The 48,956-nt window shown below is 62.8% G+C and carries 51 protein-coding genes; 16 read left to right on the plus strand and 35 right to left on the minus strand.

Annotated features, from left to right (window positions below):
* Positions 1 to 507, plus strand: a 507-nt coding sequence (locus CA2_RS17630; protein ID WP_156106052.1) for an integrase core domain-containing protein, incomplete at its 5' end; no start/stop codon positions are given.
* A gap of 60 nt (positions 508 to 567) precedes the next feature.
* On the opposite strand, the gene CA2_RS17635 is transcribed toward CA2_RS17630, so the two are convergent.
* The 7 genes from CA2_RS17635 to glyQ all read right to left on the minus strand — a co-directional run bounded on the left by CA2_RS17635 (position 568) and on the right by glyQ (position 8,565).
* Entirely contained in the window at positions 568 to 1,467 is a 900-nt protein-coding gene (locus tag CA2_RS17635; RefSeq protein ID WP_169741478.1) for a glycosyltransferase, read from the minus strand.
* Positions 1,457 to 2,719, minus strand: a complete 1,263-nt coding sequence (locus CA2_RS12895; protein WP_042417889.1) for an O-antigen translocase — start codon at positions 2,717 to 2,719, stop codon at positions 1,457 to 1,459. The genes CA2_RS17635 and CA2_RS12895 overlap by 11 nt, the downstream gene beginning before the upstream one ends.
* Positions 2,716 to 3,822, minus strand: a complete 1,107-nt coding sequence (locus CA2_RS17640; RefSeq protein ID WP_081888998.1) for a DegT/DnrJ/EryC1/StrS family aminotransferase — start codon at positions 3,820 to 3,822, stop codon at positions 2,716 to 2,718. Before CA2_RS17640 ends, CA2_RS12895 begins: the two co-directional genes overlap by 4 nt.
* Entirely contained in the window at positions 3,823 to 4,986 is a 1,164-nt protein-coding gene (locus CA2_RS17645; protein ID WP_081888999.1) for a formyltransferase family protein, read from the minus strand. It lies immediately after the preceding gene.
* The gene (locus CA2_RS17650; protein WP_081889000.1) at positions 4,983 to 5,384 is read right to left on the minus strand and encodes a sugar 3,4-ketoisomerase; all 402 of its coding nucleotides are present in this window, start codon (positions 5,382 to 5,384) and stop codon (positions 4,983 to 4,985) included. Before CA2_RS17650 ends, CA2_RS17645 begins: the two co-directional genes overlap by 4 nt.
* A gap of 31 nt (positions 5,385 to 5,415) precedes the next feature.
* Positions 5,416 to 7,530, minus strand: a complete 2,115-nt coding sequence (gene glyS / locus CA2_RS12910; protein WP_042417898.1) for a glycine--tRNA ligase subunit beta — start codon at positions 7,528 to 7,530, stop codon at positions 5,416 to 5,418.
* Positions 7,531 to 7,626: 96 nt separating this feature from the next.
* Positions 7,627 to 8,565 (minus strand): glycine--tRNA ligase subunit alpha, encoded by a 939-nt coding sequence (glyQ, locus tag CA2_RS12915; RefSeq protein ID WP_042418015.1) that lies wholly within the window; start codon positions 8,563 to 8,565, stop codon positions 7,627 to 7,629.
* A 356-nt stretch (positions 8,566 to 8,921) separates the two neighbouring features.
* On the opposite strand from glyQ, the gene CA2_RS12920 reads away from it, so the two are divergent.
* Both CA2_RS12920 and CA2_RS12925 read left to right on the plus strand, forming a co-directional pair.
* A complete protein-coding gene (locus CA2_RS12920; protein WP_042417901.1) occupies positions 8,922 to 10,052 on the plus strand; it encodes an SPFH and helix-turn-helix domain-containing protein in 1,131 nt (376 codons plus the stop codon).
* A 112-nt stretch (positions 10,053 to 10,164) separates the two neighbouring features.
* Positions 10,165 to 11,313, plus strand: coding sequence for a TFIIB-type zinc ribbon-containing protein (locus tag CA2_RS12925; protein ID WP_245620960.1), 1,149 nt, complete (start codon positions 10,165 to 10,167; stop codon positions 11,311 to 11,313).
* Between the two features lie 132 nt (positions 11,314 to 11,445).
* Here CA2_RS12925 and rfbC read toward each other — a convergent pair whose 3' ends face one another.
* The 5 genes from rfbC to CA2_RS12950 form a co-directional block, all read right to left on the minus strand.
* Entirely contained in the window at positions 11,446 to 12,000 is a 555-nt protein-coding gene (gene rfbC / locus CA2_RS12930) for a dTDP-4-dehydrorhamnose 3,5-epimerase (protein ID WP_042417907.1), read from the minus strand.
* Positions 11,997 to 12,884: a glucose-1-phosphate thymidylyltransferase RfbA gene (gene rfbA / locus CA2_RS12935; protein ID WP_042417910.1), complete on the minus strand. Its 888-nt coding sequence runs from the start codon at positions 12,882 to 12,884 to the stop codon at positions 11,997 to 11,999. Before rfbA ends, rfbC begins: the two co-directional genes overlap by 4 nt.
* A 65-nt stretch (positions 12,885 to 12,949) precedes the next feature.
* Positions 12,950 to 13,840 (minus strand): dTDP-4-dehydrorhamnose reductase, encoded by an 891-nt coding sequence (rfbD, locus tag CA2_RS12940; RefSeq protein WP_042417912.1) that lies wholly within the window; start codon positions 13,838 to 13,840, stop codon positions 12,950 to 12,952.
* On the minus strand, positions 13,837 to 14,907 hold the full coding sequence (gene rfbB, locus CA2_RS12945) for a dTDP-glucose 4,6-dehydratase (protein ID WP_042417914.1): 1,071 nt from the start codon (positions 14,905 to 14,907) through the stop codon (positions 13,837 to 13,839). Before rfbB ends, rfbD begins: the two co-directional genes overlap by 4 nt.
* Before the next feature lie 70 nt (positions 14,908 to 14,977).
* Entirely contained in the window at positions 14,978 to 15,751 is a 774-nt protein-coding gene (locus CA2_RS12950; RefSeq protein ID WP_042418018.1) for a type III pantothenate kinase, read from the minus strand.
* 181 nt (positions 15,752 to 15,932) lie between these two features.
* Between CA2_RS12950 and lysM the strand changes: the two genes are divergently transcribed.
* Together lysM and galE are read left to right on the plus strand one after the other, a co-directional pair.
* Complete coding sequence (gene lysM / locus CA2_RS12955) at positions 15,933 to 16,412, plus strand: peptidoglycan-binding protein LysM (protein WP_042417917.1); 480 nt, start codon at positions 15,933 to 15,935, stop codon at positions 16,410 to 16,412.
* Positions 16,413 to 16,517: 105 nt separating this feature from the next.
* Complete coding sequence (gene galE / locus CA2_RS17655; protein WP_081889001.1) at positions 16,518 to 17,537, plus strand: UDP-glucose 4-epimerase GalE; 1,020 nt, start codon at positions 16,518 to 16,520, stop codon at positions 17,535 to 17,537.
* Positions 17,538 to 17,544: 7 nt separating this feature from the next.
* Here the strand turns inward: galE and CA2_RS12965 are convergent, their stop codons facing one another.
* The 10 genes from CA2_RS12965 to CA2_RS13010 form a co-directional block, all read right to left on the minus strand.
* Positions 17,545 to 17,973 (minus strand): rhodanese-like domain-containing protein, encoded by a 429-nt coding sequence (locus CA2_RS12965; protein WP_042417922.1) that lies wholly within the window; start codon positions 17,971 to 17,973, stop codon positions 17,545 to 17,547.
* Positions 17,974 to 18,127: 154 nt separating this feature from the next.
* Positions 18,128 to 18,880 carry a M48 family metallopeptidase gene (locus CA2_RS12970; protein WP_042417924.1) on the minus strand — a complete coding sequence of 251 codons (753 nt, stop codon included), beginning with the start codon at positions 18,878 to 18,880 and terminating at the stop codon, positions 18,128 to 18,130.
* Positions 18,877 to 19,650, minus strand: coding sequence for a lysophospholipid acyltransferase family protein (locus CA2_RS12975; RefSeq protein ID WP_042417928.1), 774 nt, complete (start codon positions 19,648 to 19,650; stop codon positions 18,877 to 18,879). Before CA2_RS12975 ends, CA2_RS12970 begins: the two co-directional genes overlap by 4 nt.
* A gap of 57 nt (positions 19,651 to 19,707) precedes the next feature.
* Positions 19,708 to 20,268, minus strand: a complete 561-nt coding sequence (locus CA2_RS12980; RefSeq protein WP_042417931.1) for a D-glycero-alpha-D-manno-heptose-1,7-bisphosphate 7-phosphatase — start codon at positions 20,266 to 20,268, stop codon at positions 19,708 to 19,710.
* A 100-nt stretch (positions 20,269 to 20,368) separates the two neighbouring features.
* Positions 20,369 to 21,589, minus strand: coding sequence for a beta-ketoacyl-ACP synthase I (fabB, locus tag CA2_RS12985; RefSeq protein WP_042417934.1), 1,221 nt, complete (start codon positions 21,587 to 21,589; stop codon positions 20,369 to 20,371).
* Positions 21,586 to 22,110 (minus strand): bifunctional 3-hydroxydecanoyl-ACP dehydratase/trans-2-decenoyl-ACP isomerase, encoded by a 525-nt coding sequence (gene fabA, locus CA2_RS12990; RefSeq protein WP_042417937.1) that lies wholly within the window; start codon positions 22,108 to 22,110, stop codon positions 21,586 to 21,588. Before fabA ends, fabB begins: the two co-directional genes overlap by 4 nt.
* 172 nt (positions 22,111 to 22,282) lie before the next feature.
* Complete coding sequence (lnt, locus tag CA2_RS12995; RefSeq protein WP_042417941.1) at positions 22,283 to 23,848, minus strand: apolipoprotein N-acyltransferase; 1,566 nt, start codon at positions 23,846 to 23,848, stop codon at positions 22,283 to 22,285.
* A gap of 2 nt (positions 23,849 to 23,850) precedes the next feature.
* Positions 23,851 to 24,735, minus strand: a complete 885-nt coding sequence (locus CA2_RS13000) for a CorC family transporter (RefSeq protein WP_042417944.1) — start codon at positions 24,733 to 24,735, stop codon at positions 23,851 to 23,853.
* 115 nt (positions 24,736 to 24,850) lie between these two features.
* Positions 24,851 to 25,561 carry a GNAT family N-acetyltransferase gene (locus CA2_RS13005; RefSeq protein ID WP_042417947.1) on the minus strand — a complete coding sequence of 237 codons (711 nt, stop codon included), beginning with the start codon at positions 25,559 to 25,561 and terminating at the stop codon, positions 24,851 to 24,853.
* 344 nt (positions 25,562 to 25,905) lie between these two features.
* Positions 25,906 to 26,388: an Lrp/AsnC family transcriptional regulator gene (locus tag CA2_RS13010; RefSeq protein WP_042417951.1), complete on the minus strand. Its 483-nt coding sequence runs from the start codon at positions 26,386 to 26,388 to the stop codon at positions 25,906 to 25,908.
* 217 nt (positions 26,389 to 26,605) lie between these two features.
* Between CA2_RS13010 and CA2_RS13015 the strand changes: the two genes are divergently transcribed.
* Both CA2_RS13015 and CA2_RS13020 read left to right on the plus strand, forming a co-directional pair.
* On the plus strand, positions 26,606 to 28,327 hold the full coding sequence (locus CA2_RS13015) for an AMP-binding protein (protein WP_042417954.1): 1,722 nt from the start codon (positions 26,606 to 26,608) through the stop codon (positions 28,325 to 28,327).
* A gap of 2 nt (positions 28,328 to 28,329) precedes the next feature.
* Positions 28,330 to 29,274: an MBL fold metallo-hydrolase gene (locus tag CA2_RS13020; protein ID WP_042417955.1), complete on the plus strand. Its 945-nt coding sequence runs from the start codon at positions 28,330 to 28,332 to the stop codon at positions 29,272 to 29,274.
* 43 nt (positions 29,275 to 29,317) lie between these two features.
* Here CA2_RS13020 and CA2_RS13025 read toward each other — a convergent pair whose 3' ends face one another.
* On the minus strand, positions 29,318 to 31,303 hold the full coding sequence (locus tag CA2_RS13025) for a lytic transglycosylase domain-containing protein (RefSeq protein ID WP_042417958.1): 1,986 nt from the start codon (positions 31,301 to 31,303) through the stop codon (positions 29,318 to 29,320).
* A 14-nt stretch (positions 31,304 to 31,317) separates the two neighbouring features.
* Here CA2_RS13025 and CA2_RS13030 point away from each other — a divergent pair, with 14 nt between their 5' ends.
* Positions 31,318 to 31,890 (plus strand): 5-formyltetrahydrofolate cyclo-ligase, encoded by a 573-nt coding sequence (locus tag CA2_RS13030; RefSeq protein WP_042417960.1) that lies wholly within the window; start codon positions 31,318 to 31,320, stop codon positions 31,888 to 31,890.
* An 8-nt stretch (positions 31,891 to 31,898) separates the two neighbouring features.
* Positions 31,899 to 32,174 (plus strand): hypothetical protein, encoded by a 276-nt coding sequence (locus tag CA2_RS13035; protein WP_042417963.1) that lies wholly within the window; start codon positions 31,899 to 31,901, stop codon positions 32,172 to 32,174.
* 261 nt (positions 32,175 to 32,435) lie between these two features.
* On the opposite strand, the gene queC is transcribed toward CA2_RS13035, so the two are convergent.
* Positions 32,436 to 33,140 (minus strand): 7-cyano-7-deazaguanine synthase QueC, encoded by a 705-nt coding sequence (gene queC / locus CA2_RS13040; protein ID WP_042417966.1) that lies wholly within the window; start codon positions 33,138 to 33,140, stop codon positions 32,436 to 32,438.
* Positions 33,141 to 33,204: 64 nt separating this feature from the next.
* Between queC and CA2_RS13045 the strand changes: the two genes are divergently transcribed.
* Positions 33,205 to 33,888 (plus strand): glutathione S-transferase family protein, encoded by a 684-nt coding sequence (locus CA2_RS13045; protein WP_042417969.1) that lies wholly within the window; start codon positions 33,205 to 33,207, stop codon positions 33,886 to 33,888.
* 40 nt (positions 33,889 to 33,928) lie between these two features.
* Here the strand turns inward: CA2_RS13045 and CA2_RS13050 are convergent, their stop codons facing one another.
* Positions 33,929 to 34,384: a hypothetical protein gene (locus CA2_RS13050; protein WP_042417972.1), complete on the minus strand. Its 456-nt coding sequence runs from the start codon at positions 34,382 to 34,384 to the stop codon at positions 33,929 to 33,931.
* 116 nt (positions 34,385 to 34,500) lie between these two features.
* Here CA2_RS13050 and CA2_RS13055 point away from each other — a divergent pair, with 116 nt between their 5' ends.
* From CA2_RS13055 to CA2_RS13075, 5 genes are all read left to right on the plus strand, one after another.
* Positions 34,501 to 35,733, plus strand: coding sequence for a multifunctional CCA addition/repair protein (locus tag CA2_RS13055; RefSeq protein WP_042417975.1), 1,233 nt, complete (start codon positions 34,501 to 34,503; stop codon positions 35,731 to 35,733).
* Positions 35,734 to 35,864: 131 nt separating this feature from the next.
* Entirely contained in the window at positions 35,865 to 37,385 is a 1,521-nt protein-coding gene (gene exaC / locus CA2_RS13060; protein ID WP_042417978.1) for an acetaldehyde dehydrogenase ExaC, read from the plus strand.
* 206 nt (positions 37,386 to 37,591) lie between these two features.
* Positions 37,592 to 37,957 carry a DUF779 domain-containing protein gene (locus CA2_RS13065; RefSeq protein WP_042417981.1) on the plus strand — a complete coding sequence of 122 codons (366 nt, stop codon included), beginning with the start codon at positions 37,592 to 37,594 and terminating at the stop codon, positions 37,955 to 37,957.
* 445 nt (positions 37,958 to 38,402) lie between these two features.
* Positions 38,403 to 39,545: an aminotransferase class V-fold PLP-dependent enzyme gene (locus tag CA2_RS13070; RefSeq protein ID WP_052369938.1), complete on the plus strand. Its 1,143-nt coding sequence runs from the start codon at positions 38,403 to 38,405 to the stop codon at positions 39,543 to 39,545.
* 95 nt (positions 39,546 to 39,640) lie between these two features.
* Positions 39,641 to 40,090: a hypothetical protein gene (locus CA2_RS13075; RefSeq protein ID WP_042417988.1), complete on the plus strand. Its 450-nt coding sequence runs from the start codon at positions 39,641 to 39,643 to the stop codon at positions 40,088 to 40,090.
* 7 nt (positions 40,091 to 40,097) lie between these two features.
* Here CA2_RS13075 and trxC read toward each other — a convergent pair whose 3' ends face one another.
* The 3 genes from trxC to CA2_RS13090 all read right to left on the minus strand — a co-directional run bounded on the left by trxC (position 40,098) and on the right by CA2_RS13090 (position 41,920).
* Complete coding sequence (gene trxC, locus CA2_RS13080) at positions 40,098 to 40,541, minus strand: thioredoxin TrxC (protein WP_042417992.1); 444 nt, start codon at positions 40,539 to 40,541, stop codon at positions 40,098 to 40,100.
* 141 nt (positions 40,542 to 40,682) lie between these two features.
* Entirely contained in the window at positions 40,683 to 40,889 is a 207-nt protein-coding gene (locus CA2_RS13085; protein ID WP_042417995.1) for a DUF2905 family protein, read from the minus strand.
* A 20-nt stretch (positions 40,890 to 40,909) separates the two neighbouring features.
* Positions 40,910 to 41,920 (minus strand): class I SAM-dependent methyltransferase, encoded by a 1,011-nt coding sequence (locus CA2_RS13090; protein ID WP_042418021.1) that lies wholly within the window; start codon positions 41,918 to 41,920, stop codon positions 40,910 to 40,912.
* Positions 41,921 to 42,162: 242 nt separating this feature from the next.
* Here CA2_RS13090 and CA2_RS13095 point away from each other — a divergent pair, with 242 nt between their 5' ends.
* On the plus strand, positions 42,163 to 42,537 hold the full coding sequence (locus CA2_RS13095) for a dihydroneopterin aldolase (RefSeq protein WP_042417998.1): 375 nt from the start codon (positions 42,163 to 42,165) through the stop codon (positions 42,535 to 42,537).
* Positions 42,538 to 42,574: 37 nt separating this feature from the next.
* Here CA2_RS13095 and CA2_RS13100 read toward each other — a convergent pair whose 3' ends face one another.
* The 7 genes from CA2_RS13100 to CA2_RS13130 all read right to left on the minus strand — a co-directional run.
* The gene (locus CA2_RS13100; protein ID WP_042418000.1) at positions 42,575 to 45,637 is read right to left on the minus strand and encodes a pilus assembly protein; all 3,063 of its coding nucleotides are present in this window, start codon (positions 45,635 to 45,637) and stop codon (positions 42,575 to 42,577) included.
* A 12-nt stretch (positions 45,638 to 45,649) separates the two neighbouring features.
* Positions 45,650 to 46,243, minus strand: a complete 594-nt coding sequence (locus CA2_RS13105) for a pilus assembly PilX family protein (protein WP_042418001.1) — start codon at positions 46,241 to 46,243, stop codon at positions 45,650 to 45,652.
* On the minus strand, positions 46,240 to 47,334 hold the full coding sequence (locus CA2_RS13110) for a PilW family protein (RefSeq protein WP_174435616.1): 1,095 nt from the start codon (positions 47,332 to 47,334) through the stop codon (positions 46,240 to 46,242). Before CA2_RS13110 ends, CA2_RS13105 begins: the two co-directional genes overlap by 4 nt.
* Positions 47,331 to 47,900 carry a type IV pilus modification protein PilV gene (pilV, locus tag CA2_RS13115; protein WP_156106054.1) on the minus strand — a complete coding sequence of 190 codons (570 nt, stop codon included), beginning with the start codon at positions 47,898 to 47,900 and terminating at the stop codon, positions 47,331 to 47,333. The genes CA2_RS13110 and pilV overlap by 4 nt, the downstream gene beginning before the upstream one ends.
* Entirely contained in the window at positions 47,897 to 48,379 is a 483-nt protein-coding gene (locus CA2_RS13120; protein ID WP_042418007.1) for a GspH/FimT family pseudopilin, read from the minus strand. Before CA2_RS13120 ends, pilV begins: the two co-directional genes overlap by 4 nt.
* Positions 48,380 to 48,388: 9 nt before the next feature.
* The gene (locus CA2_RS13125) at positions 48,389 to 48,757 is read right to left on the minus strand and encodes a type IV pilin protein (RefSeq protein ID WP_042418010.1); all 369 of its coding nucleotides are present in this window, start codon (positions 48,755 to 48,757) and stop codon (positions 48,389 to 48,391) included.
* A gap of 3 nt (positions 48,758 to 48,760) precedes the next feature.
* A partial coding sequence (locus CA2_RS13130) for an integrase core domain-containing protein (protein WP_156106056.1) occupies positions 48,761 to 48,956 on the minus strand: 196 nt, incomplete at its 5' end.

The raw sequence follows: 48,956 nt of genomic DNA on the forward strand, positions 1-48,956 counted from the left end.
TACAGCACAGCGCTGGCTGAGTCAATTGCGCATCTCCCAGCACATCAGCGGCCAGTACTGCACGCAGACAACGGCAGCGCATTCAAGGCCACGACAGTGCTGGCCATGCTGCATTGGCTGGTGATCAAACCCTCATACTCAAGGCCTCGGGTCAGCGACGACAACGCCTTTGTGGAATCGTTGTTCAGAACCGCCAGGTACCGCCCCGAATATCCAGCTCGAGGGTTCTGTGATTTAGCCAGCGCACGGCAGTGGGCGGCAGAGTTTGTGCACTGGTACAACTATGAGCACCGCCACAGCGGCATTCAGTTTGTGACACCGCAGCAGCGCCATACGGGTCAAGACAAAGCTATCTTGGCTCAGCGCCATCAGGTCTATGAACAAGCCAAGCAAAACCGACCTGCCCGATGGAGCCGTCACACCAGAAATTGGCAGCCCATCGAAGCTGTCGCCTTGAACCCAGAAAGGATCGAAAGCATCACGCAAAAAATACGTCTAGCGGCATAAATGACGCGACAACTATCTTGACATGCGCCGATATTGGTACTTCAAGGTTAATCCAATACATTAACTCCTGCCAATTCTAAAAATACCACGAACAATTAATATTATTAATGTACGAAAAAATAATTTGCTGAAAATAATTTCCTTACTACTTCTTAGTGCAACAATTAAACTACTGAAAGCCTCTCCAAGATTTTTCCTCACAATCTCTTGAGATCGAATCAAATGAATATTTGAAAATGCTCTATTATAATTTTTGTTTTTAAAAAAATTAATAATTTGCATTCTTCCTTTATGCATTAAATCAAATTTAGAAGACATATTGTCCTCATGCCTTCTATACTTTGCAAAAACTTTATCAACACAATCAAGCGTTCCACCATTCTTTGTCAGCGCAAGCCACATATACCAGTCTTCAATCAAAAAATCTTTATTAAACCCACCAGCATTTTTTACAGCATCCAACCTAAGCATTTGTGTCGGTGCCATCAATAAATGTTTATGCAAGTAAATATCATCGAACTTGGATCTAACCACTCTTTTTGTCTTTAAAACTTCACTTCTATTTAAACCAATAATCTCTACACCACCAAAAACACCCAGGCTTTCGGTGTGCGCTTCTAGATAACTGACTTGATATGAAATTTTATCTTTGTAAATAATATCATCAGAGGCAAGGCAGCAAAAATACTTACCTGAACATAATTCAATTGCCTCATTAAGTGTTTCGCACAAACCCTTGTTTTCTCGGTATAAAAATATAAATTTTTTAAATCTTTTTCTGCAATCCGATATTAACGATTTAATTATCTCAACAGATTTATCTTTAGAGCCATCATCAATAACTATTAGCTCAATATTTTTGTAATCTTGCTCAATGATACTTTGAATACATTCCTGCACAAACTTTTCATGATTAAAGCAAGGAACAACCACTGAAACCAAAGGATTATTATCTTTCATCTTCTTCTGCATTCAATATTTTATATATCACAAAAAACATCAGCGCCAAATAAACCCCATAGTTTATTGCATGTGCTACGACTGGAGCATTTGCATCGAAATAATTTAGCAAAATCCACGTCCACAGAAAAAATCCTAAAGAAAAAATTATTTCTGTTACTATAAATGTTTTTATCAAAGCTCTTCCCAACATCACATACGCCAAAATCCAACTCCCAATCTTCAGCGTATCCCCCACCATCTGCCAGCCAAAAAGCTCGCGCATGGGCATAAATTCTTTGCTAAATAGCAGATTGATAATAAAATCTCTCAACAAATAAATAACAAGACCGCAAGCTGCAGCAACCGGCAAGATGATTTTATAGCCCTGAATAATTTCTTTTTTAATATCTTCAGGGTCCTGCAATTCAGCCAAGCGTGGCAGATAGTAAACACCTAATGTTGTTGTGACAAACATCAGATATGCAGCACTCAGTCGCCACATGGCTTCCCAATATCCAGCAGCGTCCCATCCGAGATTTTCACCTAGGAGATTGCGTACCATGATATGGCTGACCGGCACAGTCACTGCACTCGTCACAGCCATTGCAGTAAATTTACCAAGGTTGATAGCAGATTGCCTATCTATGGCACCCACCAGATATTTCAGCTTGAACCATGTGGTACGGTAACACAATGCCAAGGTCACAAAAAACACCAAAGATTGATTGATTGCCAGTGTCAGCAGCGCTCCATACAGCCCAAACTGCACAATCATCAGCGCACTAACGATCAGAGAAAAAAAGCTCCCCGTTATATTTACGATGACATAGCGCTTTATTTCTTTTTTTCCATTTAATATGGCAAGCAATAAAGTATTAAAAACAAAAAAAACCAGCGTCAGACCAAACCAAATAAAAACACTTCCGTATTGATCATCACTCAAAAACCAGTCTGCCAATTCCCGGTTAAACACGGCCACCAGCAAGCCAGTGACAATAGAACCAACTAATGCAATGGTCCCAGCGGTTTGCCACACTTTGCGCTGTTCAGCCTCATCCGCGTGGTATTCAGCTGTGTATTTGGTAACACCTGTATTGATGGCACCACTGCCTAGCGTGGTGATCATCTGCACGGCATTTTGAAAATTACCTATTGCAGCATAACCGGCTGGCCCCACATAAATCGCCAATATTTTGTTGATGCCCAGCATGGTCAGCATTTTTATGGCAACCGCTATGGCATTTAGCAGACTGGTTTTTATCAGCGTCATACAGGTTGAAAGCTATTGACTGCTGCAACCACTTGCATGGCCTCGTCTTCTGTGAGTGTTGGCCCCATCGGCAAGCTGAGCACCTCCTGGTGCAAACGCTCCGTCAATGGGTAGCTGCGCGCATTCCACTCCTGATAGGCCTGCTGTTGATGCGGGGGAATCGGGTAATGAATGAGGGTTTGAATACCTTGGCTTGCCAAGTGCTGCTGCAGTGCTGTGCGATGGGCGGTGCGTATGACAAACAAGTGCCATACATGCTGCTCTGCCAAGCTGCACTGGGGCAGTTGTACAACAGGGTTATGGATGTGATGGCGATAAATATCTGCAATCACACGTCTGTGCTGCGTGTCTTGATCCAAATATTGGAGCTTTACGCGCAGCATGGCGGCCTGAATTTCATCTAGGCGGCTATTCACACCTTTGAACAGGTTTTTGTATTTTTCATGGCTGCCGTAGTTGCGCAATGCGCACAAAGTTTGTGCCAGTTCGACATCATTGGTGGTAATAGCGCCGGCATCACCTAATGCACCTAAGTTCTTGCCAGGGTAAAAGCTGAAGCCTGCAGCATGACCCCAATTGCCAGCTTTTCGCCCGTCAATGCTTGCACCATGTGCTTGTGCTGCATCTTCTAGCACCAGTAATTGATGCTGCTCTGCTATTTCCATCAACGCTGGCATATCAGCCAGTTGGCCATATAGATGCACTGGCAGCATGGCCTTGGTTTTGGCCGTGATCGCTGCTTTGGCATTCGCTGGCGACAGATTAAAAGTTTGTGCGTCCGGCTCTACCAGCACAGGTGTTAAGCCATTGGCACTGATCGCCAGAATGCTGGCGATATAGGTATTGGCCGGAACAAGCACCTCATCGCCTTCTTTCAGCTTGCCCTGCTCCATCCAAGCACGCAGCGTCAAGCTTAAAACATCCAGCCCATTAGCTACACCTATGCAATACTCTGTTCCACAAAATTGCGTGAATTCTTTTTCAAACTGGAGCAACTCGTTACCGCAGATATACCAGCCAGAATCGATAACGCGACTGCATGCGGCAACTAGTTCGTCGCGATATTTCTGATTTATATCTTTTAAACTTAAAAAGTCAATCATTTAAATACCCAAAAATTTTGCTTCTTCTAAATTTATATAGTCATAAATATTTTTACCAGAAAAGTCTTTTATTTCTGTGTCAGCACCATTTTCCAGCAAAAATTTAAATAAAAAATTATCTTTATTCCTCAATGACCAATCTTTTGCATACATCAAGACCGTTGTCCCTTTATAATTCGTGTCATTTATATCTGCTGATCTCTCTAATAATTTCTGAAGGGCATCGAAATTACCATTATATGCAGCAATAATTATTGGTGACCATCCGTATTTGTTGCGATCATGAGCACCACAAAGACCCTTTAGCAAATCATCAACTTCAAATGATTTACAATCTGAAAATAAACCAATCTTATCGATCTTATCGATATATAACTTAACATCAAAATCTATAGTTGATATTTTTATAAATCTTTCATTTTCTTCTAAAATTCCCCCAGGCCTCTTTCTGCTTTTTTCTTCTAATATTTCAACTTCCGCAATTCTCCTTCCATAGACAAGCGGCAACTGATATTCCCTGAAGCTAAATGCATATATTTGTTTTTTTATTTCAAAAGCCGTCTTTAACAAATCAATTTTTAAAGATGAAAAATCAATGCTTTTTTTGGAGAAATAACTAGAATTCACAGGACGCTGAGGTTCTGAAGAAAATTCTCCTCGTAACAGCTGCTCTATATTTTCCGAAAAAACTTCATATCCTTTTTTCAAGTATTTTATATAGAGGTCTCTTGCTCTATCTTCATCGCTAATACGAATTTTTTTCTGAGCAATTATATCTCCTGTATCGATTCCAGAATCAATTTTGTGCAGTGTCACCCCTGTTTCCTGCTCATTATTTAGCAATGGCCATACAGAAGTATACATTCCTTTGTAACTTGGTAGTTTTGAGAAATGTACATTAAAATAGTTACTTTTTTTAAAACTCTCTGGAGAAACAATTTTATCAAACTCCAGACTTAGAAAAACATCCGCTCTTTCATAAGCTTCATTCAATGAAATTACATCGACGTTATTTTTTATCGCATGCTTTTTGAGAGAGCATTGCCACCCGTCCTCACCAAAATCATTTTCATTAATAACAACTGCCAAATCATCATTAAAATTTTCCAAAGCAAAATTTAAAGCTTTGACGGCAATATTATTTTTCCCAGCGATAACAATCATTTTTTTAAAACATCTAAGAAATCTTGGTAATTGCGAATATAGTCACATTCATCATAATGCTCACTCGCCAGCACCAAAAGTACACAATCTGGCGAAAAATCATGCATTTCTCGCCAGACCATGTCTTGAATCAAGACGCCTTTAGTGGGACTATCCAGCCAAGCTTCTTCTCGTTTTTTCCCGTTATCCAAGACCATGCGACATTTACCTGTTACACAGACCGCAACTTGCTGTAGCTGGCGGTGTGCATGAAAGCCACGAGATACACCTTCTTTGGTTCCAAAAATGTAGTACACGCGCTTAATCGGGAAAGGAACGGTGCTCCCCGCCTCCAGCGCGACCAATGAGCCGCGCTCATCTCCTAGCGGCGAAAAATCGATCCAATGAAACAAACTCATATTGCCAGCCCAGCAAGTTAATTCAAAAATCTCACACCGCCAACTTCGCCAAATCCGCCACCCGGTTCATCGCCTCATGCAGCGTAGCCAGCAAGCCCAAACGGTTAGCCTTCAGAGCAGCATCCTCCGCATTCACCATCACATGCTCAAAGAAAGCATCCACTGGCGCACGCAAGGCCGCCAAAGTTTGCAGGCTGGCGGTGTAGTCGCCTGATTCAAACTGCTGCTGTGCCTTGGGGGCCACGGTTTGCAGGGCGGCGTACAGGTCTTTTTCAGACTGCTCCACCAGCAGCGCTTCATTGACCTGTGCCTGAATATCGCCTTCGGCCTTTTTCAGGATATTGCCAACACGCTTGTTGGCAGCGGCCAGTGCCTGTGCTTCTGGCAGTGCGGCAAAGGCGCGCACGGCTTCCAGGCGTTTTTGCACATCCGACAGGCGCTGTGGGCGCAGAGCCAGCACGGCTTCCACTTCTTGCGCGGTATAGCCTTGTTCACGCAGGCTGACCGACAGACGGTCGTAGAAGAATTCCTGCAACTGGGCGGTCGCATCGGTGATCTTGTCGCCGAAGGCCGGCAGGGTGCTGGCCAGCAAGGTGTCCAGATCCAGCGGCAGGTCTTTTTCCACCAGCATGCGGATCACGCCCAGCGCATGGCGGCGCAGGGCGAAGGGGTCGCGATCGCCGGTGGGCAGGTTACCAATGCCGAACATGCCGACCAGGGTTTCCAGCTTGTCAGCCAGCGCCACCACCACACCTGCATCGCCACGGGGCAGTTCATCACCGGCAAAGCGGGGCTTGTAGTGGTCTTCAATAGCGTCTGCAACAGCTTCATCCAGACCGTCATTCAGTGCGTAGTAGCGGCCCATGATGCCTTGCAGCTCGGGGAATTCGCCCACCATATCGGTCACCAGGTCAGTCTTGGCCAGTTTGGCGGCCAGGTCAGCCTGCGCCACCAGCTGTGCATCGCCCAGTTGCTGTGCAATGGCCTTGGCAATGGCGCGCACGCGCTCTACGCGCTCGCCTTGCGTGCCCAGCTTGTTGTGATAGACCACCTTGCCCAGACCTTCCACACGGCTTTCCAGCGTCTTCTTGCGGTCTTGGTCAAAGAAGAACTTGGCATCAGCCAGACGGGGGCGCACCACGCGCTCATTGCCGCCAATCACAGCCGATGCATCGGCAGGACTGATGTTGCTGACGATGAGGAACTGGTGGGTCAGTTTGCCGTTCGCATCCAACAGCGGGAAGTACTTCTGGTTGGCCTTCATGGTCAGAATCAGGCATTCCTGCGGCACGGCCAGGAATTCTTTTTCAAATTCACAGACCAGCACGTTGGGGCGCTCGACCAGCGCGGTCACTTCGTCCAGCAACGCGGCATCGTCAATCGGGCGCACACCGCCGCCCACACGCTCGGCAGCCGCTTGCAGCTGGCGCGCAATAGCGGCACGGCGCTCGGTAAAGCTGGCGATCACGGCGCCTTCTTCGCGCAGCTGCTCCGCGTAGCTATCCGCGTTGTGGATCACGACGGGGTCGACCTTGGCTTCAAAGCGGTGACCGTGCGTGGCGTTGCCTGCGGTCAAGCCCAGCGTCTTCACGCCGACCAGCACTTGCGTGCCGTGCAGCACGACCAAGCCGTGGGCGGGGCGCACAAAGTTCACGCTGGTCCAGCCGTCCTGCAACTGGTAGCGCATGACCTTGGGAATGGGCAGCTTGGCAATCGCTTCGTCCAGTGCTTTTTGCACGCCATCGGCCAGCACCACGCCCTTGACGGTGGAGGTGTAGAACAGGGCCTCGGCCTTGCCCTCGCCCTGGCGCTGCAGGCCGGCGACGGCGGAGGCATCGGCGCCCAGGGCCGCCAGCTTCTTGAGCAGCGCGGGCGTGGGCTGGCCTGCGGCGTCCAGGCCCACGGCCACGGGCATCAGCTTTTGCGACACGGCCTTGTCTTCGGCCTGGGGCAGCACTTCGGTGATGTGGGCGGCCAGGCGACGGGGCGAGGCGTAGGCAGTCAGACGCGATTCGCTGGAGGCCAGCAGGCCCTGGGCCTTGAGTTGCTCGAACAGCACGGCGCCAAAGGCCTCACCCAGCTTTTGCAAGGCCTTGGGGGGCAGCTCTTCGACAAACAGTTCAACAAGCAGATTGGATGCGTTCATGGTGTTTTGATAGCTGCCAGCGCTTACTGAATAAGGGCTGACGGCCAATTAATGCGTTAATCGATGGACACGGGGCGCACAGTGCGCTCGGCGCGCTCAGGCGACCTTCTTTGCTTGCTGCTCGGCGGCCTTGGCCAGCTCGGCCAGCACTTCCTCGGCATGGGCCTTGGGGGCCATGGGGAAGCCCAGGCGCGCGCGGCTGTCCAGGTAGCTCTTGCCCACGGCGCGCGCCAGGTTGCGGATGCGGCCGATGTAGGCGGCACGTTCGGTCACCGAGATGGCGCCGCGCGCGTCCAGCAGGTTGAAGGTGTGGGCGGCCTTGAGCACCTGCTCATACGCCGGCAGCGCCAGTTGCGCGTCGATCAGCTGGTTGGCCGTGCCTTCGTGGGCCGCAAAAGCGCTGAACAGGAACTCGGCATTCGAATGCTCGAAGTTGTAGGTGGACTGCTCCACCTCGTTCTGGTGGAACACGTCACCGTAGCTCAGGCCGTCGGTATAGACCAGGTCGTACACCGATTCCTTGCCCTGCAGGTACATGGCCAGACGCTCCAGGCCGTAGGTGATCTCGCCCGTGGCGGGCTTGCAGTCGATGCCGGCGACCTGCTGGAAGTAGGTGAACTGGGTCACTTCCATGCCGTTGAGCCAGACTTCCCAGCCCAGGCCCCAGGCGCCCAGCGTGGGGTTCTCCCAATCGTCTTCGACGAAGCGGATGTCGTTCTTCTTCAGATCGAACCCCAGGGCTTCGAGCGAGCCCAGGTACAGCTCCAGGATGTTGTCGGGCGCGGGCTTGAGGACCACCTGGAACTGGTAGTAGTGCTGTAGGCGGTTGGGGTTCTCGCCGTAGCGGCCGTCCTTGGGGCGGCGGCTGGGCTGCACGTAGGCGGCCTTCCAGGGCTCGGGACCGATGGCGCGCAGGAAGGTGGCGGTGTGCGAGGTGCCGGCGCCGACTTCCATGTCATAGGGCTGGAGCAGTGCGCAGCCGTGTTCGGCCCAGTAGGACTGCAGTTTCAGAATGATTTGTTGGAAGGTCAGCATGACTTCAGAAGGTGTCTTGGTGCGCGGCGCGGGCGCGTTGGGGTCGGTGTGGATGCGCTCGGCCAACGGGCACGCAGGGTGCCGCGCACGGGCGCGTAAAACAGCGATTTTAGGCCCGCGGGCCGGGGTTTGACGCAGCCGGCCTCGGCGCCGCAGCGCCCGGCAGGCCGGCTTGCATCAAAAAGTGAGCTGATAGCGCTTGTTTTTCAATGGCTTTCAATCGAAATGACTTCAAAACACCCGACGGACGTACGCAAACAGCTACATTTTTTGAAAACACCCCCGCCAGGGGCGGCGTATCCGGCCCCTACAATGTTTTCCATCTTTTTCCTGTAACCCTGCGGGCGAGGCGTGGCATGAACCTGTTCAACATCATCAAGAACCAACTGATCGAGGTCATCGAATGGACCGATGACTCGCGCGACACGCTCTCCTACCGCTGGCCGGACGACGACAAGGAAATCAAGAACGGCGCCCAGCTGATCGTGCGCGAATCGCAGCAGGTGCAGTTCGTGGCCGCCGGCCAGTACGCCGACTTGTTCGGCCCCGGCAAGCACACGCTGAGCACCGAGAACGTGCCCGTGCTGTCCACCATCTTGGGCTGGAAGTACGGTTTCCAGTCGCCCTTCAAGTGCGACGTCTACTACATCAACACGCGCCTGTTCACGGGCAATAAGTGGGGCACCTCCAACCCCGTGCTGATGCGCGACAAGGACTTTGGCGTGGTGCGCATCCGCGCCTTCGGCACCTACGACTTCCGCATCGTGCAGCCCGCGCTGTTCCTCAAGGAAGTGGCGGGCACGGACCAGAACTTCCGCATCGACGAGTTTGCCGACACCATGCGCTCGCGCATCGTCAGCGTCTTCACCGAGGCCCTGGCCAAGGCCCAGGTGCCGGTGCTGGACGTGGCCACACGCTATGGCGACCTGGGCCAGGCGCTGGCGCAGATCATCAACCCGGCCATGGTCGAGAAGTACGGCATCGAGGTGACTAGCTTCGTGCTGGAGAACGTCTCCGTGCCGCCCGAGGTGGAGCAGGCCATCGACAAGCGCTCCAGCATGGGCGCCATCGGCAACCTCAACGACTATGTGAAGTACCAGATGGGCCAGGCCATGGCCAGCGGCGGCGAAGGCGCGGCGGCAGCCACCCTGCCTGCCACCATGGCCATGGGCTTTGGCATGGCCCAGGAGATGATGAAACAGATGCAGCAGCCCGCGGCGGCCGCCGGCCAGCCGGCCTTGGGGACACAGGGGGCGCACGATGCCTTCTCGCCCGCCGCGGCCCAGGCCGCCCAAGCTGCCCAGGCCACGCCAGCCGGCGCCGCCCCGGCTTTGCTGGTCTACACACCAGAGCAGGCCGCCCAGCTGCTGGGCGTGGACGTGGCCGACGTGCTGGCCGAGCTGGAGGCCGGCCACCTCAAGGGCCGCAAGATCGGTGCCAACTGGCGCATTGCGCAGGCCGCCCTGGACGAATTCCTCCAGGGCTGAGCCCACCCTGCACCGCACTGCCGCTGCGCGGCGTTCCTATCGTGAACCGCAGCGCGGCAGCCCGCCCTGCGCGGTGCCCCCGCTGTTTTCCGCGCCCTGTGGCCATCCTGCCGTGACCGATACCCCTGCCTCTGCCTACACTGCAGCCCCTGATGCGGCCCCGCCCTCCATGGTGGGCAAGCACCCCTGCCCGGAGTGCGGCGCCAACCTGGAATGGAATGCCCGCGCGCAATCGCTGAAATGCCCGTATTGCGGCACCGTGGTGCCGTGGAGCGAGGAGGTGCGCGAGGAGCTGGGCCAGGCCGTGGTCGAACAGGACCTGGCCGAGGCCCTGCGCAACCCACAGAACGGGCGCGGCTGGGGGCCGCAGCGCTACGAAGTGCAATGCCAGAATTGCCGTGCGATTTCGGTCTTCGTCGACGGACGCGTGGCCCAGCGCTGCGACTTCTGCGGCTCACCGTCCATCGTCGCGCACGAAGAACGCAGCGACGCCATCACGCCGCAAAGCATCCTGCCCTTCAAGATCAGCGACGGCCAGATCCGCGACCGCATCCGCCAGTGGTACGGCAGTCGCTGGTTTGCGCCCAACAAGCTCAAGCACGCCGCGCTGACGGACACGCTGCACGGCGTCTACCTGCCCTACTGGACGTTTGACGCCCACGTCAGCGCCCGCTGGCAGGCCGAGGCCGGCTATTACTACACCACCACCGAGACCTACCGCGACGCCAGCGGCAACACGCAGACGCGCGAGGTGCGCCATGTGCGCTGGGAATCGGCCTCCGGCAGCCTGCGCCACTTCTTCGATGATGCCCTGGTGCCCGGCACCGTGGGCGTGCACACCGGACTGCTGCGCCAAGTCGAACCCTTCCCCACCACCACGCACCTGCAGCCCTACACCCCCGAATTCGTGCGCGGCTGGACGGTGGAACGCTACCAGGTGGACCTGCGCAAGGCCGCCCAACTCAACGAGCAGGACATGGACGCCGAGGTTCGCGCCCTGTGCGCACGCCAGATCCCCGGCGACACCTACCGCAACCTGCAGGTGCAGCGCACCTACAGCAGCCGCACCTTCAAGCACGTGCTGGTGCCGGTGTGGCTGGTGGGCTATACCTACGGCAGCCAGAACTACCAGATCGTGGCGAATGGCTACACCGGTGCGATCGCCGGCGAGCGGCCGTACAGCTGGGTGAAGATCGCCCTGGCCGTGGTGGCGGCCCTGATCATCGCTGTGCTGGTGTGGAGCGTGGCCCAGAACGCCTGACGGCGTGGCAGCCCCCGCCGTCACCCCACACAGCCCAAGGGCTGCCACGGCAGCCCTGGAAGCAGTGATGGCCCAGCGGCACGAGGACGCACCACGTCGCCCGAGGCGCGTGTGCGCCGCCCTGGATGCCTCTTACAGCGTGAACACCTCGGCCTGCCGCAAGGCCGGCTGCTGCCGATCCTTGTCCGACAGCACAAAGTCCATGCCCAGGTTCGGCCAGGCAATGTCCAGGTCCGGGTCGTTCCAGGCGATGCCCCGGTCCGACTGCGGTGCGTAGTAGTTCGTGGTTTTGTACAGGAAATCCGCGCTCTCGCTGAGCACCACGAAGCCGTGCGCAAAGCCGGGTGGAATCCAGAACTGCTTGTGGCTGTATTCGGTGAGTTCTTCGCCCACCCACTGGCCGAAGGTGGGCGAACCCTGGCGAATGTCCACCGCCACGTCCCAGACCGCACCACGCACCACGCGCACCAGCTTGCCCTGGGCGTGTGGCGGCAACTGGTAGTGCAGACCGCGCAACACGCCCTGGCTGGAGCGGCTGTGGTTGTCCTGCACGAACGTGAACGCCGTGCCCGTGGCGGCATTGAACGCCGCCTGGTTGAAGCTTTCGTAGAAGAAGCCGCGGGCATCGCCGAACACCTTGGGCTCCACCACCATGACGTCAGGAATGCGGGTGGGCGTGGCCTTCATCGCATGCTGCCTTTCAGGCACTGCACCAGGTACTTACCATAGCCGTTCTTCAGCAGCGGCTGGGCCAGCTGTTCCAGCTGGGCGGCATCGATCCAGCCGGCGCGGAACGCGATCTCCTCGGGGCAAGCCACCTTCAGACCCTGGCGCTGCTCCAGCGTGGCAATGAACTGTCCCGCCTCCAGCAGGCTGTCGTGCGTGCCGGTGTCCAGCCAGGCATAGCCACGCCCCATGAGCTGTACATTCAGCTGGCCTTGCTGCAGGTACAGCGTGTTCAGGTCGGTAATCTCCAGCTCGCCACGCGCCGAGGGCTTGAGGGACTTGGCCAGCTCCACCACCTGCGCGTCATAGAAGTACAGGCCGGTCACCGCGTAGTTGGACTTGGGCACCTTCGGCTTTTCCTCCAGCGACAGCACGCGGCCCTGGGCATCGAACTCGGCCACGCCATAACGCTCGGGGTCCTGCACGTGGTAGGCAAACACGGTCGAGCCGGTCTGCTGCGCATCCGCATCCCGCAGCAGCTTCTGGAAGTCGTGGCCATAGAAGATGTTGTCGCCCAGCACCAGGGCGCTGGGTGCGCCATCCAGGAACTGCTCGCCAATCAGGAAGGCGTGGGCCAGTCCGTCCGGACTGGGTTGCACGGCGTACTGCAGGTTCAGGCCCCACTGGCTGCCGTCGCCCAGCAGCTGCGTGAAGCGCGGCGTGTCCTGGGGGGTGCTGATGATCAGGATCTCACGGATGCCCGCCAGCATCAGGGTGCTCAGCGGGTAATAGATCATGGGCTTGTCATAGACCGGCAGCAGCTGCTTGCTGATGGCCAGCGTGGCCGGGTGCAAGCGTGTGCCCGAGCCGCCCGCCAGAATAATGCCTTTGCGTGGAGTGGTCATGGTTTAAAAAATAAGGAGCTGTCAGCGTTTGCTGGATCAGGGCTGGAGCCAGTTTTAACGGTTTACTACAAAATCTCGCGCAGCATGCGAGCCACGCCCTGCTGCCACGGCGGCAGGTACAGGCCCATCGTACGCTGCAGCTTATCGGACGACAGCCGCGAATTGGCCGGGCGCCGCGCCGGTGTGGGAAAGGCGCTGGTCGGCACCGGCGCCACCTCGCGCACCGGCCAGTGCAGGTCTGGCCGCAGCTGCCGCGCCTGGTCGATGACCTCACGGGCGTAGGCATGCCAGGTGGTCGCGCCGCCGGCCACGCAGTGGTACAGGCCCTGGTCCTGGGGGTGGCGCTGCACATGGCGGATGGCATGCGCCGTCACATCGGCCAGCAGGTCTGCGCCCGTGGGAGCACCCCACTGGTCGTTGATGACCGTCAGGCGCTCGCGCTCCTGGGCCAGGCGCAGCATGGTCTTGGCAAAGTTGCCGCCGCGCGCGGCGTAGACCCAGCTGGTGCGGAAGATCAGATGCCGACAGCCACTGGCTTGCATGGCCTGCTCGCCCTCCAGCTTGGTCTGGCCGTACACCGACAGCGGCGCCACCGGGGCCTGTTCGTCACGCGGCGCCGTGCCGCTGCCATCGAACACATAGTCGGTGCTGTAGTGCACCAGCAGCGCATCCAGGGCCAGGGCCTCGTGCGCCAGCACGCCCGGGGCCGCCGCATTCAACAGGCGCGCCAGTTCGGGTTCGCTTTCTGCCTTATCCACGGCCGTGTGGGCCGCGGCATTGACGATCACGTCCGGGCGCACCATGCGCACGGTCTGCGCCAGGGCCTGCAACTGGCCGATGTCGCCGCACAGCGGCGTGCTGCGGCGGTCCAAGGCCACCACCTCGCCCAGCACCGCCAGGCTGCGCTGCAGCTCCCAGCCGACCTGGCCCGCGCAGCCCAGCAGCAGTATCTTCATGCCGGCTCCTGCGCGCTGTACTGCTGGTGCACCCAGTCGCGGTAGCTGCCGGACTGCACGTGGGCCACCCACTCGGGGTGGTCCAGGTACCACTGCACGGTCTTGCGGATGCCGGTCTCAAAGGTTTCGGCGGGCTTCCAGCCCAGCTCGCGCTCCAGCTTGCGCGCATCGATGGCATAGCGGCGATCGTGGCCGGGACGGTCCTGCACAAAGCGGATCTGCTCGGCATACGAGCGGCCATCGTCGCGCGGGCGCAGCTCGTCCAGCAGGGCGCACACGGTCTTCACGATGTCGATATTGGCCTGCTCGTTCCAGCCGCCAACGTTGTAGGTATCGCCCAGCCGGCCTGCTTCCAGCACGCGGCGGATGGCGCTGCAATGGTCACGCACATACAGCCAGTCGCGGATCTGCTGGCCATCGCCATAGATGGGCAGGGGCTTGCCCGCCAGGGCGTTCACGATCATCAGCGGGATGAGCTTTTCGGGGAAATGCAGCGGGCCGTAGTTGTTGCTGCAATTGGTGGTCAGCACCGGCAGGCCATAGGTGTGGTGCCAGGCGCGCACCAGGTGGTCGCTGGCTGCCTTGCTGGCCGAGTACGGGCTGTTGGGCTCGTAGTTGTGCGATTCGGTGAAGGCCGGGTCGGTGGCGCCCAGCGTGCCGTAGACCTCGTCCGTGGACACGTGCAGAAAGCGAAAGGCCAACTTGGCATCCGCCGGCAAACCACTCCAATAGGCGCGCACAGCCTCCAGCAGGCGGAAGGTGCCCACCACATTGGTCTGGATGAAATCTTCCGGGCCGTGGATGGAGCGGTCCACATGGCTTTCTGCCGCGAAGTTCAGCACGGCACGCGGCTGGTGCTGCTGCAGCAAGGCCGAGAGGACCGTGCTATCGCCAATGTCCGCCTGCACAAACACATGACGTGTATCACCTTGCAAGCTGGCCAAGTTTTCCAAGTTACCTGCATAGGTCAACTTATCGACATTCACGACGGGTTCATTGGTGGCGGCCAACCAGTCCAAAACGAAATTGGCGCCAATAAAGCCTGCACCACCAGTCACAAGAATCATGGGAAATACTCAGTACGTCAAAAAATGCTGCTCATTATCGAGCACCTTCAGCCCTTTGAGGGAGACAGCGCTATCCCCAGCGCTGCTGCGCCATCACCAGCAGACCTTCGAAGATCAGGTTGTCCACAAGCTCGAACGGGCGCGTCATGCTGGGCACCATCTTCCAGCCCGCACCACCGGCCATGATGCAGGCCGGCTCCATGCTGCAGTGCAGGTACAGGTGCTGGTAGGTGCGCTCCACCGCCCCGGCAATCGCATAGGTGCCGCCGCTGGTCAGCGCATCGCTGGTGTTCCTGGGAAACGGGGTGACCGATCCGGTCGGCACATGCAGGCCGGCGGTGCCGCTTTCCAGCGCGCGCAGCATGATGCCGTGGCCCGGCAAGATCAGACCGCCCAGGAAGTGGCCCTGGGCATCCAGGGCATCCACCGTCACGGCCGTGCCAACCATGACCACGATCAGGGGCCGCTCGTTGCCGCGCTGCAGGATGTGGTGGCGCGCCCCGATCATGGCCACCCAGCGGTCGGCGCCCAGGCGCGAGGGATGGTCGTAGCCATTGGTAACGCCCGCCTCCTGCAGCGCCGGCACCACCCACCGCGGCTCCACCTCCCAGCCCAGCATCAGCTCCATCTGATCGTGCACCCGGCGGCGCGCGGTCTCGCCGGCCACCACGCAGCCCAGCATGCGCGTCGGCGGCGGCAGCTTGCTCCAGGGGCCTTCCGCCAGGCGCTCAATGTGCTCCAGAAACTCCGCGCCATGCGCCAGCAAGGCCGCGCCGGGACGGGGAGAGTCATACATCGCCCACTTCAAGCGGGTGTTGCCGATATCGATGGCCAAAAAAGTCATGGGCGGCATTATCAAGATTTTTGCCCGGCCACCTCTGTGCTTTTGGCGATTCAGCCCTTCACCCGCCCATGGCGCGCCACAGATTGTCAAAAAATTCCACGTAGGAACGGTCTGACCCAGCCCCCCGCACCTTGCCGCTACAGTGCCAGTTCCATCACCACCCTTTTTCAGGAGTACACGCATGGGCCTTTTCAGTTTCATCAAGGAAGCCGGCGAAAAGCTGTTCGGCGGCAAGGATGCCCACGCCGCGGCGCCCGACACCTCCCAGGAGGCGCTGAATGCCAAGGCGGCAGCGGCGATTGAAACCTACATCGGGGTGCAGAAGCTGGGCGTCAGCCAGCTCAAAGTGCACTACGACGGCAACCAGGGCAAGGTCACCGTGACCGGCGAGGCCCCCACCCAGGCCATCAAGGAAAAGGTCACCCTGTGCTGCGGCAACGTGGCCAGCGTGACCGCCGTGGACAACCAGATGACCGTGACCCAGCCGGAGCCCGAGGCCCAATACCACGACGTGGTGCGCAGCGACACGCTGTCGGCGATTGCCAAGAAGTACTACGGCGATGCCAACAAGTACCCCGCCATCTTCGAGGCCAACAAGCCCATGCTGTCCCACCCGGACAAGATTTACCCGGGACAGAAGCTGCGCATTCCGGCGCTGTGACCACTTCTTCACAGCGTCCAGCGCCAGCAGGGCGCTTTGTGTAGTTCCGAGGAATACGCGCGTTCTTTTCTACAATTTGCGTTTTCCTACGAACTGCCCTTGACAATGAAAACCCTGCTGACAGGCGGTGCCGGATACATAGGCACACACACGGCGATTGAACTATTGCAACACGGTCATGATGTGGTGATCTTTGACAATTTTTCGAACAGCCACATCGAAGCCGTTCGCCGTGTCGAAGCCATTACGGGGCAGCACGTCCCCACAATACAAGGTGATGTACGAGATCAATACGCGCTCACAGATGCATTGACCCAGCATGGGATTGACAGCGTCGTGCACTTCGCGGGGAAGAAGGCCGTCGGCGAGTCGGTGAGCCAGCCTATCGACTACTTCGATAACAACGTCAATGGCACGTTGGTGCTACTACGTGCCATGCAAGCCTGCAAGGTGTTTAAACTGGTCTTCAGTTCTTCCGCGACTGTGTATGGAACACCCAGTTACCTGCCCTTGGACGAACACCATCCCACATCCAGCACCAATCCCTACGGCCGCAGCAAATTGATGGTTGAGGAAATCCTGGCCGATGTTCACCATTCTTCCTCAAACTGGGCTTTGACAGTGCTGCGCTACTTCAACCCTATTGGAGCTCATCCCAGTGGACGTATTGGTGAAGACCCCGCAGATATTCCCAATAATCTGCTGCCATACATCGCCCAAGTTGCAGTTGGCCGGCGTGAACACATTCAAATATTTGGCAACGATTACGACACCCCGGACGGAACAGGGGTTAGAGACTATCTGCACGTCGTAGATTTGGCACGTGGGCACGTCAAGGCCCTTGAAAGGCTGCAGCATCTCACAGGGCCCGACCTGCAAACCATCAACTTGGGAACTGGTCAAGGCCATAGCGTGCTGGAAGTGATCCGGGCATTCGAACAAGCTTGCGGGAAAAGCTTGCCATACATCATGGCTCCGCGGCGCCCAGGCGACATCGCCAGTTGTTACGCCAACCCAGCACGAGCCCAGGAGTTGCTAGGTTGGACCGCCGAATATGACCTCGCCACCATGTGCGCTGACGCATGGCGCTGGCAAAGCGCAAATCCTAAGGGTTATCGCGGTTAAGCCCTCATCACTGGCGCCAGGGCAGGCCCTGCTTGCGCCAGCCGCCGAGCTGGCCACGGTGGCCGTTGGCGTCGATGTCGCCCTCGAAACCCTCGAGGATGTTGTAGGCCTCGATGCCCAATTGCGCCGCCCGCGTGGCAGCGGCGACCGAGCGCACGCCGCTGCGGCACAGCAGCACGACCTTGCCGCCCGGCGGCACCGCCGCCTGCAACTGGGCGTCGAAATTCGGGTTGTTGGCCATGCCGGGCCATTGCTTCCACTCGACCGGCACGGCACCGGGCACCTGGCCCACCCAGGCCCGCTCGGCGTCCGTGCGCACATCCACCAGCACGGCCGAACCGGCCTGCACCCACTGCCAGGCCAGCGCGGCCGGAATGTCGCCGGCATAGGCGGCAGCAGGAATCACGGTCAAATCTTGGGGTGTGGTCATGGCCATCCTTGGGGAAAAACTGCCCGTCAGTGTGGCACAGCAGGCATGGGCTGCCAATCCAGGCCTAGCAAAAAGCATAGCTGCTTGCGCCTGCCCAACGATCACTTCAAATACAAATAGATTTCAAAGTGCAGCCATCCGTGCGCCAGGCGCTCACTTTTTACAGATCCCACTCCGGAATCGGCTGCTGACGCAGCTCGGCGCGCAGGCGGGTGTAGTCCGGACACACCGAAGCCACCACCGCCCAGAAGCGCGGGCTGTGGTCCATCACGCGCAGGTGGGACAGCTCGTGCACCACCACATAGTCCAGCACCGGCAGGCGAAAGTGCAGCAGGCGCCAGTTCAGCATGATGCCGCCGTCGTGCTTGGCGCTGCCCCAGCGGGTGCGCGCATTCGTCAGCCGCAGGCTGCGCCATTGCACGCCCAAGTCGGGGGCGAAGCGCTGCAGACGCTGTGTCAACAGCAGGCGCGCATGGCGCAACCACCAGGCATGGACCTGGGCGCGCACGCTGGCGGGCAGCGCATCGACCGGCAGCGGCACGTGCAGCACCCAGCGCCCCTCGCCCACGGCCAGCAGCTCACAGCCGCGCGGGGCTGCCGGGTGCAACTGCAAGGTCAGCAGCCCGCCCAGATACGGCAGCTGCGCGCCCTGGCCCCAGTCCACCTGCGGGGTCTGCTGCACGCGCAGGGCCGAGGCGGCCAGCTTGTCCAGCACCCACTGGGCTTTGTCCTGCAGGGCCGATTCGATCTGGGCCACGCTGACGCGCAAGGGCGCGCGGATGGTCAGGCCGCTGGCCCCCACCTCCAGCCCGATGCTGCGCCGGCGGCTGCGCACCAGCATATAAGCCACGCGGGCACCGCCCAAAGGGACGGTGTGCGTGGCTTGCGGGTGGGCGTAGGCCGGGGCGTTCAAGCGGCAGGTGTGCTGGAACGGTCAGGCAGTGCCGCAGGGTAGGCCGCGGGGTCCAGGCGGCGCATCTCGCCTTCGATCCATGCCTGCACCTCTTCCATCAGCTCTTCGTGCTTGCGCCCCGCGCTGGGGATCATCGGGCCGATGGAGACATCCACCACGCCGGGGGTCTTGACGAAGGACTTGCGCGGCCAGCACTTGGCCGAGGTGACGGCAATCGGCACCACGGGCACACCGGTCATGATGGCCAGGCGCGTGGCGCCGGTCTTGTACTCGCCCACTTCGCCACGCGCCACGCGCGTGCCTTCGGGGAACATGATGACCCAGATGCCCTGGGCCAGCAGGCGCTTGCCCTGCTCCACCACCTTGTGGAAGGCGCGCGAGCCGTGCTTGCGGTCGATGTGGATCATGTCCAGGCTGCCGATGGACCAGCCGAAGAAGGGAATGCTCAGCAGCTCCTTCTTGAACACATAGGCCAGGGCGCGCGGCATGATGGCCGGCATCAGAAAGGTCTCATAGGTGGACTGGTGCTTGCACAGCAGCACCACGCCCTGCTGCGGGTCGGTGGGCAGGTGCTCCATGCCCTGCACGCGGTACTTAACGCCGCAGAACCAGCCCGCGCTGTCCACGCTCAGCTTGAGCCAGGCGCGCGCAATCGTCCAGCGGGCCGCCGGCGAGCCGCCGCACACACGCACCAGCAAGATCAGCAGCGTGTAGGGGATGACGGTGATGCCCATCCACAGCATGTGGACCAGGGAGCGCAGAAATGACATGGGAACAATCCTAAAAATGCAAAGAGGCCGGCGTTGCCAAACGGTTGCGATCCGGCCTCATGCCGCCTGCAAGGGGGGCGACGCCTGGGCATCTGGAGCCAGCGCATCCGCCACCGCGGCCCAGTCTGGGTAGCAGGCCACCGGCTGCGCCACGGGGGGGATAACAGTCTGGGCGGCATCGGTGCCCACCCACACCAGGCGGGCGCCCATCGCCTCGCCGGCTTGCAGGTGGACAGCGTCCTGGCCGATGACCCAAACCTGGTGCGGCTCAGCCCCATAGCGGCTGGCGATCTGCTGCAGCAAACCGGGTGCCGGTTTGCGGCACTGGCAGGCTTCGTCGGGGGTGTGCGGGCAGAAGAACACGGCCTCGACCCGGGCCCCCACCGCCGCCAGCTCGCGCTGCATGCGCAAATGCAGGGTGTTGAGCTCCGTCACATCGAAGCTCCCACGCCCGAGGCCGGGCTGGTTGGTGGCCAGCGCCACGTGCCAGCCGCCCCGGTTGAGCTGCGCAATCGCCTCCAGCACGCCGGGCTGGGGTTGCCAGTCCTTCAGCGGGACAAGGGCATCTTCGCCCTCGGCATGGAGGGTCCCGATCCGATCCAGGATGGCCAGCTTCATAGGTGTGAACCGCAGCAAACGTGAGGGAGGGCAACTGCCAGCGGCGCCACGGGCAACAGCTTGTGCCACCCGTGCGCGCCGCTTCTATGATGGGACAGCTTTAGGCCCCCGTCCAGCGACGCAGCACCAGGCTGGCATTGGTGCCGCCAAAGCCGAAGCTGTTGGACAGCACCGTGGTCAGCTGCGCATCACGCGTCTTCGTCACCAGCGGCATGGCGCCCAGACTGTCATCGGGCGTGTCCACGTTGGCGGACCCGGCGATGAAGCCCTTGTTCAGCATGATCAGGCAGTAGATGGCTTCCTGCGCACCGGTCGCCCCCAGCGAATGGCCGGTCAGCGACTTGGTGGACGAGAAAGGTGGCACCTGGTCGCCAAACAGCACCTGCATCGCGCGCACTTCCTGCATGTCACCCACCGGGGTCGAGGTGCCATGGGTGTTGATGTAGTCGATAGGACCATCCACAGTTTCCATGGCCTGCTTCATGCAGGCAATGGCGCCGTCGCCCGAAGGCGCCACCATGTCTTCGCCATCGCTGGTGGCGCCAAAGCCCACCACTTCGGCCAGGATGGTCGCACCGCGCGCCAGCGCATGCTCTAGACTCTCCAGCACCACGGCACCGCCGCCGCCGGCGATCACAAAGCCATCGCGATGAGCGTCGTAGGCACGCGAGGCCTTCTCGGGCGTCTCGTTGTACTTGCTGGACATGGCGCCCATGCCGTCGAACAGCAGGGACATGCCCCAGGACAGCTCTTCACCGCCGCCGGCAAACATCACGTCCTGCATGCCCCAGGCGATCTGCTGGGCCGCGGCACCGATGCAGTGGGCCGAGGTGGAGCAGGCCGAGGTGATGGAGTAGTTGATGCCCTTGACCTTGAAGTTGGTCGCCAGACAGGCCGAGACCGTGGAGCTCATGCAGCGCGTGACCTGGTACGGTCCCACGCGACGGATGCCCTTCTCGCGCAGGGTGTCGGCCGCCTCGATCTGGTTGGCCGGCGAACCACCGCCCGAGCCCATGATGAGACCGGTGCGCGGATGGCTCACCATCTCGGGCGTCAGGCCCGCCTGGGCAATCGCATCTTCCAGTGCGATCTGGGCATAGGCTGCCGCATCGCCCATGAAACGCAGCTGCTTGCGGTCAATGCGCGCTTCGATGTCGATCTCGGGAATACCGGCAACCTGGCTGCGCATGCCCAGTTCGGTGAACTGCGGCATGGCTTTGATGCCCGAGCGACCTTCCCGCAGGGAGGTCTCTACGGTGGCCAGATCGTTACCAATGCACGAGACAATGCCCGCGCCCGTGATGACTACGCGCTTTTTCATGCCGCTGTCCCTTGGCCGTCGCCTTCACGCAGGAACAGCCCCACGCGCAGATCGTTGGCCACATAGATTTCCTGGCCGTCGGCCAGCAAACGTGCATCCCCAATCGCCATGTTCAGCTTGCGCTTGATCACACGCTTGATATCGATTTCGTAGCGCACCAGCTTCACATTCGGACCCACTTCGCCTGTGAACTTGACTTCACCAGCACCCAGCGCACGGCCACGGCCGGGCAGTTGCAGCCAGGTCAAGTAAAAGCCGATCAGCTGCCACATGGCATCCAGGCCCAGGCAGCCTGGCATGACGGGGTCGCCCTGGAAATGGCACTTGAAGAACCACAGATCGGGGTTCACGTCCAGCTCCGCCACGATCTTGCCCAGGCCGTGCGCGCCACCGTCTTCGGAGATGTGCGTGATGCGGTCGAACATCAGCATCGGAGGCAGAGGCAAACGTCCGCTGTCGGGCTTGAACAACTTACCCTCACCAGATGCGATCAGTTGTTCGTAGGAAAAAGAATCAGCCATTTGTCTAACTTGCTTGGCAGCGGCGTTGGCCACTGCTTGGTTTCTCGTGTGTGTAATCGCAGGAGTTTATACATGTGCGGCGTACAGCCACACATTATGGAAGTTCACAGGCCGTTTCTCGGCCGAAAGTCCCTGCAAACTCCGCACAACGTGTCAATCACACCCTGTTTGCTCAATTTTTTCTGCGCGGTCTGGCACCCCAGACCACCACCGCCATGCAGCCCAGCCACAGCGGCCACAAGCCCAGGCGCGACACCCAGAAGGCAAACGGTGTCACGCCATCGCGCCCTTGCACCTCGGCCACCAGGACCCCCTGGGTGTGCGACGGCAGCGAAGCCGTGACCGCCCCCCGGTGATCGATCACCACGGTGGCCCCGGTGTTGGTGGCACGCAGCATCGGACGCTCGAACTCCAGCGCCCGCATGCGGCTGATGTGCAAATGCTGGTCCACCGCAATGCTGTCGCCAAACCACGCAATATTGCTCACATTGACCAGCACGGTGGGAGCGGTCGCAGCCTGGCTGAAATGCGCCCCCAGTTCTTCGCCAAACAGGTCTTCGTAGCAGATATTCGGGGCCCAGCGCTCGCCATGCCACGCCATCGGCGCCTGCCCGACGCTGCCGCGGGCAAAGCTCCCCAGGGGAATGTCCATCATGCGGACAAACCACTGGAACAAGGGCGGCACGAACTCGCCAAAGGGCACCAAGTGGTGCTTGTCGTACCGATATTCTGTCATTTCCCCTGGCACCCAACCCACCACCGCATTGCTATAGCCCTGCGCTTCACTCCCCAAGGGCATGCCGATCAGGGCGGCCGAAGGGCTACCCGGCTCCCGGTAGGGGGTCGAGATGGCGGCCAGATAGTCCGCCGGCAATTGCTGGGGCAACACCGGAATCGCCGTTTCGGGCGCCACCACCAGCGCTGCAGGTTTTTGCAGCAGTTGCAGCCCGTACCACTCCAAAGCCCGCGCAATGCCGCCACTCGGAATGAATTTTTCATCTTGCGGAATATTGCCCTGCAGCAAGGCCACCGACACCGGCGCGCGCCCCGGTACGGCCTGGGCCTGCTGCTGCACCCAGGCGGCAGCCACCCACAGACCCAGCACCACCGCGCCCACGCCCAGCGACACCCGGTCGCGCTGCCACAGCGGTGCGACCTGGACCAGCGCCATCGCCAAGGCGGCAGCCACCGCACCGGTGCCGTAGACCCCCAGCCAGCGCGGCCAAACCGACAATGGGCCCTCAACATGGGCGTAGCCGCCTGCCCCCCAGGGGAAACCGGTCCACAAGGTGCCACGCGCCAGTTCTGCGATGGTCCAGCATGCGGCAAACAACAGCACGGCGCGCCATCCGGCACAGTCCGCACGGCGCCAGACCCAGGCGGCCACGGCGTAGTAACTGCCCAGGAAGGCGGCCAGCGCCAGGACGGCCAGCACCGCCAGGGGCGCCGGCAGGCCGCCATAGGTATGCATCGAAATGAACAACCACCAGAAGGTGCCGCACAGCCAGGCGGTGGCAAACAGCCAGCCGCGCCATGCCGCCTGCCGGGCACTGGGCGCGCGCTGCACCGCCAGGCACAGCAGGCTGAGTGACAGGATTTGCAGCCACCACAGCGGTTGTCCGCTGCCAGGCCAGGCCAGGGCCGCAGCCTGCAGCCCACCGGCCAGCAGCACCCCGCACCACCACCCCCAGGCGGGTCGGGCAGGCGCCCTGAAAGAGAGCCCATGGGCCCGCGCCATCGTCATTCGCTCACACTTTCCGTCGTTCCATCGTCCCTGCGCCGCACCTGGAACCAGCGCACCGCGCCGCCCTTGGCGTGCAACACCACGAACTGCAGGCCGGCCACCTCCCAGGACTCGCCGCGCTTGGGCAGGCGCCCCATGGCATGGCTCACCCAGCCACCAATCGTTTCAAAGTCTTCGGCCTGGGCCTCCTGGTCGAAGCGCACGCCAAAAGCATCGGCCAGCCGCTCCAGCGGCGTGTGCCCTGCCACGCGGTAGGTGTTGTCGGCCAGCGCGAAGATGTCGCCGTGTTCTTCGGGGATGTCGAACTCGTCCTCGATCTCCCCGACGATTTCCTCCAGCACGTCCTCCATGGTCACCAGGCCCGACACCTTGCCGAACTCATCGATCAGGATGCTCATGTGGTTGCGGTTGGTGCGAAATTCGCGCAGCAGGTCGTACAGGCCCTTGGTCTCCGGCACGAAGATCGCCGGGCGCAGCAGGGCGCGCAGATTCAAGGACGGCGAGCGCTGCAGCTTCAGCAGGTCCTTGGCCATCAGAATGCCGATGATGTTGTCCCGCTCCCCCTCGTAGACCGGGAAGCGCGAGTGCGCCGTGCGGATCACCTGGCCCAGCAGTTCGTCGCAGGGGGCGTGGATGTCCAGCACGTCCATGCGCGGTGCCGCCACCATGATGTCGGTGGCCGTGCGGTCCGCCATGCGGATCACACCCTCGAGCATCACGCGAGCCTCGGTGCCGATGACTTCGTTGTCCTCGGCTTCGGCCAGGGTTTCGATGAGTTCATCCTTGGAGTCGAGCCCCGGGTGGATGAATTCGACAATCTTTTGCAGAAAGCTGCGCTTGTCTTCGCGCTCCGGGTGGCGCGCAGGGTGCGGGTCTGACACAGACGTTCAGTGCAGGACATGCAGTTGTGGAGAGGGCACCAAGGATAGCGGATTCACTGCGGGCCTCCAAGCTCAGTGCCGCGCGCCTGGGCACAGCGGCCCCGGGGAGCAGGACTTACTGCGCCGATTTGTGGCGGCCTTCGCGCACGTCCTGGCGGATTTCCTGCACGTCGGCCAGGATGGACCAGAACTGCTTGGCCTGCTTCTTGAGCTGGTAGTCCACCTCGGCCACCTGGTTGTCCCACAGCTCGGAGACATGGGTGTCCAGCCCGGCGGCGGGCAGTTGCAGGTAGGCCTCGGACTCGGTGCCGTCACGCTGCACGCGGGCGCCGGCGTTGCGGGCGATCTTGAGCATGGCGGTGTTCTCGCTCAGCGCGTGGATGAACATCATCTCCACGCCCTTGTTGCGCGAATGCAGGACGGCGCGGGCGAACAGGCGCGTGCCCAGGCCCAGGCCGCGTGCGGTCTTCAGCACCGACACCCCGAATTCCGCGCAGTTGCTGTGGTGCGCCAGGTCGGTATAGGCCAGGTGCGCCATGGCGATCAGCTCCAGCCGGCGGTTGAAGATGCCGAAGATATCGTCGCGGTCGAAGTTCAGGTTGTCCGCATAGCGCTTGACCTGTTCGTCGTTGGCGGCATAGCCGAAGCGCAGGTAGCGGTCGCTGGGATCCAGCTTGAGCAGGTGCGCACGGATGCGATCGCGGTGGCGGGCGGACAGTTCACGGATGGGCACCAGGGTCGGCACGCTGCGGGCCGACGCGGCTTTGCGCAGCCATTGCTGGCTGGCTTTCCAAGGGGCAGTGATCCAACGGAGAGGCTCGGTCATGGGTCAAAAGTCCTGTGCGGCTGGGCACATTCTTTCAGGCATCGCGCGCCACATCCACAGCAGTGTTTCCCAGGCGGCGCACAAACCTAGGGTTTACGCTTAATTGCTGCATTGCAGCATAAAACGCATGCACTGTGTACCCGCAGGGGCAAGCGGCTGTCATTCTGGCGACCGCTGCGCGGCATTTGCACCACAAAAAAACAGCACCGGTCGGTGCTGTGGTGGCGAGTTGCGGCGCTACTCGCAAAAAACGTAGCTGCCAGCGCTTGTTCAATCTTCGATTCATTCAGATATAAATATGAATCGCTGATGCAGCGAGCGCCAAGCGCTATGCTTTCAGAAGCTCACACCGGTACCGACGTGGTCGCCTTGACGCGGTCCAGCACAAAGCTGGTCTTGCAGTCGGCCACGCTGGGGTGCTTGAGCAGGGTTTCCATGATGAAGCGGCTGTAGTGCTGCATGTCCGACACCACCACGCGCAGCAGGTAATCCATGTCCCCGGTCAGCGAGGCGCACTCCACCACCTCAGGCCAGTTCTGCACGCTCTGCTTGAAGGCATCCATGGGGTTGCGCTTGTGAATCTCGGTGCTCTTTTCCAGGCGAACATTCAGATAGGCTGTCAGCCCAAGGCCCACCTTTTCCGGCGGCACCAGGGCCACGTAGCGCTCGATCACCCCCGCTTCCTCCAGACGCTTGACCCGGCGCAGCACGGCGCTGGGCGACAGGCCGACTTGCTCGCCGATCACGTCATAGGTCTCACGGCCGTTTTCCTGCAGACGACGCAGGATGGAACGGTCCAGCTTATCGAGGGTGTGTTCTGTGCTCATGTCGGAAGATTTTATGCACCCCACCACGGAGACAGGCGGGTTGTGCCACGATATTTGCGAAAACCGCACGTTGCACGCATTTTTCTTGAGCGTCCAGGCCAACCCACCCCCTGGTTTGCCCGCGTTCCTAGGAAAAGCCCCATCCCGGGGCGGCAGCCGCCCCTCCAACAATGGGCTCTGAATCTTGATTGTGGTTTTCAGACAGAAAGGCGCTGATATGGATCGTCCGTGGCTCAACCACTACCCCGCCGGGGTGCCCCATGCCATCGACCCCGAGGCCTACCCCTCGGTGGTGGACCTGCTGGAGGAATCCTTACGGACGAATGCCGACCAGCCCTTCACGGTCTGCATGGACGTATGGATGCGCTACCGCGACCTGGACCAGCACTCGCGGCACCTGGGCGCCTGGCTGCAAAGCCTGCACCTGGAGCCCGACGCCCGCGTGGCCATCATGCTGCCCAATATCCCGCAGTTTGCCGTCAGCATGGCCGGCGTGCTGCGTGCCGGCTACACCTGCGTCAACGTCAACCCGCTGTACACGGCGCGCGAGCTGGAGCACCAGCTCAAGGATTCCGGCGCCACCGCCATCATCATCCTGGAAAACTTCGCGCACACGCTGGCCGACGTCCTGCCGCGCACCCCAATCCAGCACGTATGCATGGCCTCCATGGGCGACCTGCTGGGCTTCTGGTACGGCCACTGGATCACCTTCGCCGTACGCCACCTGGCCAAGATGGTGCCCGCCTACGAGCTGCCCCTGGACGGCCGCAGCGTCACCCCATTCAAGCAAGCCCTGGCGCGCGGTGCGCGCCTGCAGCTGCGCAAGCCCCACGTCAGCGGCGACAGCATTGCCTTCCTGCAGTACACCGGCGGCACCACCGGCCTGTCCAAGGGCGCCATCCTGACGCACCGCAACATCATTGCCGCCACGCTGCAGGCCGAGGCCTGGTTTGCCCCGGCCTACGCCGGGCAAAGCGACATGCGCAAGATCCACGGTATCGCCGCGCTGCCGCTGTACCACATCTTCGCACTGACCCTGCTGCTGCTGTCGCTGCGCCAGGGCTCCAGCCTCAGCCTGATTCCCAACCCGCGCGACATCCCCAAGTTTGTCGAGGTGCTGCGCAAGCGCCCCTTCCACACCCTGCCGGCCGTGAACACCTTGTTCAACGCGCTACTGCAAAACCCCAAGTTCCGCGCCCTGGACTTTTCGGCACTGGCAGTGTCCCAGGCCGGCGGCATGGCGGCCTCCGAAGGCACGGCCCGCGAATGGCAGAAAGTGACTGGCAAGGCCATGATCGAAGGCTGGGGCATGAGCGAGACCTGCGCCATCGGCACCAACAACCCGGTCAACGCCACCCGCTTCAGCGGCACCATCGGCCTGCCGCTGCCCGGGATTGACCTGGCCATCAAGGACGATGACGGCAACACCCTGCCGCAGGGCGAGCACGGCGAAATCTGCATCCGCGGCCCCAACGTCATGCAGGGCTACTACCGCCAGCCCGAGGAAACGACCAAGGCCTTCACCGCCGATGGCTTCATGCGCACCGGCGACATCGGCCTGATGGACGCACAGGGCTTCTTCAAGATCATCGACCGCAAGAAGGACATGATCCTGGTCAGCGGCTTCAACGTCTTCCCGAACGAGCTGGAGAACGTCATCTCCCTGTGCCCCGGCGTGGTCGAATGTGCCGCCGTGGGCGTGCCGGATGAACACTCCGGCGAGGCCATCAAGGTGTTCGTCATCAAGAACGACCCCACACTGACCGAGGAGCGCCTGCTGCGCTACTGCCACGACAACCTCACGGGCTACAAGCGGCCCAAGTACATCGAGTTCCGCGACGAACTGCCCAAGACCAACGTCGGCAAGATCTTGCGCCGCGAGCTGCGCCCCACGGCAGCGCGTGCACCGGCCCCCCGCCCCGAGACCACCGCCCACTAGCCATGCCCCAGGACTCGACCACGCCGAGCCTGTGGCCCGGCATGTTTTTTTTCGAACGCGGCTGGCTCTCGGCCAACAACATCCTGTTGCTGGGCCCCGACGACGCCGCCCTGGTGGACACCGGCTACTGCAGCCATGCAGAGCAGACGGTGGACCTGGTGGCCAGCACCCTGGACACGCGGCCGCTCACCCACGTCCTGAACACCCACCTGCACAGTGACCACTGCGGCGGCAATGCCGCCCTGCAGGCGCGCTGGCCGGAGGTGCAGACCTGGATTGCCCCAGGGCAGGCCGCCCAGGTGCAGGACTGGGACCCCGTGGCCCTGAGCTACACCCCCACCGGCCAGTCCTGCCCCCGTTTTCGGGCCGACGGTGTGCTGCAGCCCGGCAGCACGGTCACCCTGGGCGGGCGGCCCTGGCAGGTGCACGCCGCACCCGGCCATGACCCGCACTCCATCGTGCTGTTCGAGCCCGAGCGCCGGCTGCTGATCTCTGCCGATGCGCTGTGGGAGCACGGCTTTGGCGTGGTGTTTCCGGAAATCGAAGGGGCGCAGGCGTTTGCCGAAGTGGCCGCCACGCTGGACGTGATCGAGCAGTTGCAGCCCGCCCTGGTGCTGCCCGGCCACGGCCCACTGTTCACGGACGTGGCCGCGGCCCTCGCCCGGGCGCGCCAGCGTTTGCAGGGGTTCATCGCCCAGCCCGAACGCCATGCCCGCTACGCCGCCAAGGTGCTGCTCAAGTACAAGCTGCTGGAGTGGCAGCAACTGCCATTGAACCAGGTGCACGCCTGGTGCCAACAGACCCCCTACCTGGGCCTGCTGCACGCCCGGTACTTTGACGCCCAGTCCCCCACGCAGTGGGTCGAGACCCTGGTGCAAGAGCTGGTGGCCAGCCAGGCCGCCGCGCTGGAGGTGCGCGACGGCACCCCGCTGCTGCTCAACCGCTGAGACCGTGCAGGCCCCACGCCGTGAGGCTGGGGCCGAGTAGCGCTCACGGCAGGTCGGGGTTGTACTCGGCCGTGGTTACCTTGGGGCCCACCGTGCCCAGGCGCGCCTTCAGCGACTGGGGGCGGCCGGTGATCATGGCCGCGTAGTTGGTGGTGTTGGACAGCACCTTCTTGACGTAGTCGCGCGTTTCGGTGAACGGCACGTTCTCCGCCCAGATGGCACCCTCCAGCACCGGGCCGTTGCGCCAGTTGCGGGGGCGCCCCGGGCCGGCGTTGTAACCGGCGGCAGCCATGGCCATGGAGCCCTCGAAGTCATCCAGCGCCAGCTTCAGGTAGGACGTGCCGATGGTGATGTTCACATCGCGGTCATTGATCATCTGCGGCTGGAAGTCGGTCATGCCGATCTTGCGCGCCGTCCACTTGGCGGTCGCCGGCATCACCTGCATCAAGCCCGAGGCCCCGACGTGCGAACGCGCATCCATGATGAAGCGGCTTTCCTGGCGGATCAGCCCGTAGACGTAGGCCGGATCCAAACCAATGCTGTTGGCCTTGGCGATCACCGCGTCGTGGAAGGGCATGGGGAAGCGCTGTTTCCAGTCGATAGCCTCGCGCGTGCGTTCGCTGGTGTTGATGCAGCGGTCCCAGACCTGGGCCTTGCAGGCCAGATCGGCTGCTGCCAGCAACTCGCGGTCGTTCATGCCGCCAGGCACATGCAGGCCCACGCTGTAGTTCCACTCGCGCACGCCCTCGCTGCGCAGGCCGATGCGGATCGCATACAGCGCGCGCTGCAGGCCGGGGTTGCTGGCTGCGGCCGCCTGTTCCTGTACCGTCAGCGGTTGTGGGGCGGGCGGCACGGTGACGGCCTGGCCCAGGTCTTCCAACGCCAGTTTTTCGTAGAAGCCCTTCACGCTGGCAATACTCTGCAGCAGGCGCTGGGCCTCGGCACGCTCGGCCTCGCCGCCGCGGCGGTCGCTCAGCAGGGCCCGGGCCTTCCAGTAGACCCAGGCGCTGTCGGCCTGCAGCGACGGCGGCATGGCATCGATGGTCTTGCGCACGGTGTGCCACTGGCCGGCCCGCAGGTTGGCGCGCACCATCCATTCCTGCGACTCGTCGGACATGCGCTCCGGCTTGCCGACCTTGTCGAAATAGGCCACCGCATTGCTGTCCAGGCGCCGTGCGCTGACCTTGCCGATGACGCCCCAGACCCAATCACGCTCTTCGGCCCGCAGCTGGGCGGCCCAACGGCTGTCCATCAGGCTGGCGGCCTGGTCGGGGTCGGTGCTGGCCATGCGAATCAGCGCCAGCACGGCCAGCTCGCGCCGGGTGTTGCCGCGCACCTTGCTGGTGCCGGCCAGGTACTTGGCCGGCGAGGCAAACACCTCGGTCAGGTGCGACAGCGCATCCGGCGCCACGATGGTGACGGCACGGCGCGTGCCGGTCTGGCGGTTTTGCTCGGCGGACAGGCGCGCGCGCTTCCACACGGCCAGATCGTCGAGCTGCTGGATGGCGTACAGCTCGCTGGCGGCATAGGTGCAGCCATCGTCGGCATCGCGCTGGGCGTGCCACAGACGCACCACCTCCTGGGCGGCATGCTCGGGCTGGCGGCGTTCGATGGTCTGCACGGCCATGTCGTAGCAACGCACCTCACGGTCGTCCTGCATGCGGAAATCGGCCAGCATGCGGGCAAAGTCAGACCACTGGCGGCGCTGCCCCAGCAGCAGCAGCCAGTCGTTGCGCAGACGGTCCTCCTGGTAGGTGCCGCGCCAGCGCTGCAGGAAGGCATCGACCTCGGCCTGGTTCGAGGTTTCCAGGCGGGCCTTCAATTCCCAGTAGGCCGCCCAGGGCTCCAGCGGGTGTCCGGCGGTCTGGGGCAGCAGGGCCGCCAGCCGTGCCTTGTCGCCCTTGCGCGCCGCTTCCTGCATCTGCAGCAACACGTTGTCGCCCGCGGCGGTCTGGGCAACGGCCGAGAAAACTGGAACGCTAAAAACGAGGGCCGCGCAAAGCGGTGTCAGAATCTTGTGCAATGGCATAGAGGAATTATGTGATGGACAAAGCGGCCCTTCGACGCACCTTGGTACAGCAACGCCTCACTATGGTGGATCGCCTACAGCGCGCGGACGATTTGCAACGTGTCATGCGCATCTGGCTGGTGGACCGTCCGGACACCGTGATCGGCGCCTACTGGCCGATCAAGGGCGAGTTCGATCCCCTGCCCGTGCTGCACCGCTGGAAGGAAGACGGCGAACTGCTGGACAAGCCCCAGCGCCGCCGCATCGGCCTGCCGGTGATCGACAAGATCACCAAGACCATGCGCTTCCATGCCTGGCACCCTGGCTGTCCCATGGAGGAGGATGCCTACGGCATTCCCAAGCCCAAGGACACCGAGGTGATCACCCCCACCCTGCTGTTCGTGCCCTGCGTGGGCTACGGCCCCGGCGGTTACCGCCTGGGCTATGGCGGGGGCTTTTACGACCGCACCCTGGCCGGCCTGCGCCCCGCACCGCACACGGTGGGGCTGGGCTTCACCCAGGGTTTCATTGAAGATTTCCTGCCGGAATCCCACGACCTGCCGCTGGATGCCATCCTGAACGACAACGGCGTGGTCTGGCCTGTTTGACTGTTGGTATGCCCGTTCGCAAGCAAAAATCCGTCCCGCAGCGCCGTCTGCAATCGCGCCCGCCCCTCACCCCCATGCACCAGCCGCTGACACGCGCCGAGGTGCAGCGCCTGCAAGGTCACATGCGCCGCCACGGCCCGCACAGCCTGACGCCGCGCCAGCACGACGCCATCTGGGACTTCCTGTTCGCCCTGCCCGAAAGCCAGGCCTGGATGGCCGACATGGTGGCGCAAACCCGCGCCGCCCAGGCCGGGCTACGACCCCGTTCAAAAAAGGAAGCGTGACGCGCGCGACTGCCTTGCGATGCAGATATAAAACATCTGCAAACGCTTGAACAGCGTGCGCAGACAGCTCCTGAAAATGAGCAGTTGTCTTACCAACCCCAACGGCACGCGGAAGGTGCCGGGCATGTCCATCAGACGCGCCACCCCTGGGCTAAGGGCTAAGGGCTAAGGGCTAAGGGCTAAGGGCTAAGGGCTAAGGGCTAAGGGCTAAGGGCTTGGCATCCGGCCATTTCCCAGGCGCAGCTTCAGCCCCCTCCGCGCTCAAGCGGCCTGGGCCGCGCGCCAGCGCTGCCAGCCCTTGGCGCGCAGGTCGCAGGCCGGGCAGTGGCCGCAGCCGTGGCCCCAGGCGTGCAGCACATCGCGCGTGCCCTCGTAGCAGGTGTGCGTGTCCTGCACGATCAGCTGCACCAGGGCGTCGCCGCCCAGGTCCAGGGCCATCTGCCAGGTGGCGGCCTTGTCGATCCACATCAGCGGCGTCTCGATGCGCAGGCGCCGCTCCAGTCCCAGGTTCAGCGCCAGCTGCATGGCCTTCATGGTGTCGTCGCGGCAGTCGGGATAGCCGGAAAAATCCGTCTCGCAGACACCGGTCACGATGACCTGCAGCCCGCGCCGGTAGGCCAGGGCGCCGGCCAGCGTCAAGAACAGCAGGTTGCGCCCGGGCACAAAGGTGTTGGGCAGGCCGTCGGCCTGCATGGCGAAGGCCACGTCCTCGGTCAGGGACGAGCCGCCGATCTGCTTGAGCACGTCCAGGCTCAGCACATGGTCCTCACCCAGCTTGGGCGCCCACTGGGGAAACTGCGTGCGCAGCTGCTGCAGCACCGTCAGCCGCGCCTGCAGCTCCACGCTGTGGCGCTGGCCATAGTCAAAGCCCAGGGTTTCGACCCGGTCGTACTTCGACAGGGCATGGGCCAGGCAGGTGGTGGAGTCCTGTCCACCCGAAAACATCACAAGCGCAGAGGTATGCATAGGCCGGAATTACAACACGCGCTACAGTGCCACGACGTCACATGGTTGTGAGAACGGACCCCCTATGCTGCAGCTTTACATCGGCAACAAGAACTACTCTTCCTGGTCCATGCGCCCCTGGGTGGCGATGCGCCAGCTGGGCATCGCCTTCGACGAGGTCCTGGTGCGCTTCGACAGCTTCGCGCCCGATTCGCAGTTCAAGCGCACGCTGCGCCCCCTGACGCCCACGGGCACCGTGCCCGTGCTGGTGCACGACGATCTGGCCATCTGGGACACGCTGGCGATTGCCGAGTACCTGGCCGAGACCTTCCCCAAGGCCGGCATCTGGCCGGCGTCGGTGACCGACCGCGCCCGCGCCCGCAGCCTCTGCGCCGAGATGCACAGCGGCTTCACCGCCCTGCGCAGCCACTGCCCCATGAACATCGAGGCCCAGCTGCCCGAGGTTGGCGCCAAGATCTGGGCCGAGCAGGTGGCCGTGCGCGCCAATGTGGCCCGCCTGGTCGACATGTGGAGCGAACTGCTGCAATCCCACGGCGGCCCCATGCTGTTCGGCCGGTTCAGCATGGTCGATGCCTACTTCGCCCCGGTGTGCATGCGCCTGCACACCTACGGCCTGCCCGTGCCATCCGCGATTGCCGACTACGTGCAGCGCGTGCGCGCCGTGCCGGCCGTCCAGGCCTGGATCACGCAGGCCGAGGCCGAACACGACTTCCGCGACTTCGACGAACCCTATCGCACCCAGCGCTGAAACGCGCCGGGTGGCGCACCGGTCCCCCTGGTGGGCGGGCCTACTTGAACTGCTTGCGCAGCATGGGCTTGTGCCGCGCAATGTGCGCCAGCTGGGCCGGGGCCAGGGTGCCGCCCAGGTCTTCGTCCTCGGTGTTGAGCACCGCGTTGGCGTAGCGCAGGGCCCGGGCCACCACCTCGTCCTCGCTCACGCCCTGCTGCGCGGCCAGCTCCATGGCCACGCGGCGCATGGCGCGCTGCGACAGCATCCACATGGCGCCAAAGGCCTCCCAGGCGGCGGCGGTCTTCTGGCTTTGCGCGTGGTCGGCCAGGATGTCCTTGAGCGGCTTGGCCAGCACCTCCTGCAGCGCCTCCATTTGTTCCTGCAGGGTTTCCAACTGGGCTTCGCGCTCGAGTGCCGCGGCGGCGGCCTGGGCCTGGGCGTCCGGGGCCTCGGGCACAGGCACGCTGCCATCCGGGTTCAACTGGGCAATGGTGAGGGAAGAAAGCAAGGACATGGCGCACCCCAGGGCAAGAAGGGGGCGACTATACAAACAAAATCCGTCCCCCGGCGGGCGCGGTGCATCGCACGCTGCCGGGCGTCGGCGACGGCAGCGGCCCTACACTTGGCCGCATGAAGATTTACATGGTTGGCGGCGCCGTGCGCGACCGCCTGTTGCAGCGCCCGGTGCACGACACTGACTGGGTGGTCGTGGGCGCCACCCCCGAAGACATGACGGCGCGCGGCTTCACGCCCGTGGGGCGCGATTTCCCGGTGTTCCTGCACCCCGAGACCCACGAGGAATACGCCCTGGCGCGCACCGAGCGCAAGAGTGGCATGGGCTACCGCGGCTTTGTGGTCCACACTGCCCCCGACGTGACGCTGGAAGAAGACCTGGCGCGGCGCGACCTCACCATCAATGCGATAGCAGCTCCCGCAGGCTGGACGGGCACTGAAGACGTTTTTGACCCCTATCACGGCCAGGCCGACCTGCAGGCCAGGGTGCTGCGCCATGTGACCGAGGCCTTCCGCGAAGACCCGGTGCGCATCCTGCGCGTGGCGCGCTTTGCCGCGCGCTTCACCGATTTCCATGTGGCCCCCGAGACCCTGCAGCTGATGCGCGAGATGGTGGCCGCGGGCGAGGCCGACCACCTGGTGCCCGAGCGCGTCTGGCAGGAAATCAGCCGCGGGCTGATGGAGGCCCAGCCCTCGCGCATGTTCGAGGTGCTACGCGCCTGCGGCGCCCTGCGCGTGCTGCTGCCCGAGCTGGACCGCCTGTGGGGCGTGCCCCAGCGCGCCGAATACCACCCCGAGGTGGACAGCGGCGTGCACGCCATGCTGGTGCTGGACATGGCCGCACAGCTGCAATCGCCGCTGAGCGTGCGCTTTGCCTGCCTGTGCCACGATTTCGGCAAGGGCACCACATCGGCCGAGATGCTGCCGCGCCACATCGGCCACGAGCAGCGCAGCGCCCGGCTGCTGCAGGGCGTGTGCGCGCGCTGGCGCGTGCCCAACGATTGCAAGGAACTGGCCGACGTGGTGGCGCGCGAGCACGGCAACATCCACCGCAGCGGGGAGATGAACGCCGCGGCCGTGCTGCGCCTGCTGGAGCGCTGCGACGCCCTGCGCAAGCCCGCGCGCTTTGCCGAGGCCCTGCTGGCCTGCGAATGCGATGCCCGGGGGCGCACCGGCTTCGAGGACCGTCCCTACCCTCAGCGCCAGCGCCTGCAGACGGCACTGGACGCAGCCCTGGCCGTGGACACTGCGCCCGTCGCCCAGGCCGCGGCCCAGCGCGGGCTGAAGGGCCCGGCGATTGGCGAGGCCGTGGCCAGCGCGCGCCAGCAGGCCGTGGCCCAGGTGCTGTAGGCGGGGACGCCGAGGCAGCGCTTCCCAGGGAAAACCGCCAAACACCCGGGCAGGGACACAGAGGAAGATGTGCCGGTTGGGCCCACGTCGGCCCACACCCACCCTCGTTTCCTTTGTTCTGGAGGTTTGCCATGGCTTATGCCCTTCCCGGCCAATCCGGTGCGCTGCACCACTACCAAGACCGCTACGACAACTACATCGGCGGCCAGTGGGTGCCGCCCAGCGGTGGCGAGTATTTCGATGTGGTCACGCCGATCACCGGCCAGGTCTACACGCGCGTGGCACGCGGCACGGCGGCCGACATCGAAAAGGCCCTGGACGCGGCCCACGCCGCGGCCGACGCCTGGGGCAAGACCTCGGCCACCGAGCGCAGCAACATCCTGCTGCAGATGGCCGACCGCATCGATGCCCACCGCGAACTGCTGGCCTATGTGGAGACCATCGACAACGGCAAGGCCATCCGCGAGACGCTGGCCGCCGACATTCCGCTGGCCGCCGACCACTTCCGCTACTTTGCCGGCGCGGTGCGCACCCAGGAAGGCGGCATCAGCCAGATCGACAACGAGACCGTGGCTTACCACTTCCACGAGCCACTGGGCGTGGTCGGACAGATCATCCCCTGGAACTTCCCCATCCTGATGGCGGCCTGGAAGCTGGCGCCCGCGCTGGCCGCGGGCAACTGCGTGGTGCTCAAGCCCGCCGAATCCACGCCCGTGTCCATCCTGGTGCTGATGGGCCTGGTCGGTGACCTGCTGCCGCCCGGCGTGCTGAACATCGTCAACGGCTTCGGCCGCGAGGCCGGCATGCCGCTGGCGCAAAGCAAGCGCATTGCCAAGATCGCCTTCACCGGCTCCACCAGCACCGGCCGCGTGATCGCCCAGGCGGCGGCCAACAGCCTGATCCCGGCCACGCTGGAGTTGGGCGGCAAGTCGCCCAACATCTTCTTCGCCGACGTGATGGACAAGGACGACAGCTTCCTCGACAAGGCCATCGAAGGCCTGGTGCTGTTCGCCTTCAACCAGGGCGAGGTCTGCACCTGCCCCAGCCGTGCCCTGATCCAGGAGTCGATCTACGACAAGTTCATGGAACGCGTGCTCCAGCGCGTGGCAGCCATCAAGCACGCCGACCCGCTGGACCCCAGCAGCATGATGGGCGCGCAGGCCAGCAAGGAGCAGCTGACCAAAATCCTGTCCTACCTGGACCTGGGCCGGCAGGAAGGTGCCGAGGTGCTGATCGGCGGCGCCCAGGCCCAGCTGGGCGGTGCCCTGTCCGGCGGCTACTACGTGCAGCCCACCATCTTCAAGGGCCACAACAAGATGCGCATCTTCCAGGAGGAGATCTTCGGCCCCGTGCTGGCCGTGACCACCTTCAAGACCGAGGAAGAAGCCCTGGCCCTGGCCAATGACACGCTCTACGGCCTGGGCGCCGGCGTCTGGAGCCGCAACGGCAATGTGGCCTACCGCATGGGCCGCGCCATCAAGGCCGGGCGCGTGTGGACCAACTGCTACCACCACTACCCCGCGCACGCGGCGTTCGGGGGCTACAAGGAGTCGGGCATCGGGCGCGAGAACCACAAGCAGATGCTGGACCACTACCAGCAGACCAAGAACCTGCTGGTGTCCTACTCCGAGCACAAGCTGGGCTTCTTCTAAACCAGACCTGGAGCGTGCCGCCCGCCACCGCCCCCCGGGCCGCCACACCGCCGTGGCACTGGGCCCACGGTGGGCCGGCAGCACGCTCCACCCGGTTACGGCAGGTACTGCAGGCGCTGCAGGCGCTGCAGGATGTGAATGAAATCACCTGATAGCGCTTGTGCAGCCTGCGCACCGCGCTCTCTTTTTCTTACCAGGAGCACCCCATGGTCGATCGCGTCATTGCCACGCCCGCCACGCTGGAGTTGATCGACGTGCTGCGCACCAAGTACGGGCCCCGGCTGTTCTTTCACCAATCCGGGGGCTGCTGCGACAACAGCGCCGCCAACTGCTACATCGAGGGCGAGTTGACCATCGGCCCCGGCGATGTGCAGCTGGGCGAGATCGGCGGCCTGCCGTTCTACATGAGCGCCTCGCAGTTCGAGTACTGGCAGCACACCCAGCTCATCATCGACGTGATCGACGGCCATGGCGGCGGCACCCTGTCGCTGGAAGGCCCTGAAGGCAAGGCCTTCCTGACCCGCTCGCGCGTGTTCACCGATGCCGAGCTGGCCCAGCTGCGGGCGGTTTGACATCACCGTGCGGCCTGCCATGCCCAGCACACGCCAACCACGCCGCAAGCGCAGCGTCGGCCGCGCGATGGCCTGGACCGTCTGGGCCGTGGCCACGCCCGCCGCCATGGCCCAGCCCCTGGTGGCGCACAGCGCCCCGCCAGGGGGGCACTGGCCCTGCGGGTCAGTGCCGGCACCGCCCAGATGCAGGGCCTGTCGCCCGAAAATCTGCTAATTGCCTTGCGCCGGCGCCAGCTGCCCCATGCGGCCCAGCTGGAATGTTCAGCCCTGGACACCCAGCTGCCCGCGCTGGAACAGGCCCAGGCGCGTTTTCGCGCACTGCGCTGCTAACCCTTTGCCGATGCACGAAGGGTCTGGCCGCCTGTGGGCACGGCCCCGGCCCCTGGCGCGCCGCCGGGTCGCCGGGTCGCGCTAGCATGGGCCTCTGCCCCCTCTGTTCCCCACCATGCACTACTTCAACCAAGCCGCCGGCGGACTGATGCCGGACCGCGTGCTGCAGGCGGTCACCGACTACATGCAGCGCGAGCAGGCCCTGGGCTCCTACGTGGCCGCCCAGCAGGCCCAGCCCCTGCTGCTGCAGCTCTATGCCCAGCTGGCGGCGCTGCTGCAATGCCAGCCGGCCGATATCGCCCTGACCACCGGCAACACCCACGGCTGGTGTGCCGTGGTCGGCGCCCTGCCTCTGCAGGACGGGGACCGCGTGCTGGTCACGCCGGGCGAATGGGGTGGCAACTACGCGATGCTGCTGCAGCTGCAGGCCCGCACCGGCTGCGTGGTGGAGACCATGCCCTGCACCGCGGACGGCCACATCGACATGGCGGCGCTGGAGGCCGGGCTGGACGCGCGCGTCCAGCTCATCGCGCTGACCTGGGTGCCGGCCAACGGCAGCACGGTGTATGACGCCCAGGCCCTGGGCCAGCTGTGCGCCCGCCATGGCATCCCCTACATCATCGATGCGGCCCAGGCCCTGGGCCACATCCCCGTCGATGTGCAAGCCCTGCAGTGCGATGTGCTTACGGCCCCGGGCCGCAAATGGCTGTGTGGCCCGCGCGGCACCGGGCTGGTGTACCTGAAACCCGGCTTTGCCGCACGTCTGCAGCCCATGACGGTGGACCATGTGTCCTGCCCCATCACCCCCACCGGCCCGGTGCTGCGCCAGGATGCGCGGATGCTGGAGCAGTCCGAATCCTCCGTCGCCCTCAAGCTGGGCCTGCTGGCCGCGCTGGACACGGCCCAGGCCGAGGGTTGGGCGCAGCGCTTTGCCGCCATCGCCGAGCGCGCCCGGCAACTGCGCAGCGCCCTGGCGGACGTGCCGGGCCTGCGCCTGCACAGCCTGGCTGCCGCCCCCGCCGACTGCGGCATCGTGCCGTTCACACTGCAGGGCCACACCCCTGCCCAGGTGCAGCAGGCACTGCTGCAGTGCCACATCCAGGTGGCCGCCAGCGGCATGGGCTTCACCCCGCTGGACATGCAGGCCCGCGACTTGAGCGCCGTGGTGCGCGCCTCGGTCAGCGCCCACACCACCGATGCCGACATCCAGGCGCTGGTGCAGGCCTTGCAAGCGCTGTCTGCAGCACCCTCCCGCTGAGCGGCTGCGTCAGCGGGTGACAACACCGTGGAGGGGCTGGCCTGCGGGCATCGCTGGACGTCACCCGCAGGCAGCCCCTACCTACCATCCGGTGCATGCGTTCAACACCTCTCGCCATGGCTGCGCTGTGGGGCCTGGTCGCCTGCCACGTACAGGCGCAGCAGGTCTACCGCTGTGACATCCACGACAAAACCAGCTATTCCCACGAACCCTGTCTCGGTGCCCTGGTGATCGACACCACGCCGACGCAAGGGCTCAACCAATCCACCGGCAAAGTACAACGCCACCCCGATGTGCAACGCGAGATCACCCATCGCCAAATCGCCGAAGCCATAGGCCCGATCACCGGCAAGTCACAGCAAGCACTGGCTGTCGACCGGCGCAGAATGCGACTCAGCGCCTCCGACAAGCTGCACTGCGAATGGCTGGACCTGCGCTTGCCCAGCCTGGAGGCCCAGGTTGCCCAGGCCCGCGCCGACCAAAAAGGCCAGGCCGAGCTGGCGCTCTACCAAGCCCGCCTCCAGTTGCGTGACCTGGGCTGCTGAGCGGTGCTCAGCCCACCACCGAGCGCACCCAGCGCACGATCTCGCCAGCGGGCAAGGCACCGGAGATGCGGGCCTTTTCCACGCCGTTCTGGAACACGATCATGGTGGGAATGCTGCGCACGTTGTACGGGGCGGCCGCCTGGGGGTGGGCCTCGGTGTCCAGCTTGGCCAGTCGCACCTGGGGCGACAGCTGCTGGGCGGCCTGGGCAAAGGCCGGCGCCATCATGCGGCAGGGACCGCACCAGGGGGCCCAAAAGTCCACCACCACCGGGATGTGACTGCGCCCCACGTGCTTGGCAAAACTGTCGGCGTCCAGCGCCACGGGCTCCCCCGTGAACAGCGGCTGGTGGCAGCTGCCGCAGTCGGGCGCATGGCCCAGGTGCTGGGCCGCCACGCGGTTGGTCTTGTGGCAGTGGGGGCAGACGATGTGCAGGGCTTCGGGCGTGGTCATGGCGGCTCCAGGAACTCTCAAAGCCTGCACATGGTGGTGGGCCCGCTTTTTGCAAGTCGGCCAGGCACGCTCCTCGGCCGGTCGATGTTTGAACAAAAGGCGGTTTCTCGCTGATGCAGCCTGCGCCAGCAGCTCACTTTTTCAGAACAACCAGGCCAGCAATTTGATGGTGCTGAACAGCAGCACCGTCACCAGCACGGCACTGGCGCAGGGCAGGAAAACCTCGCGCCCGAGCAGACGGAAGGTGAAGTCCCCGGGCAGGCGGCCCAGACCGACCTTGCGGATCACCCCGGTGGCGCTGTTGAGCAGCACCAGCAGGACAAAGATCAGCAGCATCCAGCGAATCATGTACAGCGTCCGGTCGGGGCTCAGAGCCGGTGGGTGCGATCACCCTGAACAAAGCCCAGGGCGTTCCAGGGCTCGACGCCCTTGCACAGACCGATGACCTTGAACAGCTCGCCCATCTCATGTTCCATCATCAATTTGAGCGCGGGCACGCGCTGGATCTGCGTCAGCTGCTCCAGTTTTTGCTGCAGGCCGCAGTTGATGAGGAAATGCGCCTGGGTGGTGTAGCCCAGCACTTCCAGGCCGGCCTCCTGCGCAGCCACGGCGGTGCCGGTGAAGTTGACGTGGGCCGTGATGTCCTTGAGGCCGATCTTGTCCAGCGGATCGCTGTCCACCTGGTGCTGGTAGTGGCAGACCGTGGTGCCCATGTGGCGCTGCGGGTGGTAGTACTCCGACTCGCCAAAACCATAGTCGATGAAGAAGGCGGCACCGCGCTCCAGGCGCTCGCCCAGGGTGCGGATGAAGGCCTCGCCCTGGGCGTGGATTTCGGTCTCGTAATCGTGCTCGCCCTCCACCTCCAGCGGGGGGCGCAGGTCGGTGGGGCGGTCGGCCCAGACCAGGGCCTCGCCTTGCAGTGCCACGCCGCGCTCGTGCCACACGCCGCCTACACGGGCCAGCAGTTGCACGGGCATGGCATCCAGCACCTCGTTACCGATCACCACGCCCTGCATCCGCGCAGGCAGGGCATCGGCCCAGACCACGGTCGGCGCATGGGCCGCCAGACGCGCCTGCTGGCGCGCACGCAGCGTGCCGGACAGGTCGACGATGGTGTAGCGCTCGATGGCCACGCCCAGGCGCTGTAGCTCATCTAGCACCTGCAGGGCCAGGGCCCCGGTGCCGGCACCGAACTCCCACACCTCGCGCGTGCCGGTCGCGGCCAGGGCCTCGGCCACCTGCGCAGCCAGCAACTGGCCAAACACGGGGGACAGCTCGGGCGCGGTCACGAAATCGCTGCCGGAATCGGGCATGGCCCCGAACTTGGCCGTGTCGTTGGCGTAATAGCCCAGCCCGGGGGTGTACAGGGCCAGGGCCATGAAACGGTCAAAGCCCAGCCAGCCACCGGCCTCGGCAATGGCCTGATCGATGTGCGAACGCAAGGCGCTCATTAAAATTGCGGGTTCTGTCATCACCCCTGCATTGTCGTCGCAGTCGAAAGCCCGGGCGCACAAGCTGCATGCGGCACCAGCCCAGGGCGACGATGGACACCCCTGCCACCCCCGATTCACCTCCACGCTGTCCGCGGCTGCACGCCAGCCGGGGCGGCACCTGCTGCACCATGTCCTCTGCTGCCACCGGCCAACGCACGATCTTCCTCACCGGGCTGCGCCTGAACGCGCACCTGGGCATCCTGGACCACGAGCGCGCGGCCGCACAGCCGATCCGGGTGGATGCCGAACTGAACCTGGGAACGCTGCCCCTGCTGCCGGCGCGCGATGACATTTCCGAGGTGCTGGACTACCGGCTGGCGCGCGAGGCCATCATCGCCACCTGCACGGCGGGCCACTCCGACCTGCTGGAGCGCCTGACCGGCCTGCTGGCGCAGAACCTGCTGGCCTTGCCCGGTGTGCGCGGTGTGCGTGTGACGGTGGCCAAGCTGGCGATCTTTGACGATTGCGAAGTGGCCATCCGCCTGGAAGCCGGACAGTGGTGAGGCCAGGGCCTGCCCCCGGCAGGCCCTCACCGCGCCTTCAGCGGGCCGATTCCTCGAACCAGTAGCGGCGCTTGCGCGGCACGTTGATGGTGGAGGGCGTGTTGCTGGTCTCGATGCCCGAGCCCTTGGCGTTGGGTGCGCCGATCAGGAATTCCTTCTTCTTGGTCACCGTGTGGCCGTTACTGTCCGTGTACGAGATGCTCACGAACCCGGACACCGGGCTGGGCGGCAGACCACCGCCATTGAGGATCTGCGAAGTGGCCGCACGGCAGAACAGCGGCGCGGCGTACGACTTGGCAACACCCAAATTAGCAGAGCAAGCAGGCCCTATCTCCGATCCAGTTTTAGGCCGGTTAGTACCGAAGTACGTCACGCCGCGGAAAGTAGTCGCTGCATTCACAACTTTTTCATTAACTCGGTTCCCGTCTTTATCTTTACTCTCCAAAAGTAGGTAGCACCCGGCCTGCATGTTCTGGTTCTCCACCCCCACCTGCCCCAGACCACTGAAACTGACAGGGGTGTAATCCGCCGGTGACGTCCATCCTTTGGTCAGATGGTCATCAAACACGGTGAAGAACGCATCGCTACCTTGAGTGGTCAGCGGTTTTTCTCGGTCCCCGGAACCCACTTGGATAGCCGTGAAATCACGAGTCATGACCAGGCTAGGCGGATAGAAGAACTTACGCACGGCGGTATCGCTGATCAATGCGGCCAGCCGGAAGCTCTTCCACACATCAGCACCGACCGTGTCCATGGTTTCAAAATCGATGCGGTACAGGTTGCCCCCGGTGTCCACGGCATAGGCCCTGTCGATATAGCCATCGCCGTCCGAATCCAGCAGGCTGACATCCGCCGGCACGCTGCGCAGGGTCGCGAACGACTTCAGCAGGGCGCCGGTTTCGGCATCCAGCACCAGCACCGCATTGCCCATGGTGGTGGTCCCGGGTGGCGTGACGTCTTCCGCCGTAGCGTCATAGCCGGCGCCCATGACCAGCACCAGCTTGGAGGTGGCGGCGGTATCCCGGATCCTGGCCAGCCGGGGTTCCGACCAGGTCTGGCCCAACTGCGAGAACCCGGTGTCGGCCGATGTCTTCTTCCACAGGAACTTGGGGTTGCTAGGGTCGGTGACATCCAGGGCATAGACCATGCGCCCCCCGCGGCGCATGCCCATGTAGAGCCATGCCTTGGTGGTTGTTCCCGCCTGGTTGACATGCTGGTAGATGCTGATCGGCCCATCGACAAAGTAGTCCCTGGGCGTCGCGCTGGCCAGGGTGGTGGTGGAGAGGCGAATGTCGGGCGACTGGTCGCGCAGGCGCTTGAACTTGGGGAAGAACTCCTGGGGAATGAAGCCCCACAGCTCCTTGCCAGCATCGGCGGAATCGGTTGGAACATTGCCGTTGATGGCATGCAGCATGCCATCGTTGGATCCGTAGAACACCACGATGTTCGGGGCCTTGTCGGTGCCGTAGTTGATCACGGCGGGCCGCGAATGCAGCACATCCCCATGCACGCTGGAACGGATGGTGGTCGTGCCACCGGGGCCCTTCTCGTCCGACGGGCTGCGGTTGTCCGTACCGCGCACCCAGGCAATCAGCTGGTTGCGCTCGGTGGTGTCGGCCGCCACGGCGCTCAGGTTGCTGCTGTTGGCCACCGAGAACTGGGTCGCCGCATTGGTCGCGAGGTTCGTGTCCTTGGCGCATCCCACGCAGGTCAGCACCTTGCGGGCATCCTGCGAGGTGGCGTACACCCCGCGCAGCATCTGCGCGGCGCCCCCCTTCTCGACCACCTCGCCATCGGGCGAGTCCGAGGTGGATTTCGGCGTCCCCATGGGGTCGTTCACCCAGAAGCTGCTCGGCTGCGTCCAGAACGACACCGCACCCGGCTCGATGAAGCCGGTGGTGGAGCTGACCGCACTGCGCCCGTTGGCGCCAGCCAGGAACAAGCCGTCGGTCACCACGTCATAGCCGAACTGGTACTGCTTGAGGTTGCCGCGCCAGCGGGGCGCCCCATTGCCATCGGGGCGGAACATGCCCATGAAGATCTGGTTCAGGTAGGTGCCTTGGGCGTTCACACTGACGGGCAGGCTGGCAGCGGAAAACACGCTGTCCACCGCCTGCATACGGTTGAAGATGTCCCCCAGGGCCAAGGTCAGCTCGGACACGGTCCTGGCCTCGTAGAAATCACCCCCGCCCTGGCTAGCGATGCCCTTGAAGATCGCGGGATAGCTGGCATCGTCGCTGGAAGCACCAGTCACCGCGATCGCATGGGTAGTCACATTCACCAACTGTGCTTCTGGTTTGGCGTTGATACCGCGCAAAAACCGGGCGTACTCATCCGTCCAGTTGTCTGCGTCTTCTTTGTCCACCACACCGGAAGAATAGGTAATCTGCGCCGTACTGCCGTGTACTTCATCCAGCAATTTCTTCACATCCGCATCCTTAACGAAGTCTTTCTGCGGTGGACCATTCGCAATCAGGATGACGTAGTTCTTCGGGCAATTCGCCGCGGTCGCGTTGAGCTTGTACTTGCCGCCCTCGAAGGCATTCGGGTCGTACGGCAAGGTGCCGGCACGCTGCCCTGCGTAGGGCGCTTTCTCGGCGTAATACAGGTAGGCCTCGTGCATCGCCAAGCCATACGAAGTGGGCGAGGGCGACTGGTTCTGCGTCAGGTTCTTCACCGTGTTCAACAAGGTCGTCTTGCCCGCCGCAGTCACCGGGGTGAACGCCTGGATGACGCGCGCGCCGGTCCCCACATTGGTCTCGTTGAAGACCATGAACGCAATATTGAACAGCGGCACATCGCCAGCGCCCACGTCCAGTCCTTTGATGACCTTGTACAGCGCGCACTGTTCGACGCTGAACTTCTTGCCATTCGTGGTCGGGCCCTGGGTACCTTCGTAATAACAAGGTCCCTGGCCATTGTTGGCGTTCCAGTTGGCCGAGTTGTCGATGATGAACAGCACGTTGGCCACACCAGAGCCGCCCGCCGCGCTGTAGATGTCGATGTCGCTGCTGTACTGTGCCGAGGCACTGCCGGCTACCAGACCCCACAGCATGCACAGCACGGTGCGCGGTAATTTTTTCCAGATGGCAGTCTGCATAGCGGACCTCTTCTATTCCGTGCCGCAATAGTTTGCGACCTCATTGCCAAAGATCACCACACTCACCCCCTGGTGGACTGCCACCCGGGTTTGCGATGCGGCATCGGTGACTTGTGCGCCGATATCCCAGTCACTGTTCGCACAACTTTCGGGGCTGGCGCTGGCCACCGCCGCCTCGGACTCCACAAACGTGCTGCCCTGTTTTTGTTCCGCACGGCAAGGCGCGTACGGGTCTGCCGCCGTGCCGCCGCGTGGTGCGGCAGGCAGCTCCGAGGCCTGGATGTTCTTGGCACGGTAGCAGGTGGGCCGCGGCACCACCTTGGCCACATAATCGGCCACGCCATCGCCATTCATGTCGACCTCGAACGACTTGTTGGCCACGCCGTCGGGGTTCTTGAAAAAGTCGGTCGCGCCGATGGTTTCCTCGATGGTCAGCTGCGCGGCATACAGGCTTTCCTGGCGCGACTGTGCATTGGCGACGATGCGCAGCTCGTTGTTCACGCTGTGGAAAACGGCCACCGCCAAGATGCTCAGGATGGCCAGGAAGATCAAGGCAACGACCAGGGAGAAACCCCGCTGCGCGGCGTGGGGGATGCGTGCCTTCATGGTGTCGTCCCTCCCGTGGTCGCGCCGCCACCCGACGAGGCAGGCACGGTCGGCACCGGCACTTCACGCCGCCCCGCCACATTGTTCAGCCGCACCGTGCTGGAATACACGCGCCGCTTGAAGCCATCGGTGAAAGGCCCGTGCTCCACATCGGCCAGGTGGTACTTGCGCCCACCATCGTCAAAGCCAGGCGACGCATCCTGGGAACGCACCAGCAAATGCATGCGCACGCTCATCACATTGCTCCAGTCGTTGTCTGCAGCACCGGCCACGCCGCTCAGTGCGGTGCGGTACACATCGGGGGCGCCTTTGCTGTCGTTGCTGCTGGCTGCGGCACTGCTAGCTGTTGTGTCAAACCCATATTCCAGCACCATGTCCTCCACACCTTCCACCAGGGGCACCGGCACATAGGCCGCGCCACGCAGCTCGGCCATGGTCAGCGTGGGGATGCCGTCCCCAGCCCCGGTGCACTCGCTGCACGACGCGATGTAGTAGATGCGCGAGACATAGGGGCGCACCGCGGTCAGCTGATTGCACTTGCGCTCGCGCAGCACAAAGCTGGCGGTCTGCGTCGCCGCCACGAACGGGGTGCTGGCGCTGTCGCTGTTGCAACGCGAGGTCTGCACATAGACCGTGCCCGCCTGCGCCGATGCGACGGCCACGCTGTCCGTGCCCAGGCGGTGCACCACGAACGCCGGCGTCCCCGCACGCCGGTTGCTGATGCACGCCAGCGCCTCCGTCGCACCCACCCCCACCAGCGGCATCGGTGCCAAGGGGGTAGCCGGTGAAGAGGCATCCCAGCCCAGGGCATTGAGCGCGGTCGCACACGCTGCAGGCAAGGAATACGCCAGACTGTCCATGGGGACTTCGGCATAAAAACCAGCCATGCTCAGGTCGTCCTGCAGCAACTCCATGGCGTACCGGCCGTTCTCGATCTGACGCAAGCTCTGGTTCAGCGCATTGCTGGAGCGGCTGCTGTTGGCAAACATCAGCGCCAGCCCGGCGACCAGCACCAGGCCAACCACCATGCCGACCATCAGCTCGACCACGCTCAGGCCCAGCTGGGCACGAGGTGCACTGCGCTGCGTCATGGTGTGGCCTCCTGCAACTGTGCGACCTGCACCACGGCAGTCACCACCCGGCGGGTATTTTCAGACGCATACGCATCCTTACCACACACGGCCACAGGGGCAGCGCTGGCGTTGATGCCCTGCCACGCCAGCGTGATCTGGTAGTAATGCATGGCCGGGGTGGACAGGCTGCTGAGCTTGCTCACACACCCCCTGGCCGCCAGCATGGCCCCGACCTGGCTGGTGCCCACGGTTTCCGCCGCCCCACGGATGTTCAGGCTCCACTCGCACAAATCACGCTGCGCCTGCGTCCAGCCAGCCGTTGTGCAATCCCCCGGCGCGGTCACACCGATGTCGTTGGCCACATAGGCATCGGCATTCCAGCGGTTAAGTTCCATGCGCTGCGCCAGATCGTTCACCAGCATCAAGGCCTGGGTGCGCTGCGCCCCTTCCATGGTGGCGGCCACGCTTTTGCCTTGCAGGGCGATGTAACCCAGAAGGCCGAAGGCCACCACCAGCATGGCGACCAGCACTTCGAGCAAAGAGGCGCCACGTTCACGGTGGCGCACGGCGAGAGAGGGTTTCATGGCGTTGGACATGGCGAAAGCACACTCTTGGGCCGCCCCGAGGGGTCCAGCGAAATGCACCGGTGGCTGTTCGCTTGCCGATCCTCAAGGCCAAAACGCGTGACAGCGGTGGCATTCGCCACCCTGCCATTGCGATCAAACGTCACGGTCGCCGGCGCCTGCACCACGCGCACGCTGGAGCCAGCGCCTGCGCGCTGCGCCACCACCTCCGTACCAACCGTCAACGTCCAGCCGGCGGTCCAGTCCCCGGTCTGCTGCGGCGTCAAGGTGATATCGCTGCCCCGCTTGAGGGCCTCGCTGCGCGCCAAACTCAGGTCGGCCACCATGTCATAGGCCATGGCTTTCAGCCGCTGGGCATCCAGCAGCCCGCGGAACGATGGCACCGCCAGGCCCAGAAAGACGCTCAGCACCACCAGCGTGACCATCAGCTCGACCAGCGTGAAACCCTGCTGCCGGGAAGGTGAGGAAGGGATGGTCATCACTGCCTCCTACCAGCACTTTGCCGGGGATTTGACCGCACGGTTGGTCACGCTCAGCGTGCCACACGACTCGCGCTCCTGCGCCCCCTTCGGCGCTGCGGTCAGCGTAAAAGCAGGCACCGTACCAGCTGCACTCAGGGTCAGTGTCAGGGTATAGGCGCTGTCGACCTGCGCAGGCAACGTCACCCCCAGGTCAGACAAGGTCGTGGCATAGCTGCGCACATCCAGCATGCGCTGTTGCTGGCGCGTCACCACATCCATCATCAGCGTCTGCGTTTCCACCCGGCGTGTCTTGCGCACATGCTCCATGTAGCTGGGATAGGCCACCGCCGCCAAAATGCCGATGACCGCCATGTATTGACCCAGCGGTTTCTGCACAGGTCAGGCTGCTAAAGCATAAGCCTCAGCGGGGGTCTTCATGCCCAGCGCCTGATGAGGGCGCCGGTAGTTATAAAAGCCGATCCAATCTGCGATCACACGACTGGCGTGCTGCAGTGTCTCGAAGCGGTGGCGGTGCACGCATTGGTCTTTGAGCGTTCTGATCACGCGCTCGACCATGCCGTTTTGCTCCGGGCTG

It is taken from the genome of Comamonas aquatica NBRC 14918 (assembly GCF_000739875.1).
GTDB classification, from domain to species: domain Bacteria; phylum Pseudomonadota; class Gammaproteobacteria; order Burkholderiales; family Burkholderiaceae_C; genus Comamonas; species Comamonas aquatica.

Excerpts from the sequence above, each read along its gene's own strand:
- CA2_RS17635 (WP_169741478.1), bottom strand. The coding sequence starts at position 1,467 with ATGAAAGATAATAATCCTTTGGTTTCAGTGGTTGTTCCTTGCTTTAAT.
- CA2_RS12895 (WP_042417889.1), bottom strand. The coding sequence starts at position 2,719 with ATGACGCTGATAAAAACCAGTCTGCTAAATGCCATAGCGGTTGCCATA.
- CA2_RS17640 (WP_081888998.1), bottom strand. The coding sequence starts at position 3,822 with ATGATTGACTTTTTAAGTTTAAAAGATATAAATCAGAAATATCGCGAC.
- CA2_RS17645 (WP_081888999.1), bottom strand. The coding sequence starts at position 4,986 with ATGATTGTTATCGCTGGGAAAAATAATATTGCCGTCAAAGCTTTAAAT.
- CA2_RS17650 (WP_081889000.1), bottom strand. The coding sequence starts at position 5,384 with ATGAGTTTGTTTCATTGGATCGATTTTTCGCCGCTAGGAGATGAGCGC.
- glyS (WP_042417898.1), bottom strand. The coding sequence starts at position 7,530 with ATGAACGCATCCAATCTGCTTGTTGAACTGTTTGTCGAAGAGCTGCCC.
- glyQ (WP_042418015.1), bottom strand. The coding sequence starts at position 8,565 with ATGCTGACCTTCCAACAAATCATTCTGAAACTGCAGTCCTACTGGGCC.
- CA2_RS12920 (WP_042417901.1), top strand. The coding sequence starts at position 8,922 with ATGAACCTGTTCAACATCATCAAGAACCAACTGATCGAGGTCATCGAA.
- rfbC (WP_042417907.1), bottom strand. The coding sequence starts at position 12,000 with ATGAAGGCCACGCCCACCCGCATTCCTGACGTCATGGTGGTGGAGCCC.
- rfbA (WP_042417910.1), bottom strand. The coding sequence starts at position 12,884 with ATGACCACTCCACGCAAAGGCATTATTCTGGCGGGCGGCTCGGGCACA.
- rfbD (WP_042417912.1), bottom strand. The coding sequence starts at position 13,840 with ATGAAGATACTGCTGCTGGGCTGCGCGGGCCAGGTCGGCTGGGAGCTG.
- rfbB (WP_042417914.1), bottom strand. The coding sequence starts at position 14,907 with ATGATTCTTGTGACTGGTGGTGCAGGCTTTATTGGCGCCAATTTCGTT.
- CA2_RS12950 (WP_042418018.1), bottom strand. The coding sequence starts at position 15,751 with ATGACTTTTTTGGCCATCGATATCGGCAACACCCGCTTGAAGTGGGCG.
- lysM (WP_042417917.1), top strand. The coding sequence starts at position 15,933 with ATGGGCCTTTTCAGTTTCATCAAGGAAGCCGGCGAAAAGCTGTTCGGC.
- galE (WP_081889001.1), top strand. The coding sequence starts at position 16,518 with ATGAAAACCCTGCTGACAGGCGGTGCCGGATACATAGGCACACACACG.
- CA2_RS12965 (WP_042417922.1), bottom strand. The coding sequence starts at position 17,973 with ATGGCCATGACCACACCCCAAGATTTGACCGTGATTCCTGCTGCCGCC.
- CA2_RS12975 (WP_042417928.1), bottom strand. The coding sequence starts at position 19,650 with ATGTCATTTCTGCGCTCCCTGGTCCACATGCTGTGGATGGGCATCACC.
- CA2_RS12980 (WP_042417931.1), bottom strand. The coding sequence starts at position 20,268 with ATGAAGCTGGCCATCCTGGATCGGATCGGGACCCTCCATGCCGAGGGC.
- fabB (WP_042417934.1), bottom strand. The coding sequence starts at position 21,589 with ATGAAAAAGCGCGTAGTCATCACGGGCGCGGGCATTGTCTCGTGCATT.
- fabA (WP_042417937.1), bottom strand. The coding sequence starts at position 22,110 with ATGGCTGATTCTTTTTCCTACGAACAACTGATCGCATCTGGTGAGGGT.
- lnt (WP_042417941.1), bottom strand. The coding sequence starts at position 23,848 with ATGGCGCGGGCCCATGGGCTCTCTTTCAGGGCGCCTGCCCGACCCGCC.
- CA2_RS13005 (WP_042417947.1), bottom strand. The coding sequence starts at position 25,561 with ATGACCGAGCCTCTCCGTTGGATCACTGCCCCTTGGAAAGCCAGCCAG.
- CA2_RS13010 (WP_042417951.1), bottom strand. The coding sequence starts at position 26,388 with ATGAGCACAGAACACACCCTCGATAAGCTGGACCGTTCCATCCTGCGT.
- CA2_RS13015 (WP_042417954.1), top strand. The coding sequence starts at position 26,606 with ATGGATCGTCCGTGGCTCAACCACTACCCCGCCGGGGTGCCCCATGCC.
- CA2_RS13020 (WP_042417955.1), top strand. The coding sequence starts at position 28,330 with ATGCCCCAGGACTCGACCACGCCGAGCCTGTGGCCCGGCATGTTTTTT.
- CA2_RS13025 (WP_042417958.1), bottom strand. The coding sequence starts at position 31,303 with ATGCCATTGCACAAGATTCTGACACCGCTTTGCGCGGCCCTCGTTTTT.
- CA2_RS13030 (WP_042417960.1), top strand. The coding sequence starts at position 31,318 with ATGGACAAAGCGGCCCTTCGACGCACCTTGGTACAGCAACGCCTCACT.
- CA2_RS13035 (WP_042417963.1), top strand. The coding sequence starts at position 31,899 with ATGCCCGTTCGCAAGCAAAAATCCGTCCCGCAGCGCCGTCTGCAATCG.
- queC (WP_042417966.1), bottom strand. The coding sequence starts at position 33,140 with ATGCATACCTCTGCGCTTGTGATGTTTTCGGGTGGACAGGACTCCACC.
- CA2_RS13045 (WP_042417969.1), top strand. The coding sequence starts at position 33,205 with ATGCTGCAGCTTTACATCGGCAACAAGAACTACTCTTCCTGGTCCATG.
- CA2_RS13050 (WP_042417972.1), bottom strand. The coding sequence starts at position 34,384 with ATGTCCTTGCTTTCTTCCCTCACCATTGCCCAGTTGAACCCGGATGGC.
- CA2_RS13055 (WP_042417975.1), top strand. The coding sequence starts at position 34,501 with ATGAAGATTTACATGGTTGGCGGCGCCGTGCGCGACCGCCTGTTGCAG.
- exaC (WP_042417978.1), top strand. The coding sequence starts at position 35,865 with ATGGCTTATGCCCTTCCCGGCCAATCCGGTGCGCTGCACCACTACCAA.
- CA2_RS13065 (WP_042417981.1), top strand. The coding sequence starts at position 37,592 with ATGGTCGATCGCGTCATTGCCACGCCCGCCACGCTGGAGTTGATCGAC.
- CA2_RS13070 (WP_052369938.1), top strand. The coding sequence starts at position 38,403 with ATGCACTACTTCAACCAAGCCGCCGGCGGACTGATGCCGGACCGCGTG.
- CA2_RS13075 (WP_042417988.1), top strand. The coding sequence starts at position 39,641 with ATGCGTTCAACACCTCTCGCCATGGCTGCGCTGTGGGGCCTGGTCGCC.
- trxC (WP_042417992.1), bottom strand. The coding sequence starts at position 40,541 with ATGACCACGCCCGAAGCCCTGCACATCGTCTGCCCCCACTGCCACAAG.
- CA2_RS13085 (WP_042417995.1), bottom strand. The coding sequence starts at position 40,889 with ATGATTCGCTGGATGCTGCTGATCTTTGTCCTGCTGGTGCTGCTCAAC.
- CA2_RS13090 (WP_042418021.1), bottom strand. The coding sequence starts at position 41,920 with ATGGCCCTGGCCCTGTACACCCCCGGGCTGGGCTATTACGCCAACGAC.
- CA2_RS13095 (WP_042417998.1), top strand. The coding sequence starts at position 42,163 with ATGTCCTCTGCTGCCACCGGCCAACGCACGATCTTCCTCACCGGGCTG.
- CA2_RS13100 (WP_042418000.1), bottom strand. The coding sequence starts at position 45,637 with ATGCAGACTGCCATCTGGAAAAAATTACCGCGCACCGTGCTGTGCATG.
- CA2_RS13105 (WP_042418001.1), bottom strand. The coding sequence starts at position 46,243 with ATGAAGGCACGCATCCCCCACGCCGCGCAGCGGGGTTTCTCCCTGGTC.
- CA2_RS13110 (WP_174435616.1), bottom strand. The coding sequence starts at position 47,334 with ATGACGCAGCGCAGTGCACCTCGTGCCCAGCTGGGCCTGAGCGTGGTC.
- pilV (WP_156106054.1), bottom strand. The coding sequence starts at position 47,900 with ATGAAACCCTCTCTCGCCGTGCGCCACCGTGAACGTGGCGCCTCTTTG.
- CA2_RS13120 (WP_042418007.1), bottom strand. The coding sequence starts at position 48,379 with ATGACCATCCCTTCCTCACCTTCCCGGCAGCAGGGTTTCACGCTGGTC.